Below are 55,921 nucleotides of genomic sequence, written 5' to 3' on the forward strand. Positions count from 1 at the left end.
CGCCATTACCGAAGTAACGACATTCAGCGGCTCAATGAATTGCTGAAATAAACTGTGACAACCGAAGTTGTCTTGGTCACTTCACCAGACATTGAAAATCAACAAAATTGTTTGATGTTCGATGCTGTGAGTGCCCACACAGATTGCTTGATTCAAATTGTTAAAGAGCGTCACGCTTATCGCGTTGAGGAGGCGCATCTTACGCTCCTCACTTCGAAAGTCAAGCGGTTGTTTTCGCTTTTCTTTCGGCGCCTGCTTCACAAGGAAGCAGACTCATCAGTCCGGCGTGTTCCGCCGTGCTGGTAGGGGCGCATTATAGGGAGCCGCGCCGGGATGACAAGGGCTTTTTCACCTTAACCGTTTGTTCGCTCAGTTCTACAGCAAGTCGTTCTCTTTTCAGCCATTCCGATTCCTAAATCGGCATTGGCTGGATTTTAATTGAGTATTTGAAAAGCCACTTTATAATTGGCTTTTCAAATACTCAATTAAGGTCGCTGTCATGCACCAGATCCTCGATAGCCACAAGGAAGAGCAGATAGTCCCGCTGTTCCGTCTGGGGTTTCGTCCCTTCTTCCTGCTTGGAGCTCTGTTTTCCTGCCTAGCCATGTTGGGCTGGCTGGGGCAGCTTAACGGCTGGTTCGCTCTGCCCGGTATTGGCAATCCCATCTGGTGGCACGCTCATGAGATGTTGTTCGGCTTTGGCGCCGCCATCGTCGCGGGGTTTCTGTTGACTGCTGTCCAGAACTGGACGGCTCATCCCGGCGTTCGCAGCTGGCCATTAGCGTTGGTCGTGGGATTGTGGGCGCTGCCAAGGTGCCTGCTACCCTGGCTGGGAGAAGACAATATCATTCTGATGGTGTTGGATCTGGCTTGGTTACCGCTCTGTGCCTGGTTCCTCGCCAAGCCCATCATCATGACACGCCAATGGCGCAACCTCTTCTTTGTCCCCTTGCTCCTCATACTGACGCTGCTCAATGGCGCCACTTGGTTATGGCGAGATGACTGGAACACAGTGGAACATCTGCTGATCACGACGGTACTGCTGTTCACTACCCTGATTGCAGTGATGGGTGGACGGGTCATTCCCTTCTTTACTGCCAGAGGCACGGGTCAGGAGAAGGCACCTCCCCGCCCCTGGCTGGAGCGCGGGGCATTGGCCTCTCTCTGGCTGATCCTGCTGCTCTGGCTACTTCTGCCCGGCTCATGGGCCAACTCTTTATATACAATGCCTCTATATATAGTGGCTGCTGGCTTGCACCTGTGCAGGCAACTGCGCTGGCAACCCGGTGACACCCTGACACACCCCCTGCTATGGTCGCTGCACCTGGCTTACCTGTTTATTCCCCTTGGTCTGCTCGCCTTCACGGCTCAGGCTGCTGGCCTGCCCCTCAGCTTGTCGCTGGCCAGTCACCTGCTCAGTGCTGGCTGCATGGGCACCATGATCCTCGGAATGATTGCCAGAGTGTCGCTCGGTCACAGCGGCAGAGCCCTGCACGTAGGGCGCAGGATCACCATGGCATTCGCTCTGGTGATCGTCTCTGCGCTCGTGCGGGTCTTGATCCCTCTCTATTGGCCTACCTTGACGCTGACGGGATGGAACCTGAGCGGCTGGAGCTGGATAGCGGCCTATGGTCTGTTTGTCTGGGTTTACACTCCCATCCTGACCCGCCCCAGAGTGGACGGTCGTCCTGGCTAGCCATCAGGCACGAGTGGCGGGATAGTGGATCAAATTGTGAAAAACGGCCGGGGCTATTCCCAAATTGCGGTAACCATGGGGGCGGTCGGCGACGAAGCGAACGGCTTCCCCCTGCTCCAGTGAACGCCACTGCCCATCGACCAGCACCTCCATTACCCCGCTGATGACGATGACATGCTCGGTCACCCCGGTCTCATGGGGTTCCGATTCCCGCTGATAGCCAGGTAGCAGGGTCAATTCAAACAACTCGAAACCAAAGCGGCCTTCATAGGGAAACAGCGGCGCCACCTGCATGCCTTCGCCCGCCGGTTGCTGGCGAATGTCATCGGCGGTGCGATAGAGCGTCTCCCCCGCCACTGCCGGGGTCGGCTCGATAAAGCTGGAGAAGGAGACCCGAAACCCGGTGGCGATCTTCCACAGAGTCGCCACCGTCGGGCTGGATTCCCCCCGCTCGATCTGTCCCAGCATGGCCTTGCTCACCCCGGTCTCACGGGCAGCCACATCCAGACTCCACCCCAGTTCGCTGCGCAGCCCTTTCAATCGCTGAGCCAGATGTCGATTCATCTCCTGCATACGCCCTCTCCCGAATGCGGCATGTCACCTTGTGCGCTATAGCGCACAAGGTTATAGTCAAAGTCATATTGTACGTAATAACGCACAAGCTATCGACATACACAAGGAAGTCACCATGCCCTTTGCTTTCCCCCATCTGGTCGCAGGCCTTATTGCCGTTCTGGTTGGCTATACCAGTTCGGTTGTGCTGATCATTCAGGCGGCCACCGCCGCTGGTGCCGATGCCGCCCAGGTATCCTCCTGGCTATGGACGTTGGGTATTGGCATGGGAGTAAGCTGCATCGGCCTCTCCCTTTATTACCGCATACCAGTGCTGACCGCCTGGTCTACCCCCGGGGCCGCCCTGCTCATCACCAGCCTGGGCAATTTCAGCCTGTCGGAAGCCATCGGTGCCTTCATCGCCTCCTCCTTGCTGATAACCCTGTGTGGCATCAGCGGCTGGTTCGACAGGCTGATGCGCCACATTCCAGCGCCCCTGGCCGCCGCCATGCTGGCTGGTGTGCTGCTCAGATTCGGACTGGATCTATTCAAAGCCGCCCCACAGGATCCCCTGCTGCTTGGCGCCTCGCTGCTGGCATTCTTGCTTGGACGCCACCTCTGGCCCCGCTACACCATGGTGCTGGTCCTGGGTGCCGGCATGCTGCTCTGCACCCTGAGGGGCGAGCTGCAGCTTGCCGAGGTCCACTGGCAACTCTCCAGTCCGGTATGGATCTCGCCAACCTTCTCCATCAACGCCTTGTTGGGGATAGCGCTGCCGCTTTTCCTCGTCACCATGACGTCGCAAAACATGCCCGGCATTACTATCCTGCGTGCCCATGGTTATCAACCGGCCACCTCTTCCCTGATCGGTTGGACAGGCCTTACAGGTCTGCTGCTGGCCCCGTTCGGTGGTTACGCCTTCAACCTGGCCGCCATCACGGCCGCCATCTGCATGGGCAAGGAGGTGGATCCCGACACGGCTCGCCGCTGGCCCGCCGCCGTGTGGGCGGGTTGCTTCTACCTGCTGACCGGTTGCTTCGGAGCGACCGTGGTCGCCTTGTTCAGCGCCTTTCCCACCGCTCTGGTGACCTGCGTGGCCGGGCTGGCACTGCTCGGCACCATAGGCAGCAGCCTGCACGCGGCACTGCAGCAGGATGAAGAGCGGGAAGCCGCGCTGCTCACCTTCCTCATCACGGCTTCGGGGATCAGCCTGCTCGGTGTCGGCTCTGCCTGCTGGGGATTGCTGGTCGGCGTAGCGCTGCATCAAGTCAACCGCCTCCGCGCCTGACCTGACCATCTGGGGAGACTCCAGTGAGACGCCACACACAATTCGGTCAAGGTGGTTCACAGGCGAACCTCATTCCCGTTTAGTGAGAAGGAGGCGCAGATTCTTCCCGATACGCGCCGCTGTCAGACTCAATACTGGAGAAGAAGAATGAGGAATCAGGCTGTCATTTTATTGCTGACCCTGCTGGGTACCGCCAGTGCCCATGCCGTCGACACGGACAGGGAGCTGGCACGCCAGCTCGCATTGCAACAGAAGAGCCTGCTACCCCTGCTCACCAATCAGGAGTACCAGAGCCCGCTGTCAAACCTGCTGCAAAAGGCGAGTCCACGCCTCAAGCGGCAGGCCAGCGATGCCAACCAGGCCGCCATCAGCCGGCAAGGGCTGGACGGCGAGATCAAGCAGCTGATGCAACTGCGACTGGCCAACCCGGAGCAGGCTGCCGCACTGCAACAAGGAATCGACCCCCTGGTTGCCTACGTGCCGAGCGGAGATGAGAAGAGCTGGAGTGCCATCGAAGCCTTCGACAGCGCCGGCAACCCGGTCTACCTCGATGTACACCAGCCACCGGCACGACCGGTACTGGTGGTGGAGGCCGATCCCGTCAAGGCCAAGAATGCTGGCTTGAAGGTGATGCGCAAGGCGCTGGCAGCCGCCGACATCCAGGTGGCCCCCCGTGTCGCCGGCAACACTGCGCCCCTCAAGACCAGCATCCTCAAGAAGATCAGGCTCAGCGATGATCAGGAACCCTGGTTGCTCGGCGCCGCCGAGGTCTACGCCGTCGTGGCCGGGGTCAATCCCGGTCGGGACGAACCCGTGGTGGACATAGTCGACATGCCCTATCTCGACCATGACAACACCGACTACACCCCGAACCAGATCCTGGTGTACTGGGATCGCTATCGCTGGGGCGCCGTCGACCTCGTCATGATGGAGCAGGATGACAACGTCAACTACAAGGAGCTGAGCGCCCTGCTGATCGAGGCCCTCAAGCTCGGCTTCACCGCAGGGGGCGTGCCGGAAGCCCTGCCCTTCCTCGACCTAGGCGGTCGCATCGTCAAGGCACTGCCCGACTCCTGGATGACCAACAACGACGACTATCTCGATACCTTCTACACCCTGGAGCAGGACCAGAGCTACCACCAGTATCCCGGTGCCGCCGGCAATGCGGTCATCACGCTGGAGCCCAAGGAGATCCAGCCGACCAGACCCTGAACATCACTCAAGGCAAAAAGCCAATGAGGCGACTCATTGGCTTTTCTCGTTTCGGTCTCAAGGGGCTCAAGACCGGTTGAAATGATGCAGACCTACTTCAGGGCCGGCACCCACTTGTTGTCAGGGGTGGGTGAAGCAGGGCAGGGAGCGGCTGAATCTGTGCTCGAACACCAGAGAGGTTTCGAGGTGTACCACCTCTTCCCGGGAGGTGAAGTGATCGAACACGAAGTTGCGCAGGTGCTCGGTGTCGGCGACGCAGAGGTGCACCAGGAAATCATCCTTGCCACCCATGTGAAACAGGCTGATCACCTCGGGCAACGCCAGGATGGCATCGCGAAACGCATCTATGATTTGCCGGCTGTGACGCGCCAGCTGCAGGGAGACCATGGCCTGGATATGGCCGCCCAGAGCCTGATAATCCACCTCGCAGTGAGCACCTTTCAGCACCCCGTCCTGTTGCAGCTTTCGCACCCGCTCCAGGCAGGTGGAGGGAGCCACCCCGACCAGGGCCGCCAAATCCTTGTTGGTCATGCCCGCATCGCGAAACAGATGGGCCAGGATGTCCAAGTCCAGTTGATCCAGGTTTCTCATCTCTACTCCTTCCATCGCTCTATTTTTTTAGACTCTGCCCGTAAACCGGACCGAACACAACGCAGATTGACATCGCACCCGCGCCCTCTATGCTGTGCCGCACTCAAACAGGGGGCCAACAAGTTCGTTTGACACCCGCCTAGCACCGACAAGGATCCTCATGCTCAGTGCCCACCCCTTCTGGAGCCTGGAGGTTCCGCGCCTCGACGGCCAGCTGTTGCTCACCCCCTGCCCCGGCAACCAGCAGGTTGTCATGCCGCTCGCCCTGGCCCAGTTGCAGCTGGCCGGTGCCGGCGGTGTGCTTACGCTGATGACGAAGGATGAGCTAGCCGCACGTGGCGCAGGCTCCCTCGGTTCACTGGTCAAGGCCAGGGGCATGGCCTGGTTCCACCTGCCCATAGCGGACGATGAGGCCCCTGATGAAGCCTTCGAGCAAGCCTGGCCCCCCGTGCTACCGCAACTGATCTCCCTGCTGCGCGAGGGCAGGCACCTGGCCATTCACTGTCACGGAGGGAGCGGCCGCACCGGGCTGGTAGCGGCCCTGCTGCTGATGACCCAGGGCCAGCCCCAGCTGGAGGCCATGGCCACCATCCGGGCCAGGCGGCCCGGCGCTTTCACCCTGGCCTGCCACCGTCACTGGCTCGATACCCGGGGGCGGCGACTGGCCGGGGCTGACTGAAGGAAGCCCTGACTCCTGGGCGGCTCATAGCTGAACACCTTGCCGATCTCCTCCGACCATAGCCGGTGAGCCGGCCCTACACCTGGCCCTTGGGCTGCTCGTAAGTGAACACCTTGCCGATGTCCTCCAGCCGATAGCTGGTGAGCTGATAGACGTAGTAGTTGAGCCAGTTGGAAAACAGCAGGTGGCCGTGGCTGCGCCAGGTGGCGCGCGGCGTCTGATCGGGATTGTCGTCCGGGTAGTAGTTGACCGGGATGACGGGGGTGAGGCCCGCCGCCAGATCCCGCCGGTACTCCCCGTCCAGGGTCAGTGCATCGTATTCGGGATGGCCGGTGACGAACACCTGGCGGCAATCCTTGGTCGCCGCCAGATAGACGCCAGCCTCCTCGGACTCGGCGAAGATCTGCAGATCGGTGTGGGCGCGGATGAGATCCCCATCAAAGGCCGCATAGCGGGAGTGGGGCGCAACGAATTCGTCATCGAAACCACGCAGCAGCGGCTCGTGCTCATCGAGGCGGTGGTGGCGATAGACCCCGGACAGCTTCTCGCCGTGGGTCTGCTTCTCCATGCCGTAGAGCGCCTTGAGCGCCGCCTGCACCGCCCAGCACAGGAACAGGGTGGAGGTCACATGCTGATGGGACCACTCAATGATCTCGACGATGCGCGGCCAATAAACCACCTCCTCGAACTCCACCAGCCCGAGCGGCGCCCCCGTGATGATCATGCCGTCGTAGTTGTTGCCACGGACCTGCTCGAAATCGTGATAGAAGTTCTCGAGGTGTGCCTGGGGCGTGTTCTTCGACTCCCGATCGTCGATGCGCAGCAGATCCACGTCCACCTGCAAGGGCGAATTGGAGAGCATCCGCATCAGCTGGATCTCGGTCTCTATCTTCTTGGGCATCAGGTTGAGGATGAGCACCCGCAGCGGACGGATGTTCTGGGTGACGGCCCGGGATTCCGTCATCACGAAGATGTTCTCCTGCCCCAGCACTTCGGCGGCGGGCAACTGGTCCGGGATCTTGATCGGCATGCTGACTCCCTGTACTGCATCGGTAAATATGTCTGGACATCTAGAAGCCTATAATAAAGCACTCATCCTGTCATCAGATACCTTTTGTATTCACCCCTGCCTTTGACTAGCATACGGCTCTGTGTGTCTCTCGTGCCCAACCCCATGACAGGAATCAAGATCTCGGTAGACCGGCTGCAAGTCGGCAATTATGTCTCCCTGCCACTAGGGTGGCGTGAGCACCCCTTCCTGTTCTCCAGCTTCAAACTCAAGAGTGAAGAGGAGATAGAGCTCATCCGCCGGCTCGGCCTCAAGCTGGTGACCATCATTCCCGACAAGAGCGACGCCCCCCCCAAGCCCCTCGATCAGGTGCAACCCGCACCGGATGGCTCGGACGATCTGGTCGGTCGTCAGCAGGAGATGCAGCAGGAGAAGACCAGGCGCATCGAGCAGTTGCAGCGCTATCGCCGGGATCTGCAACAGTGCGAGAAGCATTTTCAGCAGTCCCTGGCCCAGGTGCGCAACCTGATGGGCAAGATCCAGTCCCGTCCCCTCAATGCCATCAATGAGGCCCAGGAGCTGATCAACGCCATGACGGAGCAGTTGCTGTCGGTGGACGAGATGGTGCTGCACCTGGTCTCCGACAGCGCGGACGGCAACAACCTCCAGTTCCACTCCCTCAACGTCAGCGTGCTCAGCATGCTGCTGGCCAGAGAATGCAAGTTGCCGGCCGAGGCTATCCGTCAGGTCGGCATGGGAGCCCTGTTCCACGACATCGGCAAGCTGAAGATCCCGAGCCAGATCCTGCGCAAGACAAGCCCCCTGACCAAACCCGAGCAGAACCTGATGGCCCAGCATCCGCGCTACGGCCTGGAGCTGCTGAGCCTGACCAGTGGCTTCCCCGAGCCGGCGAAGCGCATAGTGCAGTACCATCACGAGTACCTTGACGGCAGCGGGCCACAGGGGCTCAGGGGGGATCAGCTCGACCCGCTGACCCAGATAGTGTCCCTCATCAACGAGTACGACAACCTCTGCCACCTGCAGGCCAAGGTGCCCTATTCCGCCCTCGGCAACCTCTACAAGCAGCGCAAGGGCCAGTTCAACGCCGACCACCTCGGCATGCTGATCCGGCTGATGGGCATCTATCCCCCCGGCAGCGTGGTACAGCTCTCCAACGGCCAGGTCGGGCTGGTGATGTCGGTCAACGCCTCCCGCCTGCTCTACCCCGCCGTGCTGGTGTACGACCCCCGCATCCCGCGCCAGGAAGCGGCCATCATAGATCTCGAACAGGCCGAGCTGACCATTGCCAAGGTGATCCACCCCAAGCGACTGCCGCCGGCGGTGTTCGAGTACCTCAACCCGCGCACCCGGATCAGCTACTACTTCGAGCACAACAAACCCTGATCGGGGTTCACCACCCAAGGAGTCTGCATGCGTATCGAGATCATCAGCACGGGGGACGAGATAGTGACCGGCCTGGTGGTGGACACCAACGCCGCCTGGCTCAGCGCCCTGCTGCTGGAGCAAGGCTGGCAGGTGCGCCGCCGCCTGACCGTGGGGGACAACCTCGCCGATCTGAAGGCCGCCTTGCAGGAGAGTGCCAGCCGGGCCGAGGTGGTGCTGGTGTGCGGGGGGCTCGGCCCCACCGCGGATGATCTCACCGCCCAGGCGGCGGCCGAGGCCTTTGGCCAGCCCCTGACCCTGTTCCCCGACTGGCTCGCCACCATGGCCGAGCGCTACGCCAGTCGGGGCCGCACCATGGCCCAGAGCAACACCAAGCAGGCCTGGCTGCCCCGGGACTGCGAGATCCTCGACAACCCGGTGGGCACCGCCTGCGGCTTCGTGGTCAACCACCCGGCCAGCCACGGCCAGAGCCGGCTCTTCTTCACTCCGGGCGTGCCGTTCGAGTTCAAGCAGATGGTGCGCGAGCAGATTTTGCCCCGCCTCAAGGCGCTGGCGGGGGAAGAGACGGACACCGAGCTGCGCCGCTTCTACACCTTCGGCATCTCGGAATCCGCCCTCTCGGACAAGCTGGATGCGGCGCCCTGGCCTGCGGGCATCGAGCTCGGCTACCGCTCCTCCATGCCCCTCATCGAGCTGAAACTCATCGGCCACGGCGCCAGCGCCGCCGACATGGATGCTGCCGAGGCACGCCTGCTCGGGGAGATAACCCCCTGGCTGGTAGGACAGGGCAACGAGGAGCCGGCGCAGCAGATCCTGTCCCTGCTGGGGGCAAGGCCGTTGTACCTGCAAGAAGGGGAGAGCCGGGGTGCCCTGCTGGCCATGTGCCACCCGCATCCGGGGCTGGAAGCCAGCTTCAGCCACTGCCTTCCCTGCGAACTGGATCAACTGACGGGAGGCGGACAAGAACCCTGCCTGACCATAGGCAGTGCGGGCCCCGGCGGCGTGCCGCTGCTGCTGTGCGCCGACGGGCAGCGAATCGGCCAGCAGGTGAAGCTAAGTCACCCGGATCCCGAGAGCGCCCGCCGGATCCTCGCCTTCGCCGCCCTCGACATGCTGCGCCGCCACCTGCAGGGGCTGCCGGTGCTCGCCGACTACCTGACCCTGACCAGAACGGCCAGCCGCATCGACTGATACCGGGCTAGAAGGCGCCTAAGCCCCCATTCCCATGCACCCAGTACCCGGCAAGCGCCAGGGTCAGCAGGCAGAAGGCCTTCTCATAGCCCCCGCCGCTCTTGAGGGGCAGGCCGGGCAGCCGAAAGCGCCGTCGCCAGGGCCAGAGCAGGGGAATGCCCATGGGGGTGAGCCAGTCCCCGAGCAAGTGGCTGAGGTAGCCGACGATGAGGGCGTCCTTCATCACGCCGGACAGCGGGCCGGATACCTGAAACTGCGCCAGCCCCCATATCCCCAGACCGACCGCCAGCAGGCTGTGGGTGAAGCCGCGATGGCCGAACAGGCGGGAGAGGGGCCCCGAGATCCAGGGCAGCTGCCGACCGAGCAGGGACTGGGGGTGATCGAGATCCGGCAGCAGGGCGCTGGCCAGGGCCATGGGCACTATGTGCCACAGGCTGCCTTCGGCCAGGGCCGGAGTGAGTTCGACCTTGTGGGCAAGCAGGGCGCAGGTGACGGAAAACAGCAGGTGGCCTTGGGCGGTCATGGGGCTCGTTCGGTTGGACAAGAGGGCAGTAGGGTCGGCAGCGACCGTATCAACGCCTCGGGCGGCGGCAGATTAAAATCCCTTGAACCGCCTCTTGCAAGGTGAATCGTATCGCCACCCTGAACCTGATACCCATCGGGGTCCGATTTCGGTGAAATAGTCAGCAGATACCGCCAAACACACCTCATTTGACACCAAACAAGTCATCACGGCACCGTCACCCGCCGTCAGACACAATTTCCCCAACCCGGCTCACCCATTTGCACTCGGCTCGTTGACCCGGAAGAAGAAATGCCAGAATACTGCGGTTCTGGACCGCCCTGATCACATTGGCTTTTGGCAAGGATCCCGCCCCCGGCCACAGGGAGGTTGGCCGGATCGGGACAACGAAGGAGGATCCCGGTGTTAAGCAAAGAGTGGTTTCAGCTGTCGGCAGACATGACCTATGTCTGTCTGCGCATTGCCCCGGGTCTCACCGAGCCCGTTCAGGAGCACCATGTCCTGGCCCTGTTGCGGCTCTCCAACTGCCGACGCTATCAACCCCTCGGCGAGGGGATCCGGCAGGCCGTCACCCTGCTCAACACCCTGCTGACCCAGCCTGATGCCCCCTCTCACCCGCCCGTGCCCATCGCCCAGCGGCAGGATGCCCGGCTGCTGATCCTGATCGACAAGGATCAGATGAGCGCCAGCACCCAGATCACAGCCGACTGGGGCGGCAGTTCCCTCACCCTGGCGCAGTTGCAGGAGGCCGTGGCGGCGAGTCCGGTCAAGCAGGGAGTGAGCGAGCGGCTGCTCGCCGCCGCCATCAAGGCCGCCAGCGAGGCCGCCCCCGGCACCCGGCTCAACCCCGTCATCGCCCTGGGCAAGGCGGCCAGACACGGCCTGGATACTCGCCTGGAGCGACTGGTGGAGACCGCAGCCGAGCGGATCCTGAAACCCCAGGAACTGGACCATGGCAGGGTAGACATGCGCGATCTCGGCACCCTGCTCACCGTCAAGGCAGGCGCCCCCCTGATGCGGCGCCACCCGGCCACCCAGGGCATAGATGGCTTCACCGTGACGGGCCAGGTGCTGGCGGCCCGCTCCGGCAAGGAGAGCGCCATGACGGCGGGAGAAGGCACCTGCTTCTCCCCCGAAGATCCGGACCTGCTGCTGGCGACCCGCGCCGGGCTACCGTGCCAGGAGCGGGCCGGCATGAGGGTGGACGAGGTGCTGAGCGTCAAACAGGTCGATATCCGCCACGGTCACGTCGAGTTCGAGGGCTCCCTGCTGGTCACCGGGGATGTCATGCCCGGCATGCGGATCAAGACCAGTGGCGATGTGGTGATAGGGGGCTTCGTCGAAGGGGGCTATATCGAATCCGGCGGCATCATCACGGTGCGCTACGGCATCATAGGGCGCAAGCTGGAGGGGGACGAATACCTCTGCCACCTCTGCGCCGGGGGCGAGATCCACGCCAGCTATGCCCAGTACGCCAGGCTGGAAGCCGACGGCGACATCCATATCCAGAGCCAGCTCAGCCACAGCTATTGCCGCAGCGGCCAGGATCTCAAGGTCGGGGACAGCGCTATGCGCAAGGGCCACCTCATCGGCGGCATCAACATCGCCAACCGCCTGATCATGGCCCCCGTGCTCGGGGCCTCGGCGGCGAACCGGACCCGGTTGCAGATCCTCGGCGGCTACTTCAGCCACAAGGAGCAGGAGCAGGCCCTGCGTCAACGCAAGCAGGCCTGCCGGGAGCAGCTCGACAAGCTGCAGGATCTCATCCTGCGGTTGCTGCAACAACCCAGCGACAAGCGCAATCCCGAGACTCTGAAGAAGATCAAGGCGATCCGCACCCATCAGCTGGACGAGAGCAAGTCCCTTGACGAGCAACTGGCCGAGGCACAGCACGCGCTGCAGGCCCTGATGGCCAGCATGGACATCATCGCCACCCAGCGCCTCTTCCCAGGCGTCGAGGTGGAGATGGCGCACTACCACAGTCGGGTCGATATAGAGCACGGCCCCATCCACTTCGCCATCCGGGACGAGCAGTTGCAGCTGACCCCTTACGAGGGCCAACGCTGATGGCCGCCACTCTCCCCTTCGGCGATGGTGGCGTGATCCCGGCGGCGATTTTCGCTACACTCGGCCTCCCCTTGGCCCCATAGGGCGGGCCGGCCAGACTCAGGTAGTGAGAAGATGTACAAGCTGATCGCATTGGATATGGATGGCACCCTGCTGAACCCGCACGGTCAAATAACCCCCCGCACCCATGCCGCCATCGCGGCCGCCCGCACCCAGGGCGTCACCGTGGTACTGACCTCGGGCCGCCCGCTGGAGGGCATGACGACCTATCTGGCCGAACTCGGCCTCACCGGTCAGGATGACTACGTCATCTGCTACAACGGTGCCCTGGTGCAACAGGTCGCGGATCAACGCATCCTGCGCAGCCAGCTGCTGACCGGCAGCGATGCCAGCGCCATCGCCCATCTGGCCTTTGAGCTTGGGGTCAACGTCCACGGCTTCTCCGTCCGCCAGGGCCTCATCAGCCCCAGAGTCAGCACCTACACCGAGCACGAGTCCCGACTGATCAAGATGCCGATCAACCTGGTGGACTTCGCCACCCTGCCCGCCGACGAGCAGATCATGAAGGTGATGATGATAGACCCCGAGCCCCAGCTCTCCCGCGCCATCGCCCAGCTGCCCGCAGAGCTCTATGAACGCTACACAGTGGTGCGCAGCTCCCCCTACTTCCTCGAGTTCATGAACAAGCGAAGCAACAAGGGCACCGGCGTGGCCGCCCTGGCCGAGCACCTGGGCCTGGACGCCTCCCAGGTCATCGCGGTGGGTGATGCGGGCAACGACCGCCACATGATCGAATATGCCGGACTCGGGGTCGCCATGGGCAATGCCACCGACGAGATCAAGGCGCTGGCACAGCACACCACGGCCCGCAATGACGAGGACGGCGTGGCCAGAGTGATAGAGCAGTTCATCCTCAATGCCTGAATCGACGAGGGGCCTGCGGGCCCCTTCTGCTATCCGGCCATCAGGGTCGAATGTTTAATATATCCACCACGCCTTTCTCCCAGAAGCCCACCAACTGCGGCTAAAGCCCCTTATAAAGGGACTCAAGCTGGCTTTGCCATCATCAAAATTAACATTACGGCATCATTTCGTTTGACATATTGAACGGCCTTGGCAGACTGGGATCGGGATCCAGGCTGTCATCGCCCAGGCTGACCGACGATTCTGGCACTGCGGCATGACCCTGATCCCATGACCATGCCTTGAGGCATGCCCTTGCGAGCGTGAGGCGGCAAGGGCCTTCCCAAGGCGCAGGATGAGACCGCCAAGGATAGCCAAGGTGACCTATGCCCAACCCCAGTTCCCATTCCAAACCCGTCGTGCTGATGACCATGGGGGCCCAGGCCCGCAGCGGCCATGCCTACCAGGTCATGACCCACAAATACATCACCCCCCTGGTGGAGATCAGCGGCTGCGTGCCCCTGCTGGTGCCGACCTGCTGCGGGACAGCTGATCTGGAGCAGTATCTGGATCTCGCCGATGGGGTCTACCTGAGCGGGGCCGGATCCAACATAGATCCCGCCCTCTACGGCCAGGAGAACCTGACCCCGGAGAAGGCCCAGGACAGAGACAGGGATCTGTTCGACATAGCTCTGGTGCGCGCCGCCATCGATCGGGGACTGCCCCTGCTCGGCATCTGCCGCGGCATGCAGGAGATCAACGTGGCGCTCGGCGGGGACATTCATCAGAAGGTCTATTGCGAGCCCGGCTATGCGGATCACCGGGAGGATGCGGACGATCCGGTAGAAGAGCAATATGGCCACAGCCACCAGGTGAGCCTGGTGCCCGGCAGCTGGTTTGCCAACCTGATGGGGGAGGCGCAGATCCCGGTCAACTCCCTGCACGGCCAGGGGATCAAGCGGCTTGGCGAGGGGCTGGCGCCGCTGGCCCATGCCGAGGATGGCTTGATAGAGGCCATTCATGCCCCCGGATTGCCCCAGTTCACCCTGGCGGTGCAGTGGCACCCGGAGTGGAAGGCGAAAGAGAACCCCCACTCCATCAAGCTGTTTCGCGCCTTCGGCGACGCCTGTCGCCAGTATCGGCAGCGGGCGGGCTAGTCGCCGAACCCCTTGCCTTTCAACTTGGGCAGGGCCCCGCGATCGGGGCGCAGGGTTCGGCAGACATCCAGCCCCTTGAGGCCACGCTGGACATGGTCAGGAGCCTGCCCGAGCACCATGCCGTTGCCGCGATAGAGCCGGGCCTCTTCCAGCTCGAACAGCTCGCCGCCGATCAGCAGCTGTTCACGGCCATCGACCACCTTGCCCCGCTTCAGGGGCAGGGTCATGTCCACCAGGATCTCGCCGGTGGCGCACCCCTCACGCCAGCGGGCCTGATCCGAGAAAGGCGAAATGGCGATATCCCGCCAGGATCCATCCCGAAACTCCATCCGGTAGTGGTCGCGAAACAGATCGCAGCCCGCCAGCACCATGGGGATGGCCAACCAGATGACACTCTTCATTCCACTCACGCCCTGCACTCCCTTGTCAGTCCGCGCCAAGGATAAATAAATGGCCTCGCCTGTGCACCTCTTTCTCTGCCGCTCGGGGTGGATCAGAGCAGCAGCCCGTCCAGCTCGTCGAGGGCGGCGAGCTCCACATCCGGCAGCAACCTCAGTGACTGCCAGGGCAGCCGGCGCTCGTTGAGCCAGGCGGCCCGAAAGCCGTGCAGCCTGGCCCCCAGCACGTCCGTCTCGGGATGATCCCCCACGTGGAGGATCTGGCCGGGGGCGAGCCCGAGGGTCTGCTGCACCTGCACGAACATGTCCGGCGCCGGCTTCATCCTGGCCCCCGCCCCCGCCTTGCAGACCAGGGTGAAGTAGTCGCTCAGTCCGGCCTGTACCAGATCCAGGTTGCCGTTGGTGATGACCGCCAGAGGGTAGCGCTCCGCCAGTCTGGTCAGCAGCCGATGGGTCGATTCGCTCACCGCGATCTTCGAGCGTTCGGCCAGAAAACCGGCGAACACCCGCTGCGCCTCCTGCTCCGCCAGGGAGGCGGTCATGCCCCCCTGCACCATGGCCTCGCGGATGCCGTACTGGCGCGCCAGGCTGACATCCTGGCCCAGCTCGGGCCGGGCCAGCAGCAGGTTGCGCTTGAGCTCGAGCCAGCGCGGCTTGTCCAGCATGGCGGTGGCCAGGTATTCGCTGCGCAGGTGGCTCAGCATCCACTGCTCGGCCCGCGCGATGGCGGGGCCGTTGTCATAGAGGGTGTCGTCAAGGTCGAACGAGATGGCGGCCACCGGCTGCCAGCGACGGTAAAAATGCATGCATTCTCCTCTGCGTCATCAACAAGAGCGCCTGGGCTCCCTGCTGTCACTCATCTTCCGGGGTGGCAGGATCCCGCCTGGCTCTGGCGAGGGGGGCGCTGTTACCCCTCTGGTTTCATTGTCCGTTGATAGCAGGCCACCATAAATCAAGCTCACTCATCTTCCGGGGTGTCGGGATCCCGCTTGGCCCTGGGGTGGGCGCTGTCATACACCTTGGCAAGGTGCTGAAAATCGAGGTGGGTATAGATCTGGGTGGTGGAGAGATCGGCGTGGCCCAGCAGCTCCTGCACCGCCCGCAGATCCCCGGAGGACTCCAGCATGTGGGTGGCGAAGCTGTGGCGCAGCTTGTGGGGATGGACATGGGCATTGAGGGCCTGCTTGTTGCCCCAGCCGTCGAGCCGCTCCTGTACCGAGCGGGCCGACAGCCGCTGCCGGCGCTTGGAGACGAACAATGCCTCCCCCTCGTCCCCCGCCAGCGCTGGCCGCACCTTGAGCCACTTGTGCAGCCACTCCACCGCCATCCTGCCCATGGGCAGCACCCGCTCCCGCGACCCCTTGCCGGTGACCCTGAGCTGGCGCTCGTCGAGCTTCACATCCGCAAGGTTGAGCCCCACCAGCTCGGCGAGGCGCAGGCCGGAGGAGTACATCAGCTCCATGATGGCGCGATCCCGTACCGCCAGCGGATCCTGCTCGTCGGTGATGTTGAGCAGCTGGTACATCTCGTCCACATCGAGGTTTTTCGGCAGCGGCCGCCCCTGCTTGGGGGTGACGATGCCCCGGGCCGGGTTGGCAGGGAGCCGCCCCTGGCGCACCTGCCAGTCGCAGAAGCTGCGCAGGGCGGAGACCTTGGTGGCGAGCGATCGGGGGGCGAGGCCCGCCTTGTGCATTCGGGTCACCAGGCTGCGCACCTGGCTCGCCTCAAGCCGGGCCCAATCACTCAAGCCAAGCCTGACCAGCTCGGCGGCCATCGCCTCCAGATGGGCCTGATAGTTGTTGCGGGTGTGGGGGCTGAGCTGGCGCTCGACCCTCAGGTATTCGATAAAGGCCGTGAGCACCCCCGCCAAGGCGGGGGGCAGAGGGTCGGCGGCAGGAAGGGGGGCCTTAGCCACGAACCAGCTCGGGCAGACGCATCTGCAGCAGACGGCCCAGCTGACCCAGCAGCAGGGTGTCGTTGTGGGGGGTGAAGTGGCTGGGGTCCGAGCTCGCGAAAGCCAGCACGCCGAGATCCCCGAGCCGCATCAGGGCCACCGAGTTGACCAGCACGTCGCTGCCAAACAGTGCCTGCTTCTCGCTCTGGTTGAGCCGCCCGAAGTAGTAATCAGTCCCGGGCAGTCGTTGGCCCAGCAACTGGTCGAGCTGTTTGCCGTCCGCCAGGAAGCGCTGCTCGGGGCCGCTCAGCTGGAATTTCTTCGGGCTGAGCCAGAGGCGCAGGCCGGTCAGCCGCAACCGCTGCACGAAGGCCTTGCCCATCACGGCGCTCAGCTCGAACAGGGTCTGACAGCCATACAGCTCGCCATAGAGATCCGCATAGACCCGGAAGATCCGCTCGTTCTCGCTGGCAATCCCCATCAACTCGGTGATCTCCTGCTCCAGCTGCTCGATGCGCTCGCGCTGTCTGTCCAGCTGGCGCTCCACCAGGGAGATGGTGCCCTTGTGCTCATGGGGAATGCGGATCCGGTCCAGCATGGCCCCGTGGCGCTGGAAAAACTCGGGGTAACGGGCCAGGTACTCCAGCACTGTGGCTTCGTCCAACAGTGACTCCTGCCGTTTGAGTTCGCTCATAACTTGGTTGATCCATCCGAAAAAGGGGCACAGGGCCCCGACATTACCGTTTGGCTGCGCGGAGGAGGTCCCCGCTCGATGCCTATAACTCTATCTGGCCGTCGAACATGTGTTCGGCCGGGCCCGTCATATGCTCGACTGGCCCGCTCACTGGCTTACAGCTCTATCTGACCATCAAAGACATGCTCGGCCGGGCCCGTCATGTAGACCGGCTGACCCGGCCCCTTCCAGGCGATGGTCAGCTTGCCACCCGGCAGAGTGACGGTGACCCGCTCCCTGAGCTTGCCCTGGCTGATGCCGATCACCACGGCCGCGCAGGCGCCGGTACCGCAGGCCAGGGTCTCCCCCACCCCGCGCTCGAACACCCGCAACTTGATCTCGCTGGCGCTGACCATCTCCATGAAGCCAACGTTGACCCGCTCGGGGAAACGCTCGTGGCGCTCCATGATGGGCCCCAGGGTCTCCACCGGGGCATCGGCCACCGAGGGCACCTCGATGACGCAGTGGGGATTGCCCATGGAGACGGCACCGCACATCACGGTGTGATCCTGCGCCCGCAGCAGGTAGGTCTTTTCCGCCTTCTGGGCGCGGAACGGGATCTTGCCCGGCTCGAACTGGGGCACCCCCATGTTGACCGTGACCTGGTTCTCCCCCTCCAGTTGCAGGGTGATGCGGCCACGGGCCGTGCTGACCGCGATGCGATCCCGGTTGACCAGCCCCTTGAGGCGCACGAAGCGGGCGAAACAGCGGGCACCGTTGCCACACTGCTCCACCTCGCTGCCATCGGCATTGAAGATGCGGTAATGGAAGTCGAGCTCGGGATCATAGGGCGGCTCCACCAGCAGTAGCTGATCGAAGCCGATGCCAAAGTGGCGATCCGCCAGCTTCTTGATGACGTCGTTGCTGAAGAACACCTTCTGGGTGACGCCGTCCACCACCATGAAGTCGTTGCCCAGGCCATGCATTTTGGAAAACTCAATCAACATCTTCTTTCCCTGCGCAGTTCAGGCCGTCACGAAGGTCGTCCACAGCCCCATGGATCCTGGAAAAATCTGTCACCGTCTTGCGTTCCTGTGGCCGGCTCACGGCAGCAGGTGCTCGCCGCGCCAGAGATCGGCCAACTGTTCCCGCTCACGGATGAGATGGGCCTGGTCACCGTCCACCAGCACCTCGGCCGCACGGGGACGGGTGTTGTAGTTGGACGACATGGTGAAGCCGTAGGCCCCGGCGGAACGCACCGCCAGCAGGGAGCCCTCGGCAATCGCCAGGGTACGCTCCTTGCCGAGGAAGTCACCGGTCTCGCACACCGGGCCCACCACGTCGTACAGCGCCTTCTCGTGGGTCGTGCGGCTGTCCACCTCGATGATGTTCATCCAGGCGCCGTAGAGGGAGGGACGCAGCAGATCGTTCATGCCGGCGTCGATCAGCGCGAAGTTGCGGGTCTCGCCGGGCTTCAAGAACTCGACCCGGGTCAACAGCACGCCGGCGTTGGCGACGATGGCGCGGCCAGGCTCGAACAGCAGGGTCAGATCCCGGCCCGCCAGCTTCTTTTTGAGCGCCTCGGCGTACTCGGTCGGGTGGGGCGGCTGCTCGGCGCCATAGTTGACCCCGAGACCCCCGCCCACGTCCAGGTGATGGATGTGGATGCCTTCGGCCGCCAGCTCGTCAATGAGCTTCAGCAGCTTGTCGGCCGCTTCCATAAAGGGATTGAGCTCGGTGAGCTGGGATCCGATATGGCAATCCACCCCCTTGATCTCGATATGGGCCATGGCCGCTGCCTTGCGGTAGATGGCAGGCGCCTGCTCGATGGGGATGCCGAATTTGTTCTGCTTGAGGCCGGTGGAGATATAGGGGTGAGTGCCCGCATCGATATCCGGGTTGACCCGTACCGAGACTCGCGCCTTCTTGCCCATGCTGCCAGCGACCCGGTTCAGGCGCTCCAGCTCGGCTTCCGACTCCAGGTTGAAGCAGAGGATCTCTTTCTCCAGCGCGAGGCGCATCTCGGCCTCACTCTTGGCGACGCCGGAGAAGACCACCTTGGCCGGATCTCCCCCCGCCGCCAGCACCCGTGACAGCTCCCCGCCGGAGACGATGTCAAAGCCCGAGCCGAGGCGCGCCAGCAGGTTGAGCAGGGCCAGGTTGGAGTTGGCCTTGACCGCGTAGCAGATCAGATGGGGAATGTCGCCCGCAGCCTGATCGAAGGCGTGCCAGTGGCGCTCAAGAGTGGCGCGGGAGTAGACATACAGCGGGGTGCCGTACTGGTCGGCGAGCTGTTGCAGGGGAAGCTGCTCGGCCTGAAGCTGGCCGTCGGCGTCGTAGTTAAAGTGATCCAAGGGGGCGGTTCCTTCCTAGATTATTGCGGCGCGGCCTCGGAGGCCGGTTTGGCGGTCGCAAGCGAGGCGGCTTGCGGTGTACTCTCTGTCTTGGGCTGTGCCGGTGTTTGCTCAGTGGAGACGGGCTGCTCGGCCGGTGGCATGTAGAGCGGCCCCGTCAGGCCGCAGGCGGCCAACCCGAACGACAGCGACGCTGCAAACAGGCACTTGGTGAACTGGGTAATCATAATGGTTCGCTGCGAAAAAATTTTTGGCCCTCTATAATCGCACTCACATTGTTAAAAGCAACAGGATAAACCGATGAAGGATCACGAGTATCACGCCCTGACCGACGCCTTTTTCCAGTATGTGGAAGACGTTATCGACGAGGGGTATCCGGATATCGACTGCGAGCGGGCCGGCGGTGTGCTGACCCTGAGCTTCGAGAACAAGACCAAGGTCATCATCAACAAGCAGGAGCCCCTGCACCAGATCTGGGTGGCCACTCGGGAGAACGGCTTCCACTTCGAGCTGCGCGGTGACAGCTGGATCGACAACCGCTTCGGCGACGAGCTCAAGGCTCTGCTGACCCGGGCCTGCACCACCCAGGCGGGCGAGCCCGTCCGGTTCCCATGATGGCAGAGTCTCCCATGATGGATCTGCATCCCCAGGGCGCCCGTCACGCGGTGGTCTGGCTGCACGGGCTGGGGGATTCCGGTGCAGGCCTCGCCCCGCTGGTGGAAGCGCTGGCCCTGCCCGCCGACCTGCCCGTCCGCCATCTGCTGCCCGATGCGCCCGAGCGGCCCATTACCATCAACATGGGCTACAAGATGCGCGGCTGGTACGACATCAAGAGCTTCGAGGATCCGGCGGATCGCGCCGTGGAGTCCCATGTGCGCGAGTCCGCCGATCGTATCGCAGCCCTGCTGGATCAGCTGGTAGCCGAGGGCTTCGCTCCCGAGCATATCGTGCTGGCCGGCTTCTCCCAGGGCGGGGTCATCGCCTCCTTCACCGCCCTGCGCTATCAAGCAAAGCTGGCGGGCCTACTCTGCATGTCCACCTATCTGGCGGCGCCCGAGCAACTGGTCGAGGAGATGAGCGAGGCCGCCCGCGCCCTGCCCATCTGCTACATGCACGGCATCTATGACGACGTGGTGAGCCTCTCCATGGGCTGGGATGCCAAGAACCGTCTGGAAGCGGCGGGACTCAGCCCAGAGTGGCACGAGTACCCGATGCGCCACGAGATCTGCCGCCCCCAGCTCGACGAGATCCGTCGCTGGCTGCTGGCCCGCCTCGGCGCCTGATCCCGCACTGCGGATACGATAACGGCCTGCATCAGCAGGCCGTTTGCTTTCATCCCGTTGGCGATGTGCCCGGCACATCACCCGACTTCCCGGGCCGCCCCCGGATTGTCCCGCTGCGGACTCTGGCTGCGGTAGGGGATCACCTCCAGCTTGTCGCCCATCTGCACGATCTCGTAATACTGGGGCAGGTTGAAGTTGCTGAACTGGCCCGCATCGCTGAAGCGCTCGTGGCCCGAGGTGTAGAAGCGGTTAACTCCCTGCACCAACTCATCCTTGTTGCCGGCGAAGTGCTGGTAGATCTCCACCCGATTCGCCTCGTCCAGGATATAGATGTTGGTGCCCGCATCCCGGGTGTCGAAGAAGAACTGCACCAGCCCTTCGCTCGCGTAGGCATCGACAATGCCGGGCAGATGCTGGCTGTGGGTCTTGTCGAGGCGCAGCGGCAGGTGATCCAGCTTGTTGTGGGAGATGTGGCGGTAGAAGTCGATGGCGTTTTCCAGCTTCTTCACCGACACCCCGCGCCGCTCGAAGAAGATGCCGTACTTCTCTTTCCCCAGCGCCAGCGTCTTGACCAACTGCTGCTTGTCCCGGGCCAGGCGCAGTTCGATGCACTCGGCCACCAGTTGCTGGAAGCGGGTACGCACCAGGGAGCGGAAGTGCTGGCTGTAACAGAACACCTCTATCATCTCGGGGGCGGCGGCATCCTGGTGCATCTTGCCGAGTATGGTGGTGAGGGCATCCACCACCGCTTCCTCTCCCTCGAAGTGCAGGGTGCGGATCTCGCTCCAGGAGTTGCGATAGACGAGATCCACCGATCCCACCAGGCACTCCTGGTTGCGGCCGAAGGAGAAGACGTCGGCGGCATTGGCATCGAACTCGATCACCTGCCCCACCCAGTGGCTTGACGGGTCCGTCTCCAGGTTCAGGAAGATGGAGAGCTGGCGGATCTCGCACGGCCGGCTCAGCGCCAGGTTGGTGGCGCGGGGATACTTGACCGGGAAGGTGCCGGAGAGATCGCGGCAGAACTGGTGCAGATTGTCGATGTGCAGATCCGAGCCCTGATTGAACAGGTGCACCCGGGACTGGGGAGTAAGCAGGCCGTTGAAATAGGCCCAGGCCACCAGCTTGCTGATGTAGCCATTATATTCGAGCGGCGCCCGACCGATGATGTCGGCGGGCTCCAGGGAATGCTTGTAGAGATACCAGCCGGCGCGATTCAGGCGACCGTGCGGCACCTGCACCAGGCTGAGATCCGGCTCGCCGAGATCCGGCGCTATCTTGAGGTTGATCCGCTGCACCTTGCCCGGCAGGCTCTCGAAGGCGGCATAGAGCTTGCGCGACAGTATGCCGATGTCTTCCGGATTGATGGACTCGCTGATATTGTTGCGCCGGGCGAACTGGATGAGGTTGCGGTAGCTCTGCATCAGGGCCTCCAGCAACTCGGCGTAGGCCACCTTGACGTCCTCGACCTTCCACTCCTGGCGATGATCCAGGTGATGCAGCCGCTCCGGGCTCCAGCCCCAGTAGGCCACCAGCTGAGCCATCTGCTCCCGGCGCCAGTCCGGGGAGTGATCCTCCTTGGGGTGGCTCAGACCGTCGCACACCTTGAGATAGAAGCAACGGCGCACCAGATCCAGGCGCTGCATGTCGCCGATGGATTTCAGGTAGTTGGTCACCTTGTCCAGCATCAGGCAGTAGTTGTCGAGTCGGTAGTGCATCCCCTCGTTGTGCTGGAACCAGTCGCGGCTGGTCACCGACAGCAGCCGGGTGTTGGGATACTCGTGGGAGTAGGCCTCCATCAGCACCGACTTGAGCACCGCCTTGTAGGGGGAATCTATGCCCTTGTAGAGCTGCCACAGGGCGGAACCGAAGTACTCCTCGGCGGGGATGCGGTCAAAACCCCCAAGGTCGAGCCAGTCATCCTGGCTCAACTTGCCGTGGGCGAACAGGCCGTTGACGTAGTCGTCGTAGTGATCGTTATATTCGGCCGGCACCAGATACCAGAGCAGCCGCTTGCCCGCGATGTGCATGGCACTGCGGTAGAACTCGTCGAGCAGCAGCAGGTGCTGGGCGCTGCCACAGCTCTCCCCCTGCATCTGGGCATCGTTGCGCTGGCGGAACTTGTCTTCGGGGATCAGGAAGAAGTTGAGATCGACCCCGCGCTGCTCGGCCCACAGGGAGAGGTGCTGGCACTTCTGCTCCAGCAGGGCGAGGCGCTCACTCGACAGACCAGCCACGTGACAGACCCAGATGTCGAGATCCGAGTGACAGCACTGTCCGATGGAGGAGGTGCTGCCCATGGAGTAGAGACCCTGGATCGACTTGTCGTGGGTGCTGAGGCCGCCCTGACAGTTCGCGTTCTGGCACAGATCCTGGATGAAGGCCTGCTGGGCCTCGTTGGCGACGAAACTCCAGATACCATGAGGCACGTCCCCAGCCACATAACCAGGCAGGAGGGGATGATTGAAGTGCAGCATGACAGGCAGCAGTTGAAAGACCTGCTGCCCATAGCGACTCATGAGATCCAACGCTCGTTGCGTCTTGAGACGATTCAGCTCGTCGTAGCGCGCCACCAGCGTGTCCAGTTTTACCAGCAATGCCCTACCTATGGGGAAGAGAAATGACGCACCAAAACGGGGAGACGTCAAAAAAGTGTGATCATGTTAACAATGCAAACAGCAGTGGTAAACAAGCCCGCACACAATCACCGGATTATTTCTGGCACGCCCCGTAACGGTATCAGCAGAAAGCAATAAAAAATAATATTTTCAATTAGTTGCCATCATATAATGACCGAGTGAAAATTATTTTCAGCGACCCTTTTTGAGCTTGGCCCCGCTTTTGCCGGCTGCGTCATGAAAGCCCATGCAAAGGGTGGTAAGATCGTTTTCCTCACTAAAGATGAAACAACTGATTGATATGGCAGCCCGAACCCTGAGAATTGCCACTCGCAAGAGCCCACTGGCCCTGTGGCAGGCCAACTTTGTAAAAGATCGGCTGGAAGCCCTCTATCCCGATCTGCGAGTCGAACTGGTCCCCATGAGCACCCAGGGTGACAAGATCCTGGATACCCCGCTGGCCAAGGTCGGCGGCAAGGGGCTCTTCGTCAAGGAGCTGGAGACTGCCATGCTGGAAGGCCGGGCCGACATCGCCGTCCACTCCATGAAAGACGTGCCGGTGGAGTTCCCCGAGGGACTCGGCCTGCATACCATTTGTGAACGCGAAGACCCGCGCGATGCCTTCGTCTCCAACCGTTTCAAACAGATAGACGAGCTGCCCCAGGGGGCCGTGGTCGGCACCTCCAGCCTGCGCCGCCAGTGCCAGCTGCGGGCCGCCCGCCCTGATCTGGTGATCCGCGACCTGCGCGGCAACGTCAATACCCGCCTCGCCAAGCTGGATGCCGGCGAGTACGACGCCATCATACTCGCCGCCGCCGGCCTGAAACGGCTGGAGATGGCCCATCGCATCACCGCCTTCATCGAGCCGGAGCAGAGCCTGCCCGCCAACGGCCAGGGTGCCGTCGGCATCGAGTGTCGTCTGGATGATGTTGAGCTGCACGCCCTGCTGGCACCGTTGGAACACACCGAGACCCGGATCAGGGTGCTGACCGAGCGCGCCATGAACCGTGCCCTGCAAGGGGGCTGTCAGGTTCCTATCGGTGCCTATGCCCTGGTGCAGGGGGACGAGATCTGGCTGCGCGGCCTGGTGGGAAGCCCGGATGGCACCCAGGTGATCCGGGACGAGATCCGCGGACCCCTGACCGATGGCGAGGCGCTCGGCCACACCCTGGCCCAGCGCCTGCTGGCCGATGGTGCCGACGCCATTCTGGCCGAGGTCTACCGGGCATGAGTGCGAGTCGGGTCTGCTCATGGTCACAACCACCGAGCGTGGCCTGATGGTCCCGCTGGTGGTGCGCCCGGTCGCCCAGGCCGCCGAGCTGGCAGCACTGCTGCGCCAGCACGGTCATGCACCACTGTGCTGCCCGCTGCTGGAAACCCGACCGGGCAGTGAACTCCCCCACCTGCCCGAATGGCTGCCCCAGACGGACATCATCATCGCCGTCAGCGCCCATGCCGTTAAATTTGCTCATCATTTTCTGTTGCAAACTGGTCTGACCTGGCCACATATTGACTACTTTGCGGTCGGTCAGGCGAGCGCGGATGCCTTCAGCGAGGTGGGTGTCCAGGCCCTCTGCCCGACCGATCCCCGCAGTGAAGGCCTGTTGGCCCTGCCGCCCCTGCAAGGGGTGAGCGGCAAGCGGGTGCTGATCCTGCGCGGCAACGACGGGCGGGATCTCATCGCCCGAACGCTGGCCTCACGCGGCGCACTGGTGCACTATTGTGCCACCTACGAGCGCCACTACCCCGAACTCGACGGGGACGCATTGACCCGCCACTGGCAGGCAGCCGGCCTCGACAGCCTGCTCATCACCAGTGGTGAACTCTTGCAGCGGTTGCTGGCCCTAGTGCCCGGCCCGCAGCAACCCTGGCTTTATGGCCGCCTGCTGGTGGTGCCCAGTCCCCGGGTGGCCGAGATGGCCGAGGGAGCTGGTTTTACCCGTATCGTGATTGCCCAAGGTGCATCCAACCAGGCTCTGGTGGCCGCCCTGGAACTGAGGAAGATGGAATGACTGAACAGCAAGAAGTCCAGCCGAGTGCTGCGGCCCCCGCGGCCGACAACAACAAGCCCGAGAACAAGGCCGCCGGCAACAAGAAGGGCGGCGCCGGCGTCGTCCTCGGTGGCGTTGCCATCCTGCTGGCCCTGGGGCTGACCGGCGGCCTCTATCTGCACGGCCACCAGAATGCCGTCGCCCAGCAGGCCGAACTCGGCGCCCTCAAGCTGCAACTGGCCGAGGCCATGGGCAAGCTGGATCAGAGCAACAGCAAGGATGCCGAACAGATCGGCGCACTCGGCAAGAACCAACAGCAGTTGCAGGAGGCGCTGGACGCCCTGCAGACCAAGGTGCTGGATCTCGACGACAAGCGTCCCAACGACTGGATGCTCGCCGAATCCGAATACCTGGTGCGCATGGCGGGCCGCAAGCTGTGGCTAGAACACGACATCGTCTCCGCCATCACCCTGCTCGGCAACGCCGACGAGCGGATCAAGGCGCTCAACGACCCCAGCCTGATGCCCATTCGCAAGGCGCTGGCGGAAGACATAGCCCAGCTCAAGGGGATGCCGCGGGTCGATCGCGAAGGCTTGACCCTGAAGCTGGCCGCGCTGTCCGACCAGATAGAGCTGCTGCCCCTCTCCACCGTGAGCATGCCACAAGCCAAGGCCGAACCGGATCAGGCGGTCAGCGCCAATCCGGACGAGTGGGAGAGCAATCTCAAGAAGAACTGGGTCAAGTTCACCGAGAACTTCATCACCATACGTCGCCGCGACGGTGCCGTGGAGGCCCTGCTCTCACCGCAGCAGGAGATCTTCCTGCGGGAGAACCTCAAGACCAAGCTGTTGCAGGCCCAGCTCGCCGTCTATCGCGAGCAGCAGGCGCTCTATACCGACAGCCTGGAGAAGGCCCAGCGCTGGCTGACCCAGTACTTCGACGTCGACAACAGCGCCACCCAGTACATGCAGTCCGAGCTCGACAAGCTCAAAGGCGAGCAGATCCAGTTTGACTACCCGGATCAGTTCAAGACCCAGGCCATGCTGGAACAGGTGCTGACCGAGCGCCTGCAACGCATCCTGGCCGGCAACTGAGGAAGAGACCATGATTCGTCTGATCGTCGTGGTGGCCGTGATGGTCGCGGGCCTGATCTTCGGCCCCGAAGCGTCCGGCAACAAGGGCTATGTGCTCATCTCGCTTGGCAACTACACGGTGGAGTCTTCGGTCACCAGCGCCGTGATCCTGGCGGTACTCTTCTACGGTGCCCTGCTCATCGTCGAGTGGGTGCTCGGCCGGGTCTTCGGCCTGCGCCGCAAGACGCAAGGCTGGTTCGGCTCGCGCCGTCGCCGCAAGGCGAACCTGCAAACGGTGAATGCCACCCTGGCCATGGCCGAGGGGCACTACAACCAGGCCGAGAAGCTGCTGATCAAGGGCGCTGACAACAGCGACACCCCGCTGCTCAACTACCTGAGTGCCGCCAGAGTGGCCCAGGCCCGGGGCGATGACGTGCGCCGGGATCACTACCTGCAAAAGGCGCAGGAGGAGAACCCCAAGGCCGAGCTGGCATTGACCCTGATCCAGACCCAGCTGCAGATAGAGCAGGGCCAGTACGACAGCGCCCTCGGTCGGCTCGAGTCCGTCTATGCCCTGCACCCGCGCCACCCCATGGTGCTTGATCAGTTGCGCCAGGTCTATCTGGCCCGTGAAGACTGGGCGGCCCTCATCGATCTCGCCCCGGCCCTGCGCAAGGTGGGCAAGTTGACGTCGGTGCAGGAAGAAGCCCTGCTGCACCAGGCCTGGATTGGCCGTCTCGAGGCAGCCAGCGGCGCCCTCGAGACACTGCGCCCGGTATGGCAGGCGCTGCCCCGCAAGCTGCGTCAGGACCCCGAACTGCTGGCCAGCTACGGGGATCGTCTGCGCCGACTCGGTGCCGACAGCGAGGCTGCCGACCTCTGGCTGGAGGCCCTGCGCAAGGATCCCTCCCCCGAGCTGTTCGCCCGTCTGCCCAAACTCAGGCTGGATGACTATCAGCCCATGCTGACCCTGCTCAAGAAGATCCAGGATCAGCCGGGCGCCGAGGCGGCACTGGCGCGAGTCTACCTGTTGGCTGGCCAGCTGGACGATGCCCAGCGCCTGCTGGAGCAGGAAGTGGCGAAGCGGCCGGATGCCGCCCTCTACCATGCCCTCGGGCAGGTGATGGACAAGCGCCGTCTCACCAACAAGGCCAACGAGTACTATCGTCAGGCCCTGCAACTGGCCGACGTCTGATCCCAGCTCGACAGAGAGAATCAAAAAGGCCGCAATTGCGGCCTTTTTCTATTCCGTGTTCCCGCGTTGATTCGGGGTGTTTCTCAGCGCCCTTCTCCCCTCGCGGGAGAAGGGCTGGGGATGAGGGGGAAACAAGCAACCACCCTCCTATCTCTGAGGGAGAGGGTCAAGGGCTCAGGAGGTCAGCCGCTCCATCTCACCGATAAGCCAGACGGCCTCCTGGCGGTGAGAGCCGCATACGTCCTGCATGGGCCTGAAGCTGCTGCACACTGCCGGACGCTCAGGCTGGCCGAAGATCTTGCAGCCCAGCCACGCGTCGAGCTGAATACAGGGAACGCCGGCCGGCTTGCCCTCCGGCATGCCGGGAATGGCACTGCTGATACTGGGGGCTGTGCAGCAGGCACCGCAACCTTGACGACATTCCATATGATGCATTCCTGTGCATGGCGAAGCAGTCTATCAAAGGGCCCCGATTCCCCTTAGCCTTATCCGCCCTGTCCCGCTAAATAGTCCAGACCCGGACGCAGGGTAACAAAAAGCCCGACGGCAACAGCGGTCGGGCTTTTTAGTGGCAGGGCCTCCGCGCATCAGAGAATGATGTCGCGCACCACGCTGTCCTTGCGATCCAGGAAGTGGATCGACTTGATGCGGCGGATGGTGCGTGACTTGCCGCGGATCAGCAGGGTCTCGGTGGTCGCCATGACGCCGTTGCTGGTGATGCCTTCCAGCAGATCACCCTTGGTGATGCCGGTGGCCGAGAAGATGACGTTGTCATTCTTGGCCAGATCTTCCAGCTTGAGCACCTTGCTCACATCGATGCCCAGCTCCTGGCAACGGGCAATCTCCTGCTCGCCCAGGGCACGCACCTCGGGGCTGTCGCCCTTGACCTGATGACGGGGCACCAGGCGCGCCTGCATGTCGCCGTCCAGGGCGCGGATCACCGCCGCCGAGATCACCCCTTCCGGAGCGCCACCGATGCCATAGAGCATGTCCACTTCGCTGTCCGGCAGACAGGTGAGGATGGAGGCGGCCACGTCGCCGTCGGGGATGGCGAACACCCGCACGCCCAGCCCCTGCATCTCCTTGATCGCCTTGTCATGACGCGGCTTGGCCAGGGTGATGACGGTCAGGCGGGAGAGCGGCTTACCGAGCGCCTTGGCCACGGCCTTGAGGTTCAGCTCCAGGGCCTGATCGAGATCGATGGCGCCCTTGGCACCCGGACCCACGATCAGCTTCTCCATATACATGTCGGGAGCCTTGAGGAAGGAGCCCTTGTCGCCCACGGCCAGCACGGCCAGGGCATTGGACTGCCCCATGGCGGTCATGCGGGTGCCCTCTATGGGGTCGACCGCAATGTCCACGGCGTCGCCCTGACCCGTACCCACCTTCTCGCCGATGTAGAGCATGGGGGCTTCGTCGATCTCGCCTTCACCTATCACAATCTCGCCATCGATCTGGATCTGATTGAGGATATGACGCATGGCCGCAACGGCCGCGCCATCGGCGATATTCTTGTCACCACGTCCGAGCCACTTGTAGCCAGCCAGTGCAGCCGCTTCCGTCACTCGGGAAAATTCGATTGCCAGTTCACGTCTCATCGCATATCCAACCTTAGGAGCTCGAAAACGGGCGGCATTCTACCACAAGGGCAAACCTTTGCGCGCAAAAGTGGCGGCTCGCCACATAAATCCCGGTTTTCATCCCGCTGACATGGAATCGACACGGTTTGTTCATTGCACGGTCACCCGACTGTCATCTGTCACTTCTAGCATGGCCCCGTCTTTTAAAACAAAAGCTTGCAACACAAGGGATCATGATGAAAAAGCTGACAGTAGTAGCATTGGCTCTTACCGCCGCCTTCCAGGCTCAAGCCGTTGAAGTGTACAAAAACGAGAGCACCCTGCTCGACCTCTACGGCCGCATCTACGCCGGCCAGTTCTTCGGCGAGAAGAAAGAGCTGGATGCCAATGGCGACATCAAGAACGAATACAGCGACAAGCAGGGCGCCAACCAGTTCGTCCGCCTGGGCGCCAAGGTAGAGAGCGAGATCAACCCGGGCCTCAAGGCCCTGGCCCAGTACGAGTTGCAGATCTACGTCAATGACAGCGAGAAGACCGTCAGCGAGAACTCCGACAACATGCGCACCCGCCTGGCCTTCGCCGGTGTGGGTGCCGACTGGGGCAATGTCACCTTCGGTCGCCAGAAGGGCGCCCCCGGCCTGCTGGCCGACTGGACCGACGTCTCCCTCTCCGACGGCTACGGCAACGAGGCGCTGGGTGCCAAGACAGACACCTTCGCCACCAACCGCGCTGGCTCTGTGCTGAAATACTCCGGCCTGTTCAACGGCTTCCAGGTCGATACCAGCTACAAGTTCGACGGCGGTGACACCGAAGAGACCACCAGCAAGGACAGCGATGCCGCCTACGGCGCCGCCCTGGCCTACACCTTCCCGTTCAACCTGGCCCTGGGTACCGCCTACAACGTGGGTATCCGCGACAAGAGCGGTGAAGAGGATGCCAAGCTGTGGCTGCTCTCCGCCAAGTACGACAACAAGGCCGTCTATGCCGCCCTGAGCTACGCAGACGGCAGCGATTTCCTGGCCACCGGCAAGGATCACACCGGTTGGGAAGGGGCGCTGGGTTACAACTTCGAGAGCGGCTTCGGCCTGATGGCCCTGTGGAACAAGCAGAAGGTGGAGCAGAGCGGCAAGTCCGACTACGACTCCATCGACTACTACACCCTGGGTGCCCAGTACAAGTTCAACAAGAACCTGCGCGTCATCGGCGAATACCGCATCAACAACCTGGACAGCAATGACAGCGGCAAGCTGAACACCAAGGATGACTTCCAGCTGGCGGCCCGTTACGACTTCTAACTCCGGCCCCAGACAAAACGGCGCGCAGATCCCTCTGCGCGCCGTTTTTCATTCTCCCCTCCCGCCTGGGGGCTGAGCCACAGAGGCTAGAGCTTCTTCTGCCAGAACAGGGCCCGGCCCACCTCGGGATCGAGCTCATAGCCCGCAAAACCGCTGGCCAGGTAGGCGGCCTGCGCCACCCTGTTACCCTCCAGCACCTCCAGGGTCAGCTTGCAGCAGTCGAGCTCCCGGGCGAGCTGCTCCACCTGCGCCAGCAGCCGTTTGCCGAGGCCGCGCCCGCGATGATCCGGGTGCACCGCAAGGTCGTGGAGGTTGAGCAGGGGCCGGCAGGCGAAGGTCGAGAAGCCCTCGAAGCAGGTGGCCACCCCGGCCGGCTGCCCATCGACCCAGGCCAGCAACACATGGGCACCACTTCTCGCCGCCAGGGCCTGCGCCAGATTGGCCTTCACCTCATCGGCGAGGGGGCTGCTCCCGCCCATCTCGTCTTTCGCGTATTCGTTGAGCAGATAGACCAGCGCCTCGCCGTGCTGCCGGTTATGAAGGTCTGCCCTGATGATCTCTTCCATGTTCCGTTTCCTGTTTCCCTGGGGCAGCATCGGCGCCACCGAACCCGGATGGTAAACCAGCCCTTTGCCCCAACCAAGACTCATCCGATGGGTTGCATCAGGGCAATGATCCTCAACTGACCGCACAACTGCTCGTAGGTGTGGGATTTTTGCATCTTTGCCTTGCAAGACAAATGAAAATCAATATCATTAGCGTCCTCTCGAAACGGGAGATACTAATAACTACAAATAAATCAATAAGTTCAGGCCGACAGGTCGATTAAAAGAGTCACACGCAGATGCATAACCCCAACTCCCCGCGCGCCCTGCTGGGCGTCGCCTTGCTGTCCCTTTGCGCCAGCGCCCAGGCCGAAGACGAAACCCTCACTGTGGTCGGCAAACGCAGCCAACACGAGGAAGTCGCCACCGCCACCCGCACCAACACCCCGGCCAAGCTGGTGCCCCAGAGCATAGAGAGCGTCTCCGCCAGCGAGCTGACCGCCTACGGCCAACCGACCCTGAGCGAGGCCCTGAGCGGCATCCCCGGGGTCAACGCCAGCGGCGACACCCGCTTCGACGGTGTCAACATCCGCGGCTTCAACGCCAGCAACGACTTCTACCTCGACGGCCTGCGGGACGACATGCAGTACACCCGAGATCTCGGCAACATAGAGCGGGTCGAGGTGCTCAAGGGGCCGGCCGCCGTGCTCTACGGCCGTGGCAGCACGGGGGGCATCATCAACCGGGTCAGCAAGAAGCCGCAGCGGGGCCAGGCCTCCAGCGTCAGTGCCCGGGTCGGCAGCTTCGACAGCCAGCGCCTCGCCGCGGATCTCAATGCCGAGGCAGGCGAGCGGGTGCAGCTGCGCCTCAACCTGGCCCAGGAGGACAAGGAGAGTTTTCGCGACGGCGTGACCAGCAAGCGCACCCTGCTGGCCCCCTCCGCCAACTGGGAGATCACCGACAAGCTGAACTGGCTGGTGCAGTACGAGCGCAACGGCAGCGATCGCACCCCGGATCGCGGCATCCCAGGCGTCAACGGTCGCCCGGCCGATGTCCCCATCGAGAGCGTCTACAGCGACACCAGCCGCGACTACATAGATGACGTGGCCCAGTCCACCCGCTCCCAGCTCACCTGGGATCTGAACGAGCAGTGGCAACTGCGCCAGCAGCTCGGCTACACCAGTCTCGACAGCCAGTTCGACAACACCTATGTCACCAGCGTCAAGGGCGACCAGGTGACCCGCGCCCGCTGGCAGCAGGATCTCAAGGCCAACAACCTGACCAGCAACACGGAAGCGGAAGGCCAGCTGCAGACCGGTCCCGTCGAGCATCGCCTGCTGGTGGGCCTGGAGCAGAGCTGGCAGGAGCGCACCCCCAAGCTCTATCAGAACGCCACCGCGATCCCGCCGGGCAACCTGTACGATCCGAGCTCACTGCCCAGCTACAACGGCGCCATGAAGCTCTCCAGCGACGCCAGACACAGGGTGCGTGGCTACGGCCTCTATGTGCAGGATCAGCTCAGCCTGGGGGACTGGCACCTGCTCGGCGGCCTGCGCCGGGACGCGTTCACCGTCACCAGCCGCCGCAACGACCTCGACAAGGAGGAGACCCTCTCGGTCACCAGCCTGAGCCCCCGTCTGGGCCTGGTGTGGAACCCCATCGAGGAGCACGCCTTCTACACCTCCTACAGCAAGACCTTCACCCCGGTCGGCGGTGAGCTGATCGGCATCACCCCGGGGGACAAGAACAACAACCTGGATCCCCAGCACACCCGGCTCTACGAGGGGGGCGTGAAGAGCGACTGGCTGAACGGCCGCCTGGCCACCACCCTCTCCATCTACCGGCTGGAGATGTACAACAAGCGCAGCAAGGATCCGCTGGATCCTACCAAGGTGCTCCTCACCGGCCTGCAGCGCACCGACGGCATAGAGCTGAGCGCCCGCGCCCAGCTCACCGATGCCTTCTACCTGCACGGCGGCATCGCCATCCAGGACGCGGAGCAGGTCAAGGCGGATGCGGATCTGCAGGGCAAGCGGCCGATGAACGTCTCCCGCGAGAACGGCCAGCTGTTCGCCGGCTACCAGAGCGGCAAGCAGGGCTGGTATGGGGAAACCGGGGTGACGGCGGTGGGGGATCGCTTCGCCGACAACGCCAACACCACAGTGTTGCCGGGCTACGCCCGCTATGACGCCCGCGCCGGCTACCGCTGGCAGCACTGGGATGCCCAGCTCAGCGTGGAGAACCTGACCGACCACGACTACTTCGTCAGCGCCACCAGCGCGGCCCAGATCATGCCGGGCAGCCCCCGTCAGCTGAATCTCACCGCCGCCTACCGCTTCTGATCCTCCTGTCCACAGCCAAACTGGCCAGCCTCTGCTGGCCAGTTTTTTTATGACGCGCCACCATGATGAAACCCAAGAGATTCCCCCTTCACAACAACAAGTGGGTGCGCCGCATCCACGCCTGGGCGGGCTTTGCCACCCTCACCCTGATGCTGCTCTACGGTCTGACCGGCCTCTGGCTCCAACACAGGGCCGTGCTGCCCCTGCCCGGCCCCCACACCGAAAAGTCGAGCGAGGAGATAACGCTGGCCGCGCCGCTGGTGAGCCCGGACGCACTGAAAGCCCTGCTGCAACAGCACTACCCCGAGGGCTTGGAGGAGGGACGGTTCAGCATCACCCCGGCCCGGACCCTGCCCACCCCCACAGGCTCCCTCACCCTGCCGGCGCGCTGGGAGCTGCGCGGCGTCACCCTCAGCCAGAGCCTGGCCGCCAGTTATGTGGAGGGTACCCTGCTGGTGCAGACCGAGCTGCAGCGGGCCAACCTCGCCGCCAGCCTCAACCGGCTGCATCGCGGCATGGGCACCGGTCTCTCCTGGCAACTGGTCGGCGATCTTGCGGCCCTCTCCATGCTGCTGCTGGCCCTCACCAGTTTGCTGATGTGGAACAAGCTGCACGGCCCGGCCGGACGTGGCATCGCCCTGCTGCTGACGGGCGCCATCGCGACAGCGCTGGTCGCCCTGCTCTAGGGCTTCTACCGACACCAAAACGGGATCCACCTCCCACCCGGAGTAACCCTGCCCATCCCCCGGGTAACAAAGGGTAACCGGGCACCGATGGGGGTCACAGTTGGCGGCCCCCCGGCTGGAAGAGGCATGTGCCCGGCTGCTAGGGTGCCAGGTTTCAGCCGTCGGAAACCATCATGCGCATCTCCAGCATCGAGTGCGGGCGAGTCCTGGCCATAATGGCCGTGATGACCATTCACCTCTCTCCCTTCAGCAATCCGTTCGATCCCACCCTCTGGGACGGCACCCCCTACCTCTGGCTCGGGGCCATCATCAACCAGCTGTGCCGCTTCGCGGTGCCGCTCTTCTTCCTCTGCGCCGGCTACTTCCTGCAACCCGCCCTCGCCGCAGGCAAGCCCATGGCGGTGGCGCTGCGCTACTGCCGCCCCCTGCTGGGACTCTGGCTGGCCTGGAGCCTGCTCTATCTGCTGGTGCCCTTCAACCCGGTCGCGGCCATGACGGAAGACTATCTGACCAGCATGGCGGGCCAGTGGCAGATGCAGTTGGGGGATCCTCTCAACGCCTGGTGGGTGGGTGGCATGATCCACCTCTGGTTCCTGCCCGCCCTGATGCTGGCCGTCCTGCTGCTGGCCCTCTGCTGGCGGATCAGGCTGCCCCGACTGGCTCTGGTGGCGGGTGCCCTGCTCTACGGGCTGGCCCTGATCGGCGGCTCCTATGGCCCGCTGCTGCCAGGGGGCGAGTGGGCCCTGCTGACCCGCAACGGCCCCTTCTTCTCGCTGCTGTTCGTGGCGCTTGGCGCCGAGCTGCGCCTGCGTGGCTGGCAACCGGATGCCAGGCGCAGCACCCTGCTGATGGTGGCGGGGATGGGACTCTATGCCCTGGAGGCCGAGGGCCTGCTGCGCTTTGCCGCCGTGCCCCTCAACCGTCACGACTTTCTGCTCGGCTCCCTGCCCTGGGCGCTCGGCCTGTTCGGCCTGCTGCTGGCCAACCCAAACTGGGGCAAGGGCAGCTGGCTGGAACGCCAGGCCCCCAAAGTGCTGGGCCTCTACTGCCTGCACATGATGCTGGTGGTCTGGCTGATGATGTTCGGCCCCCAGGGCAAGCTGCTGTGGTGGGAGCTGGTGAAGGTGCCGGTGCTGCTGATGCTCTCCCTGCTCGCCTGCCGGTTGCTGGCGACGAACCGGATCAGCGGCTGGCTGCTGCGGGCTCGCTAGGGGCGGGATCCTGCCCTGCCAGTAGGTCGGCGTTCGCCAGCGCGAAGTCATGCATCTGTTGCAGCAGGGGGAGAAGGGCCACCCCGAGCGGGCTCAGGGTGTATTCGACCCGGGGCGGGACGTCGGGATAGAGGGTACGAATGATGACGCCGTCGCTCTCCAGCTCCTTGAGCTGGGCGGTGAGCACCTTCTGGCTCACCTCGGGGAGGCAGCGGCGCAGGTCGCCGAAACGCAGGGTCTGGCTGCGCAGATGAAACAGGATGGCCGGTTTCCATTTACCGGCGAGCAGGCGCAATACCTGATAGGCGGGGCAAGGCAGTGAGGACAAGGGATGACTCGCGAGTGGTTCCTTTGGGGTAACTATGCCACCAGAATGTGCCTTCTTGCAGCCAAGATGCCGGCTTCTTATGATGCGGATTCCGTCATTCCCCCGAGAGAGGTTCATCATGCCCAGCCTGCTGCAGATCCATTTCACCTTCCCCGCCGAGCTGATGGGGCCGTCCCTGACCGCCGCCGCCACGCCGCTGGCCGAGTCCATCACCCGGGAGCCGGGCTTCATCTCCAAGATCTGGACCGAAAACCCGCGCACCGGCGAGGCGGGCGGCATCTATCTGTTCGAGGATGAGGCGAGCGCTCTCGCCTACGCCACCATGCACGAGCAGCGGGTGCTCGCCATGGGCGCCAGCGCGGTACAGTACAAGGTGTTTGACGTCAACGAGCCCCTGAGCCGCATCACCTTCGGCATCAAATAAACCGACCCACATCGCGGGCTCAGAACCTCAGGGTCAAGCCGATATTGGCCTGCCACTGGGTGAGCAGATCCCCCCGCACCCGGAAGGCGCAGACCTCGGGGTTGCAGAGAAACGCGCTGTCGTCGTTGAGCAGGGAGCCGTAGCCACGCACCTCGGCCCGCAGCGCCAGATGTTCCCCCAGGCGCGGCTGTACCCCGAGCGCCAGGGACATGGAGGGGGCCGTCTCGCTGTCGTAGGCATCGAAGCGGGTCACCCCGATCCCGGCGCCTATATAGGGCGCCATCAGGTTGTCCGAGAGGGTCAGGGCCCCGGCGAAGTGCAGGGTATCCACCGTCAGCCTGTCCGGCTGATCCGGGGAGACGGGGGTGGATTGATGGCTGTAGAGCAGCTCTATCATGCCGGGATCATCCACCTCCCGGCTGATGAAGAGGCCCCAGTTGCCCGAGCTCTCCCCTTGCAGGGAGCCTACGTGGGGCGTGGGGGCGGGTTCATCCATCGCCTCGAAGTCGATGGACGAGCTATAACCCAGGAAAGGGGTCAGCTGCCAGCCCGGCGCGGCAGGCTCGGCCGCCCAGCCCGTCAGCGGCAAGCACAGTCCCAGCACCATCATCGTCGCTCGCGTCACGCTCTTCTCCCTAGTTGCATGGATTGCGTCAAAAGCATATCAGAGCCTGTTCCATCCGACCCTGGATGGTGGCTGTATCGCCCCATTTTGGCGACCCGCCCCCGTTCCCCGCCCTCTCTTTTCATCAAAGCTTGCGCCGGCTCACATTATTCATCTGGGATTAACCTCTGCCACGTAAGCTGTCGACGCCAAAGCGGTGGCATCAACAGGACGAGGATCTCAGGAATGGTTGCCGCGCAACTCAACGACCCACAAAGCACGCTCTCCGATACCCTGAGGGCCACCGCCCACGCCATCGAGGAGAGCCACATCAGCCTCAAGGAGATGCTGGCCCTGGTGGGCGAGCAGGGCATGCTGCTGTTTTGTGTGCTGCTCACCGTCCCCTTCCTGTTGCCGGTCTCCATCCCGGGCGTCAGTACGCCCTTTGGCCTGCTGATCCTCTTCATCGGCATCGGCATCACCCTCAACCGGGTACCCTGGTTGCCCGCCATCCTGATGGAGCGCCGCTTCGCCGCCGAGCACCTCAAGCCAGCCCTGCACAAGGGGGCGGATCTGCTGGCCCGCATCGACCGTTTCATCCGGCCGCGCCTGCTGCTGCTGACCGGCAGCTCCACAATCAATCGCTGCAACGGCCTGCTGATCATGCTGGCGGCCCTGCTGCTGATGCTGCCGCTCGGCGCCATTCCCTTCACCAACGCCATGCCCGCCTGGGCCATACTGCTGCTGGCCATCGGCATGCTGCAACGGGACGGCCTCTTCGTCGCCCTCGGCTACGCCCTGGTCACTGCCACCCTGGTCTGGTTCAGCGTGCTGGCCATCGGCCTGCTGATGGCGGGCCAGAACATCTCGACGCTGTTTGGCTGAGACGGGCGCAGACACAGACAACTGAAGGAGGGCGACACAGGGTCGCCCTCCTTCGTTGCAAGCCCGGGGGCTTTTCAGGGATCCCCGTCGTGGGCCACCTGGTTGCGCCCGCCTCGCTTGGCCCGATAGAGCCACTCGTCCGCCCGGGCCAACACGGCGCCGAGATCCTCCCCCGGCCGGATCAGGGTGGTGCCCAGACTGACTGTGACGGGGGCCGGATCCGGCTCCATGGCCGCCACCGCGGCACGGATCCGCTCCGCCACCTTCAGCAATATCTCCTCGTCTATCTGCGGCAGCAGGATCAGAAACTCCTCGCCGCCGCTGCGCACGAACAGATCCTCTCCCCGCAACTGGGCGGACACGCAGTCGCAGACGCGGCACAACACCTTGTCCCCGGCCTGATGGCCGTAACGATCGTTGATCTGCTTGAAGTGATCGAGATCCAGCATGATGAGGCCGGTGAGCGGCTGACCCTGCACCCTCTGGTGGTACTGATCGAAGAAGAAGTGGCGATTGTAGAGGCCGGTGAGCTGATCCGTCTCGCCGAGCCGCTTGAGCCGCCGTTGCAGCTCGTGCTGGCGGGTGATGTTGCGGGTCATCCAGGCCACCGCCCGCTTGCCGTCATAGAGGGAGGGCAGCGGCGCTATCTTGCCCTCGAAGCGCTGCATTCCCTGGGGACCCGCCTCGGCATCGATGCCCTCCACCTCGGCGGGGGAAAGATCGTACTCCACCACCTGCACCTGGCCGCTGGCCAGGGCACGCGCCACCTGCTCCATCACCCAGAACGCCTTGTCTGCCGGCAGCACGTCGAACAACCGCTTGCCGATCAGCGGGTTGCCATCCTGGTATGACTGCTGCTCCACCCCGCCGATGTACTCGATGTAATGACCATCTTCACTGAGAATGAAGACGGGATCGGGCAGCTGGGTCATCACTTCATAGAGTTGTGCCACTGAGAGCGCCATCTGTGCTCCTTTTATCTGCGGGGAGGGCCCTGTGTTGTCTGTTATACACGACCCGTGCAGTATCGCATACGGCCCGGACGCCGTGGCAACGTGGCGGCAGCACCCGCAGGTGCGGTAGTGAACGGCTATCCCCCGGGCCCGCAGTCAGTACCCGCAAGGGGGATATGGCGCCACTCGGCCCATGACAGGCGCTCGCGGCGAGCGCGCTGGCGCCTTGAAACGAAAACGCCATCGAGAGGAGCTCGATGGCGTTTTCGGTGGCCGGGATGACGGGATCAGCGGCTGGCAGAGCGGTTCCCGCTCCAGAGCAGCTCGCCGCTCTTGAGATCCATCAGGCTCATGGCGAGTCGATAGCGGCTTCCCTCGGAGACGAGATCCCCGTAGAGCATGTAACCGGCCCCGGTCTGACGACCCAGACGCACCAAAGAGGCCGGATTCATCCCCCCCTGCTGATACTCGAGCTGGCTGGTGATGGCTGATACCTGGCCGGGATCGGCGAAGCTGAAGCCGCCCTGTTTCTGAATCCGCTGGATCATGGCCACCGCCATGGACTGGGTGTTGAACGACTCACCCGTGCCGTTCTGAGGGGCCATCAACAGCAGCACCGGGCTGCCGTCCCGGGTCAGTGCCTGCACCTCGGGGGCCTTCAAGAAAGCATCCGCCATGGCGACCGCCAGCCCGGTCGGTGCCACGGGTTTGGGCGGCGGCTTGACCGCCTCGGGTTCAGCCACAGGTTTCTCTGGCTGACTCACCGGCTTGTCCGGCTCGCCGACCGGCGCCGGGGTGCCGCCATAAGGATTGACCGCACAACCGCCCAGCAGCAGGGCACCCACCATCAACAAGGAACGCAGCTTCATCTTTTCTCTCCGCCAGAAGTCCGTGGAACGGACTTCGCCAAAAGCCCGCATGACGGAGCCCCGCTCCGCCTCCCTCCCATGCTAGAGACAAACCGGCCCCGGGTCGATGCGCATATGGGACGGGGACGACAAAGGCTGGCGAACCTGGCTGCACAAAAGGGTGGCATGGCCCCGCCAGATTCCGTTACGGTAGTCCGGGCCAAGATTCAAGAGGATCGCACCGGGCACGCCAACCCTCAGGGTGATCCGCTCCTCCTTTGACGACACCACCATGGTCCGTCTCAATATCCTCCTCTGGTGGAATGGGCGGAAATGGATTCTTGATTGGCCGCGGGGAGATAGACACACCACAGGCCACAACCAGATAGATACAACCAACATCAAGCAGGAAGCACTATGCAATTGACCACACCCCAACCGCCTCAGGACGATGAGATCGAAGCGCTGCGAATTGGCCTCTCCGGCTACAACCTGGATCACGCCGGCGCGCACCTGCGCGAACGGATCGCCAGCTTTATCAAGGATGAGCAGGGCAAGGTCCACGGCGGCATCATCGCCGACATCAAGTGGGGCTGGCTGCACGTCGACTGGCTCTGGATTGACGAAAGCATCCGCAAGGATGGCTGGGGCAGCCGCCTGCTCGGCGCCATGGAGCAGTACGCCCAGAGCAAGGGCATCACCAACTACCATCTGGAAACCACCAGCTTCCAGGCCCTCCCCTTCTACCAGAAGCAGGGCTACGAGGTCTTTGGCCAGCTGCCCGATATGCCGCCGGGGCATATCAGTTACTTCCTGAAAAAGCAGGATAAGTGATGCCATTCCAGCGCCTTGCCAACGCCCATCTCGTCATTCGCCCCTTCGAAGCGGGCGATGCCGATGAGTTTGTCCGTGCGGCACACGAATCTATTGAGGTGACGCTGGCATCAACCAGTTGGCTCCCATCATCTCTACGGTAATGTCGGCTATTGGATGAAGCAATCGAGACAAGGTCACGACATCGCCCTATAAGTAGTCGATCTGCTGCGTGAATTTTGTTGTTGCGCAGTGCCGTAGGATGTAATTAACGAAGTGAATTTCACCTCTAGACTCCACCACTAAAATAACTCGTGCGATAAACCACATTATTGCAACTTAGTTCGCTTGATGTTTTCAGTCTATTTTATCAACTAATTATAAATATCTATGCAAGATATATATTATGCATCTACGCAAATTATTAAATAGGTGTAACAATGCCACCTTATTACACCCATGAAATCTAAATATTAAAATAATTCGTCGCTGTTAATTATGTCATCTAAAACATCATCCATACCATACAACTTCTGACTTACTATATTATAGAGTTCAGCCATTGACTCTATGGCCTCTTTAGTACCTAACTCTTGGCTTGTATAAGTTACACAAAGGATAGATGCATAATGCCAATCATCGCTAGAGATTTTTGATAGCTCGTATATATCCTGCCCCTCTGGATAATATGCCATGTAATAGTGACCATCATCTCTTTTTAATATTGACCAGGGATGCTTACCATCATATATAAAGAAGCACTCTGTTTCATAGCCTCCTTTTATAACACCAGTGATACGCTCTGGATTTGAAACCATCACATTGATTGCTTTAACTATCTTGCTCATTGACTCTCTCCAACCAGATTATCAATATTACTTATATTTAAATGCCGTAACCGCTCTCTCAGTTCACTAACCAATGCTCTTTTCCTTGGTTCGGTAAGGCGCCGTTTATCGGCAGATAGGGATTCCATCGTAACTAATATTTCAGAAAAGTGACGCCGAAGCCTCTCATTGCCTCGAATTTGACCAATTATTTCATTAAATATATTTATAACGTGCTCACACTGCTCAGGATCCTTCGCGTTATACTCATTTAATCTTTCAATTTTCTCTCTCACCTCAGAAAGAGATAATTGATGTGTATAGTTAATGAGCAAATTAAAGACTGACGATATCTCCTCTTTCCTAGAGAAATAAATATATATAGCCAGCATAGATGCAAAAATCGTGAATAAATTTGAAGTTAGGGATACAAAATATACGAATCCGTCCAATTAACATACTCCATCAAGCGAACGGAGCCTCCGTTCCAGCCCTAGATGATCGAAATATATACTTCCGTATCTATATTACCCATACAGCGTCCTATGTGGCAATGAACGAAGTGAGGTGTATCACTCTCCATGAAAAATCTATTTGTTGGACGGTGTAATGCACTCTGCACACCCTACGACGACAGCCCCTGAAGCTATGGTAGGCACGGCTTTGGCTCTCCCCTCCAATCCGCCGAGGGGAAGGGGCAAGGTCAGGAGCGCCATCAGGGATGATGGCGCAGACGCAGCCGGCACAGGGATGTGCCGTCTGCGGCGATCCGTCCGACCTTGCACCTGACCCGAGGGAAACCGCGTAGCGGTCGGATTGGCGGGGGAGAAGACCTTTAGTGACTTTGGGTCTTTCCAAAGTCACTCGCCCCGGCCCGAAGGGCGGGCGAAACCCCGTCGAGGCCAGCGGCCTCGCGTCCTGCACGGCGAAACCGTGCCGTATTTCCCCCCCCAAAAAAACTGCAAAGCGGACGATTACGCCTGACGGCTAATCGACCCTACGACTGCACGGCACAGCCGTGCCTGCTCGCCACAGGCACGGAGTCTGGCTGAACGCCCCGGATGCCACCGATAAAGGGGGCCTGGCCGCCCCTATCGGCCCAAAAACGCCTCCCAATCCTTAAACACCGGCTGCAACCCGGCCTGCCGCACGGCATCGGCCACGTCGCCCAGGGTGCGATCGTCGTGGATGGCGAACTGCTCCAACTCCTCCTCGTCTCCCTCCGCATAGCCGCCGGGCTGGGTGCGCGATTCCGCCGACATCTGGGTGATGCCAAGGCGCAGGGCGCCGTTGCGAAACGCCGGGGACTCCCGGGTGGAGAGAGACAGCTCCAGGGTCGGCGAGAAGAGGCGCCAGGCGCAGATAAGCTGCACCAGCTGGCGGTCCGACATGCTCACTTCGGGCTCCAGCCCCCCGGTGCAGGGGCGCAGCCGTGGGAAGGAGAGGGAATAACGGCTCTGCCAGTGGTGGCGCTCCAGCCAGGCCAGGTGCTCGGCCACGAAGTAGCTGTCGGCGCGCCAGTCCGGTGACAGGCCGATCAGGGCGCCGAGGCCAATCTTGTCGATGCCGGCGCGCCCCAGCCGGTCCGGGGTGGCGAGGCGCCATTTGATGTCCTGCTTGTTGCCGCGCAGGTGATGGCGGGCGTAGGCGGGGGCATGATAGGTCTCTTGGTAGACCATGACGGCATCCAGCCCCAGGGTCTTGAGCTCGGCGTATTCGGCTTGCGACAGGGGTTGCACCTCCATCGCCAGGGTGCTGAAGTGGCGGCGGATGCGCGGCAGATGCTCGCGAAAGTAGTCCATGCCCACCTTGGTCTCGTGCTCGCCGGTCACCAGCAGCACGCTGTCGAAGCCGCGCGCCTTGAGGGCCAGACATTCCCGCTCGATCTCTTCGCTGTTCAGGGTCTTGCGCTTCAAGCGGTTGCTCATGGAGAAGCCGCAGTAGGAGCAGTCGTTGGCGCACAGGTTCGACAGATAGAGGGGCACATAGAAGCCCACTGTGTTGCCAAAACGCTGGCGGGTGAGGCGCTCGGCCAGCTCCGCCATCCGGGGCAGGAAGGGCTCGGCGGCCGGGGAGATCAGCGCCATAAAATCGCTCAGGGTGCGACGCTGTGCGTTCAGGGCTCGCTCCACATCCAAGGCCGTCTTGGCGCGGATCTGCATGCCCACGTCGTCCCAGTCAAGCTCCTGCCAGCGGTCGATAAAGGAAGGCTCCTCAGCCCTCACCCCCAGCCCCTCTCCCAGAGGGAGAGGGGAGCTATCACTCGGGCGCACTTGGGGTGGTGCGAAAGGCTCGAAGTCACTCATGGTTCCAGCCTCATGACTCATAGCGCCCCCAGAAAATCGGTCAGGGGGCTGGAGGCCTGAGCCTGGCTGCCGCGCGCCCCGAGGCCCGCCTCATAGGCGCTGCGACCGGCCTCGCAGGCCAGCGCGAAGGCGCGGCCCATGGCGACCGGATCCCCGCTCACGGCAATCGCCGTGTTGACCAGCACGGCGTCGGCGCCGAGCTCGAAGGCGGCGGCGGCATGACTCGGCGCACCTATGCCCGCATCCACCACCACGGGGACATTGGCCTGCTCGACGATGATGGAGAGGAACTCCCGGGTCACCAGCCCCTGATTGGAACCGATGGGGGCGCCCAGCGGCATGACGGCGGCGCAGCCCACCTCTTCGAGCCGTTTGCAGAGCACGGGATCGGCGCCGCAATAGGGCAGCACCACGAAGCCCTCTTTCACCAACTGCTCGGCGGCCTTGAGGGTCTCTATGGGATCGGGCAGCAGGTATTTGGGATCGGGGTGGATCTCGAGCTTGAGCCAGTTCGTCCCCAGCGCCTCCCGTGCCAGGTGGGCGGCAAACACCGCCTCGGCGGCGGTCTTGGCGCCCGAGGTGTTGGGCAACAGCTTGACCCCGAGTTTGAGCAAGGGGCTCAGGATATCGTCGTGACGCTTGCCGGGCTCGAGGCGCTTGATGGCCATGGTCACCAGTTGGGAGCCGCTCGCCGCTATGGCGGCCGCCATCAAGTCGGGGCGGGCAAACTTGCCGGTGCCGGTGAAGAGGCGCGATGAGAAGGTATGGTTCGCTATGGTCAGCATCTCAGCCTCCGGCGATGGCGGTGAAAAGGTGGATCTCGTCCCCGTCATTGAGGCGGGTGTCTGGCCAGCGGCTGCGGGGCAGCACGGCGCCGTTGAGGGCCACCGCCACCCCCTGGGGGGCAATTTCCTGCACCGCCAGCAACTCAGTCAGGCGCTGGCCGGTGGGCAGCGTCAGCTCGATATCGTTCAATCGGATCTTCATGGTTAATCCTTCAGGGCCGGGTTGGTGCTGCCGCAGACCGGGCAGTCGGGGTCGGCGGGCAGGCGCAGGGTCTGCCATTCATGGGCCAGGGCATCGAAGCGGCGCAGGGTGCCCGCCACCGGGCTGGGGCGCCCGAGCAGCAGCTTGAGCACTTCCAGCGCCTGCAATGAGCCCATCACACCCACCAGGGGGCCGGTGACGCCGCTGCTCTGGCAGCTCTCCCTTACTTCGGTATCCGCCGGGTAGAGGCAGGCGTAGCAGGCATGCTCAGGGGCGCTGCGCACCATCAGCTGACCCTGCCAGCCGACGGCGGCCGCCGAGATCCAGGGCTTGCCCTGCTCGACACAGGCGGCGTTGATGGCGTGGCGGCTGGCGAGGTTGTCACAGCAATCGACAACCAGATCCACCTCGGCCACGAAGCCGGGTAGGCTAGTCCCATCGAGACGCTGGTTGATGGCGATCAGCTCCACATGGGGGTTGTGGGCAGCCAATCTCTCCCTGGCCAGCTCCGCCTTGGAGCGACGCAGCCCCTCCCCGTCGAACAGGATCTGGCGCGGCAGGTTGCTGGAGTCCAGGGTGTCGCCATCGGCGAGCCAGAGCGTCCCCACCCCGGCCCCGGCGAGATAGAGGGCCAGTGGCGAACCGAGCCCGCCCAGACCGACGATCAGCACCGACTTGCCCTTGAGCCTCACCTGCCCCTCTTCCCCTATCTCGGCCAGCATCAGCTGCCTGCCGTATCTCAGGTACTCTTCGTCACCGAGAGACGCCTCGTCAGAGAGCATGTTCCACCTCCTGCGCCGCTATGGCAGAGCGCGCCGGATCCCCGGCCCCCACGGCAGCCAGCAGACGAGCCGTGGCCCCCCGCCAGTCGTCACTCCCTGTGATGGCGGAGACCAGGGCGATACTGCCGACCCCGCTTGCCTGCACCGCAACCACGCGATCCTCGCCGATGCCGCCGATGGCGACCGTCGGCCAGGCCTGCATCAGGGCGCGGTAGTGATGCAGCCGCACCAGCCCCTGGGGGCGGGACGGCATCTGCTTGGTATTGGTGGGGAAGATGTGGCCGAGCGCGATATAGGACGGGGCCAGCTCGCGGGCCCGCATCAGCTCGAAGTAGCCGTGGGTGGAGATGCCGAGGCGCAGGCCAGCGGCCTGGATGGCGGCGAGATCCGCCGTTTCCATGTCCTCCTGACCCAGATGCACGCCGTAAGCACCCGCGGCTATGGCCTGCTGCCAGTAATCGTTGATAAAGAGCCGGGCCCCGAAGCGGCGCCCCAGGGCCACCGCCGCCGCAATGGCGGGCATCACGGCATCGGCGGGCAGATCCTTGATTCGCAGCTGCAGTGTCCTGACCCCGGCTTCCAGCAGCCGCTCCAGCCACGGCACCGAATCCACCACCGGATAGAGGCCGAGACAGTGTTCGGTTGAGACAAAAGGCCCTTGTGGCAGGCGAGCGCTGCTTGGCTCATGCAGGCCGAAGCGGCGATCCAGCGTTGATCCCGCCAGCACGGCGCGGGGGAAGTGGGCAAGATCCCCGGGCCAGCCGAGATGGGCTATGGGGCCGGGGCCCGATCCCACTCCCTGCGCCGCCGCCAACCCCTGTTGCAGGTAGGCGCGCGCCAGCGTGATGGCATCCTCCACCGGATAATCCAGCGCCACCACGGCGGCGATGGCGCTGGCGTAACAGCAGCCGGTGCCGTGGCCATGGCGGGTATTCAGCCGCGGCGCCGCCAGCCAGAACTCGCGGCTCTCGTCCTGGTAGTAGTCCAGACAGAGATCCCCGCTCCACTCAAGGTGACCGCCCTTCACCAGCACGGCGCGGGCGCCGAGTTCACGCAGCCTGGCCGCGCCCGCTCTTACCAGCGCGGGGCTGGTCGCCGGAATGCCGGTCAGGGCTTCCAGCTCGGGGCCGTTGGGGGTGATGAGCGACAGCCTTGGCAACAGGTGCTCACGCACCGCCGCCAGCATGTTGGGCTCCGCCATGGGGGTGCCTGTGCTGGCGATGGCCACGGGGTCATAGATCACGAAGGGGGCGCTTAACGTATCGAGCCGCCGGGCCAGCACCTCCACATGGAGCCGGGTCGGCAGCAGACCGATCTTGATGGCGGCCGGGGGCAGATCGACGCCGAGGGCGTCGATCTGGGCACAGAAGCTCTGCATCAGCACAGGATCCACCATCTTCACCGCCACCGAATTCTGGGCGGTGATGGCGGAGATGACGGAGCAGCCGTGCACCCCGAGGGCATGCAAACTGTGCAGATCGGCCTGGATGCCAGCACCGCCCCCGGAATCTGAACCCGCTATGGTCCAGACGATGGGCTTGCTGCTCATGCTTCTTCCCGCTCCTCTTTGAGGGCCGCCGCCTGATGGTAGAGCTCGCCCCCCTTCTCCTTGAAGGTCTCCGCCATGCGGTGCATGCCGCTCTCCACCTCGGTCACCACCCGCTCCTGCTGGCCATCCATGCCCACCAGTTTCACCTCGACCGCTTCCAGCTTGGCGGCGTAGTCGCGCACGTCCTGGGTGATCTTCATGGAGCAGAACTTGGGGCCGCACATGGAGCAGAAGTGAGCCACCTTGCCGGACTCCTGGGGCAGGGTCTCGTCGTGGTAGGCACGTGCGGTCTCGGGATCCAGCGCCAGGTTGAACTGATCCTCCCAGCGGAACTCGAAGCGCGCCTTGGACATGGCGTTGTCGCGGATCTGGGCGCCCGGGTGCCCCTTGGCAAGGTCGGCGGCGTGGGCGGCGATCTTGTAGGTGATGAGGCCCTGCTTGACGTCCTCCTTGTTTGGCAGCCCCAGGTGCTCCTTGGGGGTGACGTAGCAGAGCATGGCGCAGCCGTACCAGCCGATCATGGCGGCGCCTATGCCGGAGGTGAAGTGATCGTAGCCGGGGGCTATGTCTGTGGTGAGCGGGCCCAGGGTGTAGAAAGGCGCCTCGTGGCAGTGCTCCAGCTGCTCCGTCATGTTGCGCTCTATCATGTGCATGGGGACGTGACCCGGCCCCTCGATCATCACCTGGACATCGTACTCCCAGGCGATTTTGGTGAGCTCCCCCAGGGTGTGCAGCTCGGCGAACTGGGCCTCGTCGTTGGCGTCATAGACGGAACCCGGACGCAGGCCGTCCCCGAGGGACAAGGCCACGTCATAGGCGGCGCAGATCTCGCAGATCTCGCGGAAGTGCTGGTAGAGGAAGTTCTCCTTGTGGTGGGACAGGCACCACTTGGCCATGATGCTGCCGCCACGGGAGACGATGCCGGTGAGGCGCTTGGCGGTCATGGGCACGTAGCGCAGCAGCACGCCGGCGTGGATGGTGAAGTAATCCACCCCCTGCTCGGCCTGTTCCAGCAGGGTGTCGCGGAACAGCTCCCAGGTGAGATCCTCGGCGATGCCGTTGGTCTTCTCCAGCGCCTGATAGATGGGCACAGTGCCGATGGGCACAGGGCTGTTGCGCAGTATCCACTCCCGGGTCTCGTGGATGTAGCGGCCGGTGGAGAGATCCATGACGGTGTCGGCGCCCCAGCGGGTGGACCAGACCAGCTTCTCCACCTCCTCCTCGATGCTGGAGGTGACCGCCGAGTTGCCTATGTTGGCGTTGATCTTCACCAGGAAGTTGCGGCCGATGATCATGGGCTCGGCTTCCGGGTGGTTGATGTTGCTCGGGATGATGGCGCGGCCGGCGGCCACCTCATCGCGCACGAATTCGGGGGTGATGTTTTCCGGCAGGCGGGCACCGAAGCCCTGACCCGGATGCTGGCGCAGCAGCAGCTCGGAGCGCACCCGCTCGCGACCCATGTTCTCGCGAATGGCGATAAATTCCATCTCCGGGGTGACCATCCCCTGACGGGCATAGTGCAACTGGGTCACCCGGCGACCCGGCTTGGCGCGCAGCGGCTTGGGCAAATTATCGAAACGCAGGTGATCCAGTCCCTCGTCGGCGAGGCGCTCCTGGGTGAAGGCGGAACTGAGATCATCCAGGGCTTCGGTGTCGCCACGCTCCAGCACCCAGTTTTCACGCAGGCGCGGCAGGCCGCGGCGCACGTCTATCTCGGCGCTCTCGTCCCCATAGGCTCCCGAGGTGTCGTAGACGGGCACGGGATCGTTCGGCTCGAACTGGGGCTCTTCCTTGCTGCCGCCGACGAAGGTGTCAGCCAGGACGATCTCCCGCAGCCCCACCCGGATATCGGGACGGGAACCCTGAATGAAGATGCGTCTGGAGTTGGGATGGGCCATGCCCTTGAGGTTGTCGATAAAGGCCTGGGCACTGGAGCGCTGCTCCCGGCGGCTGGCGGGCACGGACTTGCTGTTTTCAGAAGAGGTAGACATAGCAAAACTCACATTAACTGGTTGAAGTTATGGGTGTTTGCTTGTCTGGAGTTCGAGGAGAAGTGATGAACTTGCAATCTGGGTGTGCTCTCAAGAGGGAGCGAGCGCGGGATGGATCATCCCTGCTCTGCCGTCCCGCCCCCTTGTGGGGGACATTCGCCGCCCTGATGGGCAAGCGGTGGGACGACCTCCCTCCTGTGCGCCTGTTCTTGCCCGGGGTTCCCCTCCTGGCAAGGGAGAAGTGGCGACTCCCCCGGCGCGGCAACTCGCAAGTTACCCTTGTTTCCCTTCGCAGGTCTTAACCTGATCAGGTTCCACGGATCCCGAATTAACGGTCTCAGCTTTGCGTCGTTCGACGGTCAGCACTCCGACAAGATGGCGCCAGTATAAGTGGGGAATTTTAAAGTACAAGTCATTAACAAGGGGAAAGAACAACCAGTCGCGGACGCGGCTCACTCATCGGGATCGAGTGTGTCCTCCGGGTTGGGGATCAGGATCTCGGTCAGACGGCCCGCATCATCCCGGCTCAGCACCAGCCTGCGACCCGGTTGCAGATCGGTGAGGCTGCCGTTCACCCAGCGGGTGCCGGCATCAAACACCAGCCCCCCCAGTTGCTGCAGCAGCAGGCTCTCTCCTGCGGTGGCGACCAGCCGGTCCTCCGCCCGCCGCCACTGGCCGCTCTGCACCGGATCCGGCTCAGCCGTGCGCAGCCGGATCTGCTCGGCAACGCCGTATCGGCTCTGGATGGCGAGGTGCATGCCGGGCCTGAGATCGTCATACTGCGCTACGCCGTGCAGCGCGGCGCTGCCGAGCTCGAGCTCGGCCCCCTGGAACTGCAGGCGGAGGCCGTCGTTGTGCTCCAGCTCCACCAGCCAGAGCTCGGGCTCGTCGGCAAGGACGTGAAAGGAGAGCAGCAGGAACAAGGCGGTTCTGGTCATAGCAAGCAGGCCCATGGTCAACCCGGCGAGGAGGTTTAACTATGGGCCTGGATGGGCAAATTTTCCGGTTCACTGGTGCGGCGGCTCAGTCGTCCTCACGGCAGCGGCTCAGACGCATGCCGTCGAAGCGGCACTCCAGCTCCAGCCAGCGCCCCTCGAAGGGGGTCAGGCTGTCGTCCGAGGTGACATAGCCCCAGATCCGGCCCCCTTCCACCGGCCCCTCCAGCTCCATCTCATGCTCTTCTTCCAGCGGTTCCACCTCGCGAACCAGCCGCCTGTCTCCCTCCATCACCCCTTCCAGATCGACCCAGGTGCCGCCGAGATCGTCTTCGTCCAGACCGTCCTTGAAGCGGGTCTGATCATCGATCACGAAGGGAATACCGTTGACCATCAACTGGCCCAGTTGCCAGCTGGTGCGGCCGGTCAGCTTGAACTCGGCCGCCTGCACCAGGCCAAAGGGCAATAAAATCAATAGCCAGAGGGCGCAGAGAGACTTCTTCATCGGGGATCCTCGGGGTTACACTGGCACACAGGATGTCTCATCCGGTGTGAAATGGCCGTGAAATCTCGGCCCAAACCAGGAGATCAGAGCATGAAAATACTGGTGGTGGAAGACAGTCCCCAGGTGGCTGAGACCGTCATGGATTATCTGGAGCTGGCCGGGCACAGGGTAGACTGCGCCTATCACGGCCAGGCCGCCCTGCAACTGCTGGCCGAGCAGCGTTTCGACGTCATCATCATGGACGTCATGATGCCGCGCCTCGACGGCCTGCGCACCGTCGAGCGGTTGCGTTCGGACGGCATCGCCACCCCTGTGCTCTTTCTCACCGCCCGCGACAGCCTGGACGACAAACTGGCAGGTTTCAAGGCGGGGGGCGACGACTACCTGGTCAAGCCGTTCGCCATGGAGGAGCTTGAGGTGCGGTTGCAGGCCCTGGCCCTGCGCGGCCCCCGCAGCGACATGGGGGCGCTGGCGTTCGGCGAGCTGGAGGTGGATCCCGCCGCGGGTCGCGCCACCCGCGCCGGGGTGGAGCTCAAGCTCGGCAAGATCCCCTTCCAGATCCTCAGCCTGCTGGTGAAACGGGCCCCCCAGCTGGTGACGCGCCAGGAGGTGCTCGACACTGTCTGGGGCGATGATGAGCCCGACTCCGACGCCCTGCGCAGCCACATCTACGCCCTGCGCAACGCCCTGGACAAACCCTTCCCCAGCCCCATGCTGGAGACACTGCACGGCCAGGGCTACCGGCTGGTCAAACCATGAGTCCTTCTGCGCCCCCAAGCCAGCAAGCCTTGAATCTGCCGAGCCTGCGCAAGCGCCTGATCCTGGCGCTGGGCGGGGCCGGCTTGCTGCTGCTGCTGATCCTGAGCCTGCTGATGGTGGTGGCCGAGAACAAAATGGAGGAGCTTAGCCTGCGCCACTGGCTGGAGGCCGAGGTCACCCGCTACAACGATGACTGGCTGCGGCTCGGCCAGGCGGCCCCCGCCCCCAGCCCGCGCCAGTTCTCCAGCTACTGGACGGAGGCGGGACGCCTGCCGGCCTGGCTGAAACCCTACCAGACCCCCGGCTTCTTCGAGCACCAGCTGGGCGAGGAGGACAAACACTTCCTGGTGCGCGCCCACCCCTCGGGCCAGGGCCTGCTCTATCTGGTGTTCAACGACGACGCCGACGACTACCTGGATCCTTACGAAGACAGGCTGCACCTGGTCACCCGGCTGATCGGGCTGGTCCTGTTGCTCGGCTGCATAGCGTTCGGCATCTGGCTGGTACGCCACATCACCCGGCCCCTGGACAGGCTGCGTCAGCGCGTCGCCCACCTCACCCCGGATCAGGTCGACTTCGTGCCGGACGCCCCCTGGCAGGAGCTGCGGGAGATCGAGCTGGCGCTGCTGGCGGGCAAGCACGAGGTGGCCGCCGTGTTCGCCCGTGAGCAGGAGTTCAGCCGTTTCGCCAGCCACGAGCTACGCACCCCCAACATGGTGATCCAGGGCTCGGCCGCCCTGCTCGGCAAGGTGAGCGACCTGCCCGCCCCCGCCGCCCGGGCCGCTAGCCGCATTCGCACCGCCAGCGACGAGATGGCCCTGCTCACCGAGACCTTCCTGCTGCTGGGGCGCAAGGAAGCGGTCGAGCGCCCCCCGCAATGGGTGGCACCGCTGATCCAGCGGGAGCTGGCGCGCCTCGCCCCCTTGCTGCAGCGGGAGAACCTCGACATCCGCCTCAATCTGGACGAGCAGAGCGAGGTGCAGGCCCCCCTCTCCCTGCTCGCCATCGCGCTCGGCAACCTGCTGAAGAATGCCCTGAGCTACGCCGAGGGTCACATCGAGATCGCGCTTCAGGGGCAGGTGCTCACCATCAGCAACCCGACGGCGGCGGCGCCGGATCAGATCCTGGGCTACGGCTGCGGCCTCACCATCATCCAGCGCATCTGCGAGAAGCTGGGCTGGCAGATAGAGACCCGGCTGGAGGATGGCGTTTTCAGCGCCAGGCTGGCGATGATCACCAGCGAACCCACGAAGGCATAGCCCCCTCATCCCCGGCCCTTCTCCCGCAAGGGGGAGAAGGGAGACAACAGACACACCCCGGCAAGCCCGCTGCCCACCAGCCAGATTGCAACAAGGCGCCCGAGGGCGCCCTGTTTTTACCTGTCTGACACTCGTCCGGGACTCATTCCGCCGGCTTGTGCTTGCGACTCGCCTTGAGCTCCAGAAAATCGATGATCTTGCCCGCCACATCCTTGCCGGAGGCGGCCTCGACCCCTTGCAGGCCGGGGGAGGAGTTCACCTCCAGCACCAGGGGGCCGCGGGCACTGCGCAGGATGTCCACCCCGGCCACGTCCAGCCCCATGATCTTGGCGGCCTGCACCGCGGTCGCCCGCTCTTCCGGGGTGATCTTGATGGCCGACGCCTCGCCGCCACGGTGCAGGTTGGAGCGAAACTCCCCCGGCTGGGCCTGACGACGCATGGCCGCCACCACCTTGCCACCCACCACCACGCAGCGAATGTCGGCGCCATTGGCCTCGCGGATGTACTCCTGCACCAGGATGTTGTTGTTGGTCTGGATGAAGGCCTCGATCACGCTCTCGGCGGCCTTCTGGGTCTCGCACAGCACCACGCCTATCCCCTGGGTCCCCTCCAGCAGCTTCACCACCAGGGGCGCGCCGCCCACCATGGTGATGAGGTCGGGCACGTCGTGGGTGCTGTGGGCATAGCCGGTGATGGGCAGGCCGATGCCGTGGCGGGAGAGCAGTTGCATGGCACGCAGCTTGTCCCGGGAACGGGAGATGGCCACCGAGCTGTTGAGGGCCATGGTATTCATCATCTCGAACTGGCGCAGCACGGCGGTGCCATAGAAGGTGATGCTGGCACCGATGCGCGGGATCACGGCGTCATAGCTCGCCAGTTCCCGTCCTTCGTAGTGGATGGAGGGGCTGTGGGAGGCGATGTTCATGTAGCAACGCAGGGTGTCGAGCACCTCGACCTGATGCCCGCGCGCCTGCGCCACCTCGACCAGGCGGCGGGTGGAGTAGTTGTTGGGCTCGCGGGATAAAATGGCAATATTCATGACAATTCCGCTAGAAGGCAGTGCCTGGGCAGGATGGGGCGGGAGAGTATAAAGTGCCACAGCGCCAAGACAACGCCAATTGTTTCTCCTGACAACAAGACAAACCACGCAGAACTCTGCTATGCCATCCCGCTGTCATCCAGATGTAAAACGGCGGCACCAGACTGGTCTGTCCCCCAGTACAGGATGCCGCCGTTGTTCGTCAAAGATCAATCTGGACTGACCGGTCGCAACGCCTTAATTCAGGTTCGGCCCCAGCCAGCGCTCGGCCTCCACCAGCGTCATGCCTTTGCGCTGGGCATAGTCTTCCACCTGATCGGGCTGGATCTGCGCCACTGCGAAGTACTTGCTCTCGGGGTGGGAGAAGTACCAGCCCGACACCGCCGCCCCCGGCCACATGGCGTAGGACTCGGTGAGCTGCATACCGATGGCCTGCTCTACATCAAGCAGCTCCCAGATGCTGCCCTTCTCGGTGTGCTCCGGGCAGGCCGGATAGCCCGGCGCCGGGCGTATGCCCTGATAGTTCTCGCGAATGAGCTCCTCGTTGCTGAGGGCCTCGTCCGGGGCATAACCCCAGTGCCGCTTGCGCACCTGCTCGTGCAGGTATTCGGCGAAGGCTTCGGCAAGACGGTCGCACACCGCCTGGATAAGGATGGCGTTGTAGTCGTCGTGATCCGCCTTGTAGGCTTGCGCTATGGCTTCCTCGCCGATGCCGCCGGTCACCGCGAAGGCGCCGATCCAGTCGGGCTTGCCGCTCTCCTTGGGGGCCACATAGTCCGCCAGACAGTAGTTGGGGAAGCCCTGCTTCTCGCTCTGCTGGCGCAGGTGGTGCAGCACCTTGATGACCTCGGTGCGGGACTCGTCCCTGTAGACCTCTATGCTGTCCCCCACCCCGTTGGCGGGGAACAGGCCTATGATGCCGGCGCAGCGCACGCTCTGATCTTTCTCCAGTTGGTCGAGCATGGCGTTGGCATCGGCAAACAGCTTGGTTGCCTCTTCGCCGATGATCTCGTCTTCCAGGATGCGCGGATACTTGCCCGCCAGCTCCCAGCTCAGGAAAAACGGCGTCCAGTCGATGTAGGGGCGCAGCACCGAGACGGGCACGTTCTCAAAGGTCTGCACACCCGGCTCGCGGGGTGCAGGGGGCTCATAGCCGACCCAGTCAAGCTGATGGCGGTTGGCGCGGGCGTGGGCCAGGGAGACCGGCTTGGAGCGAGGTTGCTTGCGGGCATGCTGATCCCGCGCTATCTCGTACTCCTTGTCGATGCGGGCGACGAAGGCGGGCTTGAGCTCGGGGTTCAGCAGGCTCTGGGCCACCCCGACGGCGCGCGACGCGTTGGACACATAGACCACGGGCTCGGAATAGTTCTGCTCTATCTTCACCGCGGTGTGCGCCTTGGAGGTGGTGGCACCGCCGATCAAGAGCGGCAACTTGAAACCCTGGCGCTCCATCTCTTTCGCCACGTGCACCATCTCGTCTAGGGACGGGGTGATCAGGCCGGACAGGCCTATGATGTCCGCCCCCACTTCCCGCGCCGTCTTGAGGATGGTCTCGCAGGAGACCATGACCCCGAGATCGACGATCTCGTAGTTGTTGCACTGCAGCACCACGCCGACGATGTTCTTGCCGATGTCGTGCACGTCCCCCTTGACGGTGGCCATCACTATTTTGCCGTTGCTGGAGCCGCCGGACTTCTCCGCCTCTATGTAGGGCTGCAGGTAGGCGACCGCCCGCTTCATCACTCGCGCCGACTTCACCACCTGGGGCAGGAACATCTTGCCGGCGCCGAACAGGTCACCCACCACGTTCATGCCGTCCATCAGCGGCCCTTCGATCACGTGCAGCGGCTTGTCGGCCCCGGCCCGCGCCTCCTCGGTGTCCTCCTCGATGAAGTCGGTGATGCCCTTGACCAGGGCATGCTCCAGCCGCTTGCCCACCGGCCAGCTGCGCCACTCCTGATCTCGGGGATCCTCGGCCTGGGCGCCGGCGCCGCGATACTTTTCGGCGATGGCCAGCAGATCCTCGGTGGCGCTGTCACTCAAGTTGAGCACCACGGCCTCGACCTTCGCCTTCAGCTCCGCCGGAATGTCTTCGTAGATGGCGAGCTGACCGGCGTTGACTATCCCCATGTCCATGCCGTTCTGGATAGCGTGGTAGAGGAAGACGGCGTGAATGGCTTCCCGTACCGGCTCGTTGCCGCGGAAGGAGAAGGAGACGTTGGAGACGCCGCCGGAAATCATGGCGTGGGGCAGATGGGTCTTGATGTCCTTCACCGCCTCGATGAAGTCCACCGCGTAGTTGTTGTGCTCGTCGATGCCGGTCGCCACCGCGAAGATGTTGGGATCGAAGATGATGTCTTCCGGCGGGAAGCCGACCCTGTCCACCAGGATCCGGTAGGCGCGCTGGCAGATCTCGAACTTGCGGGCACGGGTATCGGCCTGGCCCACCTCATCGAACGCCATCACGATGACGGCGGCGCCGTAGCGGCGCAGCAACTTGGCCTGCTCGATGAATTTATCCTCCCCCTCCTTCATGGAGATGGAGTTGACCACAGGCTTGCCCTGCACGCACTTGAGGCCCGCCTCCAGCACCTCCCACTTGGAGGAGTCGATCATCACGGGCACCCGGGCGATGTCGGGCTCGCCGGCGATGAGGTTCAAGAAGCGCACCATGGCCGCCTCGGCGTCCAGCATCCCCTCGTCCATGTTGATGTCGA

The 55,921-nt window shown here is 63.2% G+C and carries 55 protein-coding genes, 1 pseudogene and 1 riboswitch (1 of these 57 cut by a window edge); of the genes and pseudogenes, 25 read left to right on the forward strand and 31 right to left on the reverse strand.

Annotation, left to right across the window (positions count from 1 at the left end; translation table 11 throughout):
- The first annotated feature begins 499 nt into the window (after positions 1-499).
- Positions 500-1,696, forward strand: coding sequence for an NnrS family protein (locus KW824_RS17505; protein ID WP_218410520.1), 1,197 nt, complete (start codon positions 500-502; stop codon positions 1,694-1,696).
- Between the two features lie 3 nt (positions 1,697-1,699).
- On the opposite strand, the gene KW824_RS17510 is transcribed toward KW824_RS17505, so the two are convergent.
- Positions 1,700-2,269 (reverse strand): helix-turn-helix domain-containing protein, encoded by a 570-nt coding sequence (locus KW824_RS17510; RefSeq protein WP_005327753.1) that lies wholly within the window; start codon positions 2,267-2,269, stop codon positions 1,700-1,702.
- A 115-nt stretch (positions 2,270-2,384) separates the two neighbouring features.
- On the opposite strand from KW824_RS17510, the gene KW824_RS17515 reads away from it, so the two are divergent.
- The gene (locus KW824_RS17515) at positions 2,385-3,536 is read left to right on the forward strand and encodes a benzoate/H(+) symporter BenE family transporter (RefSeq protein ID WP_218410522.1); all 1,152 of its coding nucleotides are present in this window, start codon (positions 2,385-2,387) and stop codon (positions 3,534-3,536) included.
- A 147-nt stretch (positions 3,537-3,683) separates the two neighbouring features.
- Positions 3,684-4,748, forward strand: coding sequence for a DUF3103 family protein (locus KW824_RS17520; RefSeq protein ID WP_218410524.1), 1,065 nt, complete (start codon positions 3,684-3,686; stop codon positions 4,746-4,748).
- Positions 4,749-4,868: 120 nt separating this feature from the next.
- Here KW824_RS17520 and KW824_RS17525 read toward each other — a convergent pair whose 3' ends face one another.
- Entirely contained in the window at positions 4,869-5,339 is a 471-nt protein-coding gene (locus KW824_RS17525; RefSeq protein ID WP_025325515.1) for an Lrp/AsnC family transcriptional regulator, read from the reverse strand.
- Between the two features lie 160 nt (positions 5,340-5,499).
- Here KW824_RS17525 and KW824_RS17530 point away from each other — a divergent pair, with 160 nt between their 5' ends.
- Positions 5,500-6,018 (forward strand): tyrosine-protein phosphatase, encoded by a 519-nt coding sequence (locus KW824_RS17530; RefSeq protein WP_218410526.1) that lies wholly within the window; start codon positions 5,500-5,502, stop codon positions 6,016-6,018.
- Between the two features lie 76 nt (positions 6,019-6,094).
- Here the strand turns inward: KW824_RS17530 and metA are convergent, their stop codons facing one another.
- Positions 6,095-7,048: a homoserine O-succinyltransferase gene (gene metA, locus KW824_RS17535; RefSeq protein ID WP_218410528.1), complete on the reverse strand. Its 954-nt coding sequence runs from the start codon at positions 7,046-7,048 to the stop codon at positions 6,095-6,097.
- Positions 7,049-7,192: 144 nt separating this feature from the next.
- On the opposite strand from metA, the gene KW824_RS17540 reads away from it, so the two are divergent.
- Both KW824_RS17540 and KW824_RS17545 read left to right on the forward strand, forming a co-directional pair.
- On the forward strand, positions 7,193-8,431 hold the full coding sequence (locus KW824_RS17540) for an HD-GYP domain-containing protein (protein ID WP_218410530.1): 1,239 nt from the start codon (positions 7,193-7,195) through the stop codon (positions 8,429-8,431).
- A 27-nt stretch (positions 8,432-8,458) separates the two neighbouring features.
- Positions 8,459-9,622, forward strand: a complete 1,164-nt coding sequence (locus tag KW824_RS17545) for a molybdopterin-binding protein (RefSeq protein WP_218410532.1) — start codon at positions 8,459-8,461, stop codon at positions 9,620-9,622.
- A gap of 7 nt (positions 9,623-9,629) precedes the next feature.
- Here KW824_RS17545 and KW824_RS17550 read toward each other — a convergent pair whose 3' ends face one another.
- A complete protein-coding gene (locus tag KW824_RS17550) occupies positions 9,630-10,145 on the reverse strand; it encodes a metal-dependent hydrolase (protein ID WP_005327731.1) in 516 nt (171 codons plus the stop codon).
- Positions 10,146-10,547: 402 nt separating this feature from the next.
- On the opposite strand from KW824_RS17550, the gene KW824_RS17555 reads away from it, so the two are divergent.
- The 3 genes from KW824_RS17555 to KW824_RS17565 all read left to right on the forward strand — a co-directional run bounded on the left by KW824_RS17555 (position 10,548) and on the right by KW824_RS17565 (position 14,272).
- Positions 10,548-12,212 carry a FapA family protein gene (locus KW824_RS17555; protein ID WP_371316625.1) on the forward strand — a complete coding sequence of 555 codons (1,665 nt, stop codon included), beginning with the start codon at positions 10,548-10,550 and terminating at the stop codon, positions 12,210-12,212.
- A 114-nt stretch (positions 12,213-12,326) separates the two neighbouring features.
- Entirely contained in the window at positions 12,327-13,136 is an 810-nt protein-coding gene (gene yidA / locus KW824_RS17560; protein ID WP_043130614.1) for a sugar-phosphatase, read from the forward strand.
- 365 nt (positions 13,137-13,501) lie between these two features.
- Positions 13,502-14,272, forward strand: a complete 771-nt coding sequence (locus tag KW824_RS17565) for a gamma-glutamyl-gamma-aminobutyrate hydrolase family protein (RefSeq protein ID WP_218410534.1) — start codon at positions 13,502-13,504, stop codon at positions 14,270-14,272.
- Here KW824_RS17565 and KW824_RS17570 read toward each other — a convergent pair.
- From KW824_RS17570 to KW824_RS17600, 7 genes are all read right to left on the reverse strand, one after another.
- Complete coding sequence (locus KW824_RS17570; RefSeq protein ID WP_025325506.1) at positions 14,269-14,673, reverse strand: hypothetical protein; 405 nt, start codon at positions 14,671-14,673, stop codon at positions 14,269-14,271. The genes KW824_RS17565 and KW824_RS17570 overlap by 4 nt on opposite strands.
- Before the next feature lie 92 nt (positions 14,674-14,765).
- Positions 14,766-15,476 carry an HAD-IA family hydrolase gene (locus KW824_RS17575; protein WP_218410536.1) on the reverse strand — a complete coding sequence of 237 codons (711 nt, stop codon included), beginning with the start codon at positions 15,474-15,476 and terminating at the stop codon, positions 14,766-14,768.
- A 152-nt stretch (positions 15,477-15,628) separates the two neighbouring features.
- Entirely contained in the window at positions 15,629-16,585 is a 957-nt protein-coding gene (xerC, locus tag KW824_RS17580) for a tyrosine recombinase XerC (RefSeq protein ID WP_371316626.1), read from the reverse strand.
- Complete coding sequence (locus KW824_RS17585; protein ID WP_005330951.1) at positions 16,578-17,258, reverse strand: DUF484 family protein; 681 nt, start codon at positions 17,256-17,258, stop codon at positions 16,578-16,580. Before KW824_RS17585 ends, xerC begins: the two co-directional genes overlap by 8 nt.
- A gap of 155 nt (positions 17,259-17,413) precedes the next feature.
- On the reverse strand, positions 17,414-18,244 hold the full coding sequence (dapF, locus tag KW824_RS17590) for a diaminopimelate epimerase (RefSeq protein WP_025325502.1): 831 nt from the start codon (positions 18,242-18,244) through the stop codon (positions 17,414-17,416).
- Positions 18,245-18,340: 96 nt separating this feature from the next.
- Positions 18,341-19,591: a diaminopimelate decarboxylase gene (gene lysA, locus KW824_RS17595; protein ID WP_218410538.1), complete on the reverse strand. Its 1,251-nt coding sequence runs from the start codon at positions 19,589-19,591 to the stop codon at positions 18,341-18,343.
- A 20-nt stretch (positions 19,592-19,611) separates the two neighbouring features.
- Positions 19,612-19,818 (reverse strand): lipoprotein, encoded by a 207-nt coding sequence (locus KW824_RS17600; protein ID WP_171273107.1) that lies wholly within the window; start codon positions 19,816-19,818, stop codon positions 19,612-19,614.
- A 73-nt stretch (positions 19,819-19,891) separates the two neighbouring features.
- Here KW824_RS17600 and cyaY point away from each other — a divergent pair, with 73 nt between their 5' ends.
- Complete coding sequence (cyaY, locus tag KW824_RS17605; protein ID WP_005330957.1) at positions 19,892-20,206, forward strand: iron donor protein CyaY; 315 nt, start codon at positions 19,892-19,894, stop codon at positions 20,204-20,206.
- A gap of 14 nt (positions 20,207-20,220) precedes the next feature.
- Positions 20,221-20,874: an alpha/beta hydrolase gene (locus tag KW824_RS17610; protein ID WP_218410624.1), complete on the forward strand. Its 654-nt coding sequence runs from the start codon at positions 20,221-20,223 to the stop codon at positions 20,872-20,874.
- Between the two features lie 77 nt (positions 20,875-20,951).
- On the opposite strand, the gene KW824_RS17615 is transcribed toward KW824_RS17610, so the two are convergent.
- Positions 20,952-23,471 (reverse strand): class I adenylate cyclase, encoded by a 2,520-nt coding sequence (locus tag KW824_RS17615; RefSeq protein ID WP_218410539.1) that lies wholly within the window; start codon positions 23,469-23,471, stop codon positions 20,952-20,954.
- A gap of 322 nt (positions 23,472-23,793) precedes the next feature.
- On the opposite strand from KW824_RS17615, the gene hemC reads away from it, so the two are divergent.
- From hemC to KW824_RS17635, 4 genes are read left to right on the forward strand one after another with little or no spacing between them, the layout of a single operon-like run.
- The gene (hemC, locus tag KW824_RS17620) at positions 23,794-24,723 is read left to right on the forward strand and encodes a hydroxymethylbilane synthase (RefSeq protein ID WP_182310278.1); all 930 of its coding nucleotides are present in this window, start codon (positions 23,794-23,796) and stop codon (positions 24,721-24,723) included.
- A gap of 46 nt (positions 24,724-24,769) precedes the next feature.
- A complete protein-coding gene (locus KW824_RS17625) occupies positions 24,770-25,504 on the forward strand; it encodes a uroporphyrinogen-III synthase (RefSeq protein ID WP_218410625.1) in 735 nt (244 codons plus the stop codon).
- The gene (locus KW824_RS17630; RefSeq protein ID WP_218410541.1) at positions 25,501-26,577 is read left to right on the forward strand and encodes a uroporphyrinogen-III C-methyltransferase; all 1,077 of its coding nucleotides are present in this window, start codon (positions 25,501-25,503) and stop codon (positions 26,575-26,577) included. Before KW824_RS17625 ends, KW824_RS17630 begins: the two co-directional genes overlap by 4 nt.
- A gap of 10 nt (positions 26,578-26,587) precedes the next feature.
- A complete protein-coding gene (locus KW824_RS17635) occupies positions 26,588-27,751 on the forward strand; it encodes a heme biosynthesis HemY N-terminal domain-containing protein (RefSeq protein ID WP_043130631.1) in 1,164 nt (387 codons plus the stop codon).
- Between the two features lie 174 nt (positions 27,752-27,925).
- On the opposite strand, the gene KW824_RS17640 is transcribed toward KW824_RS17635, so the two are convergent.
- Both KW824_RS17640 and glpX read right to left on the reverse strand, forming a co-directional pair.
- The gene (locus tag KW824_RS17640) at positions 27,926-28,177 is read right to left on the reverse strand and encodes a YkgJ family cysteine cluster protein (RefSeq protein ID WP_171273103.1); all 252 of its coding nucleotides are present in this window, start codon (positions 28,175-28,177) and stop codon (positions 27,926-27,928) included.
- A gap of 161 nt (positions 28,178-28,338) precedes the next feature.
- Complete coding sequence (glpX, locus tag KW824_RS17645) at positions 28,339-29,349, reverse strand: class II fructose-bisphosphatase (RefSeq protein WP_041206766.1); 1,011 nt, start codon at positions 29,347-29,349, stop codon at positions 28,339-28,341.
- A gap of 218 nt (positions 29,350-29,567) precedes the next feature.
- On the opposite strand from glpX, the gene KW824_RS17650 reads away from it, so the two are divergent.
- Positions 29,568-30,626: a porin gene (locus tag KW824_RS17650; protein ID WP_218410543.1), complete on the forward strand. Its 1,059-nt coding sequence runs from the start codon at positions 29,568-29,570 to the stop codon at positions 30,624-30,626.
- An 86-nt stretch (positions 30,627-30,712) separates the two neighbouring features.
- Here the strand turns inward: KW824_RS17650 and KW824_RS17655 are convergent, their stop codons facing one another.
- On the reverse strand, positions 30,713-31,192 hold the full coding sequence (locus KW824_RS17655; protein WP_218410545.1) for a GNAT family N-acetyltransferase: 480 nt from the start codon (positions 31,190-31,192) through the stop codon (positions 30,713-30,715).
- 278 nt (positions 31,193-31,470) lie between these two features.
- Between KW824_RS17655 and KW824_RS17660 the strand changes: the two genes are divergently transcribed.
- The 3 genes from KW824_RS17660 (at position 31,471) to KW824_RS17670 (ending at position 35,410) form a co-directional block, all read left to right on the forward strand.
- Positions 31,471-33,513, forward strand: a complete 2,043-nt coding sequence (locus KW824_RS17660) for a TonB-dependent siderophore receptor (RefSeq protein ID WP_218410547.1) — start codon at positions 31,471-31,473, stop codon at positions 33,511-33,513.
- 65 nt (positions 33,514-33,578) lie between these two features.
- Positions 33,579-34,199, forward strand: coding sequence for a PepSY-associated TM helix domain-containing protein (locus KW824_RS17665; RefSeq protein ID WP_218410626.1), 621 nt, complete (start codon positions 33,579-33,581; stop codon positions 34,197-34,199).
- Between the two features lie 173 nt (positions 34,200-34,372).
- Positions 34,373-35,410, forward strand: coding sequence for an acyltransferase family protein (locus KW824_RS17670; protein WP_218410549.1), 1,038 nt, complete (start codon positions 34,373-34,375; stop codon positions 35,408-35,410).
- Here KW824_RS17670 and KW824_RS17675 read toward each other — a convergent pair.
- Positions 35,382-35,738, reverse strand: coding sequence for a helix-turn-helix domain-containing protein (locus tag KW824_RS17675; protein ID WP_218410551.1), 357 nt, complete (start codon positions 35,736-35,738; stop codon positions 35,382-35,384). The genes KW824_RS17670 and KW824_RS17675 overlap by 29 nt on opposite strands.
- Before the next feature lie 118 nt (positions 35,739-35,856).
- Between KW824_RS17675 and KW824_RS17680 the strand changes: the two genes are divergently transcribed.
- Positions 35,857-36,162: a monooxygenase gene (locus tag KW824_RS17680; RefSeq protein WP_218410553.1), complete on the forward strand. Its 306-nt coding sequence runs from the start codon at positions 35,857-35,859 to the stop codon at positions 36,160-36,162.
- Positions 36,163-36,181: 19 nt separating this feature from the next.
- Here the strand turns inward: KW824_RS17680 and KW824_RS17685 are convergent, their stop codons facing one another.
- Positions 36,182-36,787, reverse strand: coding sequence for an outer membrane beta-barrel protein (locus KW824_RS17685; protein WP_268435114.1), 606 nt, complete (start codon positions 36,785-36,787; stop codon positions 36,182-36,184).
- 225 nt (positions 36,788-37,012) lie between these two features.
- Here KW824_RS17685 and KW824_RS17690 point away from each other — a divergent pair, with 225 nt between their 5' ends.
- Entirely contained in the window at positions 37,013-37,651 is a 639-nt protein-coding gene (locus tag KW824_RS17690) for an exopolysaccharide biosynthesis protein (protein ID WP_005328986.1), read from the forward strand.
- Positions 37,652-37,725: 74 nt separating this feature from the next.
- On the opposite strand, the gene KW824_RS17695 is transcribed toward KW824_RS17690, so the two are convergent.
- Both KW824_RS17695 and KW824_RS17700 read right to left on the reverse strand, forming a co-directional pair.
- Positions 37,726-38,616 carry a sensor domain-containing diguanylate cyclase gene (locus KW824_RS17695; RefSeq protein ID WP_218410555.1) on the reverse strand — a complete coding sequence of 297 codons (891 nt, stop codon included), beginning with the start codon at positions 38,614-38,616 and terminating at the stop codon, positions 37,726-37,728.
- 275 nt (positions 38,617-38,891) lie between these two features.
- Positions 38,892-39,473 carry a hypothetical protein gene (locus KW824_RS17700; protein ID WP_043130659.1) on the reverse strand — a complete coding sequence of 194 codons (582 nt, stop codon included), beginning with the start codon at positions 39,471-39,473 and terminating at the stop codon, positions 38,892-38,894.
- A 396-nt stretch (positions 39,474-39,869) separates the two neighbouring features.
- On the opposite strand from KW824_RS17700, the gene KW824_RS17705 reads away from it, so the two are divergent.
- Both KW824_RS17705 and KW824_RS21240 read left to right on the forward strand, forming a co-directional pair.
- Positions 39,870-40,286: a GNAT family N-acetyltransferase gene (locus KW824_RS17705; RefSeq protein ID WP_218410557.1), complete on the forward strand. Its 417-nt coding sequence runs from the start codon at positions 39,870-39,872 to the stop codon at positions 40,284-40,286.
- Positions 40,286-40,384 (forward strand): annotated as a pseudogene (locus KW824_RS21240) (GNAT family N-acetyltransferase); the annotation flags it as partial. The gene KW824_RS17705 and the pseudogene KW824_RS21240, both read left to right, overlap by 1 nt.
- A 354-nt stretch (positions 40,385-40,738) precedes the next feature.
- On the opposite strand, the gene KW824_RS17710 reads toward KW824_RS21240, so the two are convergent.
- The 10 genes from KW824_RS17710 to KW824_RS17755 form a co-directional block, all read right to left on the reverse strand.
- Positions 40,739-41,113 carry a hypothetical protein gene (locus KW824_RS17710; RefSeq protein ID WP_218410559.1) on the reverse strand — a complete coding sequence of 125 codons (375 nt, stop codon included), beginning with the start codon at positions 41,111-41,113 and terminating at the stop codon, positions 40,739-40,741.
- The gene (locus KW824_RS17715) at positions 41,110-41,544 is read right to left on the reverse strand and encodes a hypothetical protein (RefSeq protein ID WP_081844045.1); all 435 of its coding nucleotides are present in this window, start codon (positions 41,542-41,544) and stop codon (positions 41,110-41,112) included. Before KW824_RS17715 ends, KW824_RS17710 begins: the two co-directional genes overlap by 4 nt.
- A 639-nt stretch (positions 41,545-42,183) precedes the next feature.
- The gene (thiH, locus tag KW824_RS17720; RefSeq protein ID WP_256351415.1) at positions 42,184-43,398 is read right to left on the reverse strand and encodes a 2-iminoacetate synthase ThiH; all 1,215 of its coding nucleotides are present in this window, start codon (positions 43,396-43,398) and stop codon (positions 42,184-42,186) included.
- A gap of 17 nt (positions 43,399-43,415) precedes the next feature.
- Positions 43,416-44,183, reverse strand: coding sequence for a thiazole synthase (locus KW824_RS17725; protein WP_218410561.1), 768 nt, complete (start codon positions 44,181-44,183; stop codon positions 43,416-43,418).
- A 1-nt stretch (position 44,184) separates the two neighbouring features.
- The gene (gene thiS / locus KW824_RS17730) at positions 44,185-44,385 is read right to left on the reverse strand and encodes a sulfur carrier protein ThiS (RefSeq protein WP_005331003.1); all 201 of its coding nucleotides are present in this window, start codon (positions 44,383-44,385) and stop codon (positions 44,185-44,187) included.
- A gap of 2 nt (positions 44,386-44,387) precedes the next feature.
- A complete protein-coding gene (locus KW824_RS17735; protein ID WP_218410563.1) occupies positions 44,388-45,167 on the reverse strand; it encodes a HesA/MoeB/ThiF family protein in 780 nt (259 codons plus the stop codon).
- Positions 45,157-46,716, reverse strand: a complete 1,560-nt coding sequence (gene thiE, locus KW824_RS17740) for a thiamine phosphate synthase (RefSeq protein ID WP_218410565.1) — start codon at positions 46,714-46,716, stop codon at positions 45,157-45,159. The genes KW824_RS17735 and thiE overlap by 11 nt, the downstream gene beginning before the upstream one ends.
- A complete protein-coding gene (gene thiC / locus KW824_RS17745; protein ID WP_305730036.1) occupies positions 46,713-48,707 on the reverse strand; it encodes a phosphomethylpyrimidine synthase ThiC in 1,995 nt (664 codons plus the stop codon). The genes thiE and thiC overlap by 4 nt, the downstream gene beginning before the upstream one ends.
- Positions 48,708-48,973: 266 nt before the next feature.
- Positions 48,974-49,087: riboswitch (TPP riboswitch) on the reverse strand.
- A gap of 72 nt (positions 49,088-49,159) precedes the next feature.
- The gene (locus tag KW824_RS17750) at positions 49,160-49,645 is read right to left on the reverse strand and encodes a hypothetical protein (protein WP_218410566.1); all 486 of its coding nucleotides are present in this window, start codon (positions 49,643-49,645) and stop codon (positions 49,160-49,162) included.
- 85 nt (positions 49,646-49,730) lie between these two features.
- A complete protein-coding gene (locus KW824_RS17755) occupies positions 49,731-50,147 on the reverse strand; it encodes a hypothetical protein (protein WP_218410568.1) in 417 nt (138 codons plus the stop codon).
- A gap of 90 nt (positions 50,148-50,237) precedes the next feature.
- Between KW824_RS17755 and KW824_RS17760 the strand changes: the two genes are divergently transcribed.
- Complete coding sequence (locus tag KW824_RS17760; protein WP_218410570.1) at positions 50,238-50,906, forward strand: response regulator transcription factor; 669 nt, start codon at positions 50,238-50,240, stop codon at positions 50,904-50,906.
- 29 nt (positions 50,907-50,935) lie between these two features.
- Positions 50,936-52,165: a HAMP domain-containing sensor histidine kinase gene (locus tag KW824_RS17765; RefSeq protein WP_218410630.1), complete on the forward strand. Its 1,230-nt coding sequence runs from the start codon at positions 50,936-50,938 to the stop codon at positions 52,163-52,165.
- Between the two features lie 142 nt (positions 52,166-52,307).
- Here the strand turns inward: KW824_RS17765 and rimK are convergent, their stop codons facing one another.
- Complete coding sequence (gene rimK, locus KW824_RS17770; RefSeq protein WP_005326726.1) at positions 52,308-53,204, reverse strand: 30S ribosomal protein S6--L-glutamate ligase; 897 nt, start codon at positions 53,202-53,204, stop codon at positions 52,308-52,310.
- 237 nt (positions 53,205-53,441) lie between these two features.
- Positions 53,442-55,921, reverse strand: partial view of a methionine synthase gene (gene metH, locus KW824_RS17775; RefSeq protein WP_218410572.1) — the 3' portion only. 1,216 nt of this gene lie beyond the right edge of the window; the window shows 2,480 of its 3,696 coding nt (coding positions 1,217-3,696); the start codon falls outside the window, past its right edge; it ends in the stop codon at positions 53,442-53,444.

Origin of the sequence: Aeromonas sp. sif0611, from assembly GCF_019218845.1 — a bacterium.
GTDB lineage: Bacteria > Pseudomonadota > Gammaproteobacteria > Enterobacterales > Aeromonadaceae > Aeromonas > Aeromonas media.

Excerpts from the sequence above, each read along its gene's own strand:
- metA (WP_218410528.1), bottom strand. The coding sequence starts at position 7,048 with ATGCCGATCAAGATCCCGGACCAGTTGCCCGCCGCCGAAGTGCTGGGG.
- KW824_RS17670 (WP_218410549.1), top strand. The coding sequence starts at position 34,373 with ATGCGCATCTCCAGCATCGAGTGCGGGCGAGTCCTGGCCATAATGGCC.
- KW824_RS17755 (WP_218410568.1), bottom strand. The coding sequence starts at position 50,147 with ATGAAGAAGTCTCTCTGCGCCCTCTGGCTATTGATTTTATTGCCCTTT.
- KW824_RS17700 (WP_043130659.1), bottom strand. The coding sequence starts at position 39,473 with ATGAAGCTGCGTTCCTTGTTGATGGTGGGTGCCCTGCTGCTGGGCGGT.
- KW824_RS17505 (WP_218410520.1), top strand. The coding sequence starts at position 500 with ATGCACCAGATCCTCGATAGCCACAAGGAAGAGCAGATAGTCCCGCTG.
- KW824_RS17545 (WP_218410532.1), top strand. The coding sequence starts at position 8,459 with ATGCGTATCGAGATCATCAGCACGGGGGACGAGATAGTGACCGGCCTG.
- thiE (WP_218410565.1), bottom strand. The coding sequence starts at position 46,716 with ATGAGCAGCAAGCCCATCGTCTGGACCATAGCGGGTTCAGATTCCGGG.
- thiS (WP_005331003.1), bottom strand. The coding sequence starts at position 44,385 with ATGAAGATCCGATTGAACGATATCGAGCTGACGCTGCCCACCGGCCAG.
- KW824_RS17760 (WP_218410570.1), top strand. The coding sequence starts at position 50,238 with ATGAAAATACTGGTGGTGGAAGACAGTCCCCAGGTGGCTGAGACCGTC.
- KW824_RS17515 (WP_218410522.1), top strand. The coding sequence starts at position 2,385 with ATGCCCTTTGCTTTCCCCCATCTGGTCGCAGGCCTTATTGCCGTTCTG.
- KW824_RS17540 (WP_218410530.1), top strand. The coding sequence starts at position 7,193 with ATGACAGGAATCAAGATCTCGGTAGACCGGCTGCAAGTCGGCAATTAT.
- KW824_RS17600 (WP_171273107.1), bottom strand. The coding sequence starts at position 19,818 with ATGATTACCCAGTTCACCAAGTGCCTGTTTGCAGCGTCGCTGTCGTTC.
- KW824_RS17690 (WP_005328986.1), top strand. The coding sequence starts at position 37,013 with ATGGTTGCCGCGCAACTCAACGACCCACAAAGCACGCTCTCCGATACC.
- KW824_RS17735 (WP_218410563.1), bottom strand. The coding sequence starts at position 45,167 with ATGCTCTCTGACGAGGCGTCTCTCGGTGACGAAGAGTACCTGAGATAC.
- dapF (WP_025325502.1), bottom strand. The coding sequence starts at position 18,244 with ATGTTGATTGAGTTTTCCAAAATGCATGGCCTGGGCAACGACTTCATG.
- KW824_RS17725 (WP_218410561.1), bottom strand. The coding sequence starts at position 44,183 with ATGCTGACCATAGCGAACCATACCTTCTCATCGCGCCTCTTCACCGGC.
- hemC (WP_182310278.1), top strand. The coding sequence starts at position 23,794 with ATGGCAGCCCGAACCCTGAGAATTGCCACTCGCAAGAGCCCACTGGCC.
- KW824_RS17750 (WP_218410566.1), bottom strand. The coding sequence starts at position 49,645 with ATGACCAGAACCGCCTTGTTCCTGCTGCTCTCCTTTCACGTCCTTGCC.
- KW824_RS17525 (WP_025325515.1), bottom strand. The coding sequence starts at position 5,339 with ATGAGAAACCTGGATCAACTGGACTTGGACATCCTGGCCCATCTGTTT.
- KW824_RS17530 (WP_218410526.1), top strand. The coding sequence starts at position 5,500 with ATGCTCAGTGCCCACCCCTTCTGGAGCCTGGAGGTTCCGCGCCTCGAC.
- KW824_RS17510 (WP_005327753.1), bottom strand. The coding sequence starts at position 2,269 with ATGCAGGAGATGAATCGACATCTGGCTCAGCGATTGAAAGGGCTGCGC.
- KW824_RS17585 (WP_005330951.1), bottom strand. The coding sequence starts at position 17,258 with ATGAGCGAACTCAAACGGCAGGAGTCACTGTTGGACGAAGCCACAGTG.
- cyaY (WP_005330957.1), top strand. The coding sequence starts at position 19,892 with ATGAAGGATCACGAGTATCACGCCCTGACCGACGCCTTTTTCCAGTAT.
- KW824_RS17565 (WP_218410534.1), top strand. The coding sequence starts at position 13,502 with ATGCCCAACCCCAGTTCCCATTCCAAACCCGTCGTGCTGATGACCATG.
- KW824_RS17640 (WP_171273103.1), bottom strand. The coding sequence starts at position 28,177 with ATGGAATGTCGTCAAGGTTGCGGTGCCTGCTGCACAGCCCCCAGTATC.
- KW824_RS17705 (WP_218410557.1), top strand. The coding sequence starts at position 39,870 with ATGCAATTGACCACACCCCAACCGCCTCAGGACGATGAGATCGAAGCG.
- KW824_RS17610 (WP_218410624.1), top strand. The coding sequence starts at position 20,221 with ATGATGGATCTGCATCCCCAGGGCGCCCGTCACGCGGTGGTCTGGCTG.
- KW824_RS17625 (WP_218410625.1), top strand. The coding sequence starts at position 24,770 with ATGGTCCCGCTGGTGGTGCGCCCGGTCGCCCAGGCCGCCGAGCTGGCA.
- KW824_RS17630 (WP_218410541.1), top strand. The coding sequence starts at position 25,501 with ATGACTGAACAGCAAGAAGTCCAGCCGAGTGCTGCGGCCCCCGCGGCC.
- KW824_RS17655 (WP_218410545.1), bottom strand. The coding sequence starts at position 31,192 with ATGGAAGAGATCATCAGGGCAGACCTTCATAACCGGCAGCACGGCGAG.
- KW824_RS17575 (WP_218410536.1), bottom strand. The coding sequence starts at position 15,476 with ATGCATTTTTACCGTCGCTGGCAGCCGGTGGCCGCCATCTCGTTCGAC.
- thiC (WP_305730036.1), bottom strand. The coding sequence starts at position 48,707 with ATGTCTACCTCTTCTGAAAACAGCAAGTCCGTGCCCGCCAGCCGCCGG.
- KW824_RS17695 (WP_218410555.1), bottom strand. The coding sequence starts at position 38,616 with ATGGCGCTCTCAGTGGCACAACTCTATGAAGTGATGACCCAGCTGCCC.
- glpX (WP_041206766.1), bottom strand. The coding sequence starts at position 29,349 with ATGAGACGTGAACTGGCAATCGAATTTTCCCGAGTGACGGAAGCGGCT.
- KW824_RS17660 (WP_218410547.1), top strand. The coding sequence starts at position 31,471 with ATGCATAACCCCAACTCCCCGCGCGCCCTGCTGGGCGTCGCCTTGCTG.
- KW824_RS17635 (WP_043130631.1), top strand. The coding sequence starts at position 26,588 with ATGATTCGTCTGATCGTCGTGGTGGCCGTGATGGTCGCGGGCCTGATC.
- KW824_RS17520 (WP_218410524.1), top strand. The coding sequence starts at position 3,684 with ATGAGGAATCAGGCTGTCATTTTATTGCTGACCCTGCTGGGTACCGCC.
- KW824_RS17710 (WP_218410559.1), bottom strand. The coding sequence starts at position 41,113 with ATGAGCAAGATAGTTAAAGCAATCAATGTGATGGTTTCAAATCCAGAG.
- yidA (WP_043130614.1), top strand. The coding sequence starts at position 12,327 with ATGTACAAGCTGATCGCATTGGATATGGATGGCACCCTGCTGAACCCG.
- KW824_RS17650 (WP_218410543.1), top strand. The coding sequence starts at position 29,568 with ATGAAAAAGCTGACAGTAGTAGCATTGGCTCTTACCGCCGCCTTCCAG.
- KW824_RS17550 (WP_005327731.1), bottom strand. The coding sequence starts at position 10,145 with ATGACCGCCCAAGGCCACCTGCTGTTTTCCGTCACCTGCGCCCTGCTT.
- thiH (WP_256351415.1), bottom strand. The coding sequence starts at position 43,398 with ATGAGTGACTTCGAGCCTTTCGCACCACCCCAAGTGCGCCCGAGTGAT.
- KW824_RS17570 (WP_025325506.1), bottom strand. The coding sequence starts at position 14,673 with ATGAAGAGTGTCATCTGGTTGGCCATCCCCATGGTGCTGGCGGGCTGC.
- rimK (WP_005326726.1), bottom strand. The coding sequence starts at position 53,204 with ATGAATATTGCCATTTTATCCCGCGAGCCCAACAACTACTCCACCCGC.
- KW824_RS17680 (WP_218410553.1), top strand. The coding sequence starts at position 35,857 with ATGCCCAGCCTGCTGCAGATCCATTTCACCTTCCCCGCCGAGCTGATG.
- KW824_RS17665 (WP_218410626.1), top strand. The coding sequence starts at position 33,579 with ATGAAACCCAAGAGATTCCCCCTTCACAACAACAAGTGGGTGCGCCGC.